Here is a 57671-nt window from a genome sequence, read left to right as displayed (position 1 = left end):
CTATGCCGCAGTGGCACCTTTCCTCATCCCCGCCGCTGCCAACCGTCCTGTCACCCGCAAGCGCTGGGTCAACGGAGTGGGCACCGCCGAACACCCCGGGCAGGTCTTCTTCCAGAAAAACCTGGAGGACTCCGCGCCCACATGGATTCCCCGTGCCGCCATCCAGCATTCGGACCACTCCAACGTATATCCCCTGGTCAACAACCTGGCCACACTCACCTGGATGGCGCAGATCGCGTCCTTGGAAATCCACGTTCCGCAGTGGCAGGTGGACGCCTCCGGGAAGCCGCTCAGGCCCGATCGCTTTGTGCTGGACCTCGATCCCGGCCCCGGTGCTGGCCTGCCTGAGTGTGTGGAAGTAGCCGAGCTGGCCCGGTCCATCCTTCAGGACATGGGCATGGAGCCGGTCCCTGTCACCAGCGGCAGCAAAGGTATTCACCTCTACACAGGCCTCGACGGGACACTGAAGTCCGAGCAAGTGTCCGCCTTCGCCCACGAGCTCGCCCGCGCCCTGGAATCCGACCACCCGGACTTGGTGGTCAGCGATATGAAGAAGTCCCTCCGCCACGGCAAAGTGCTGGTGGACTGGAGCCAGAACAGCGGCAACAAGACCACCATCGTCCCGTACTCACTCCGCGGAAAAGCTCAGCCCACCGTCGCAGCGCCGCGCACGTGGCGGGAGCTCGCCTCCGCGTCGTTGGAGCACCTGGACTTTCTTTCCGTGATGAAACGGGTCAAGACAGGCAAAGACCACTTCGCGCCGATTTCCGAACGGCACCTGCCGCCGCACGGGGAGGAAGAGAAGGACGACGGCGGTCCTGGCGCGGGCGGTACGGGCACCGGTAGTTCGGGCACCGGTAGCTCGGGCACCGGCAGTTCGGGCGCCGACCGTGAGCGGGTGGTGACAGTCGAGAACCGTCTCGCCAAGTACGTCGGGATGCGCGATCCGGACAAAACCCCGGAGCCGTTCCCGTCGTCGTCGGCCGTTTCCAGTGGCGCGCCGGGCCGCTCGTCCTCAGACCAGCCTCAGCCGGGCGAGCCGCCGCCACCCGGCGGCATTTTCGTCATTCAAGAGCACCACGCCCGCCGCTACCACCTCGACTTCCGCCTGGAGCATGAAGGCGTCCTGGTCTCCTGGGCGCTCCCCCGCGGCGTTCCCGAAACGACGGAGCGGAACAACCTGGCCGTTCACACCGAAGACCACCCCATGGACTACGCCACCTTTGCCGGCGTCATTCCCAAGGGCGAGTACGGTGCGGGGACGGTCAGCATCTGGGACCGCGGCGACTACACCTGCGAGAAATGGCGCGATGGCAAGGAAGTGATCGCGACCCTCACAGGCGAGCCGGGTGGCGGGCTTGGTGGCACCAAACGCTTCGCGCTCATCAACACGGGACAGAACTGGCTGATCCACCTGATGAAGGAGCAGGCGGGCGGGCGGAAGATCACCACGGCGACGTCCTCGCCCAAGCCTGCTGCCGCCGTCGGTCCGGTGCCCATGCCCAATTACACCCCCATGCTGGCCACCTCCGGCACCACAGCAGAACTCCGCGGCGACGATTGGCTGTATGAGCTGAAATGGGACGGGATCCGGGCGATCATCACCGGCACGGAGGGCAAGATCCGCCTGATGAGCCGCAACGGGAACGACCTCACGGCCACGTACCCGGAGTTGACCGACCGCGCGTCCTGGCCTGAGGGCGACTTTGTGGCGGATGGCGAAATCGTGGCGCTCGGTAAGGGGTCCAGGCCTGATTTCGGGCGGTTGCAGCTCCGGATGAACCTGGTCAAGACCGCTGACATCGAACGTGCCCGGGCATCGGTTCCGGTGCAGCTCATGGTCTTCGATCTTCTGTACGACGACGGCACGGACCTGAGTGGGCTGCCGTTCCGCGAACGCCGCGAGCGGCTTTCCGGGTTTGCAGGGCGGTTTGCGGCAGGCTCTCCGCTGCACCTGTCTTCAGTCCTTGACCATGACGTGGAGGACCTCATGACCAGCGCAGCCGAGCTTGGTCTGGAGGGTGTCATGGCCAAGAAGGCCGACAGTCGTTATGTGATCGGCCGCCGCAGCAGGTCCTGGATCAAGCTCAAGCTGGAGCAAAGCCAGGAGGTGGTGGTGGGCGGTTGGCGGCCCGGCGCTGGGGCGCGGAGCGGGACTTTCGGCGCGTTGCTGTTGGGCATCCCCGACGGCGACAAGCTGCACTACGTGGGCAGGGTTGGCACCGGTTTTAAGGACTGGCAACTGCGGGACATTATGGAGCGTCTTGAGCCGCGGGTGGTGAGCGGATCACCTTTCGTGGACATTCCCCGCGAGGATGCAGCGGGTGCCACGTGGGTGAGCCCGGACCTGGTGGCCGAGGTGACTTTCGGCGAATGGACGGGACCCGGCCGGCTGCGTCATCCCGTGTGGCGTGGCTGGCGTCCGGACAAGTCCCCCGACGACGTCAGCCAGCCCAACTAGGTAGCAGATCGAGTCGTTCTGAGCGCTGAGAACGACCTGAACTGCGACCCAGTTGGGCTGGCTACGCGGGTTGGTTCGGGTGGGTTGGTTCGGGTGACGCTAGGAGGAGTGCGGCATCTGCGGGCGGCTGGTCCTGTGGATCGCCGTCACAGCTGCTCCCTGGCCCATGCGGCCATGGGCTTGATCGCGTTCCTTCGGGTGGCGGCGCTTACCGTTCCCGTCCGGCCATTGCCTGCCCTGATCAGCGCCCAGGGCAACGGCGACAGTGGTTGGTTCGGGCATGGGCGCCATGTCCATGGACTCCACCAAGTGGCTTGCAACCTCAGGATTGATGCGGTCAGACTCGTGATTCGCAGTCATGATTTTCCCTTTCCAGTGTGCTGTATTTCAGTGTGCCTCTCCGCAGGTTTACCAGCGGACTTTCTTCTCGGTCTTGGCCTGCTTGCCGCTGGCGGAGGTGGGCTTGTGCCCCTTGCCGGTGCTTTGCCAGCCGGCCGGAGCGCCGCCCCCGGACTTGCTGGCCAGCATGGCCTTCTGGGCGTCGGTCAACTTGGACTTGATACCACCGGCGGCCGGGGTCTTTTTGTTTTCGGAAGGGTTGGCAGTCATATGTGGACTCCTCAAAGTGTGAGTCCTGAAGAGACACGTATCCTATGTCGTTGCGGTTCGGGAAAAAGGCGTCGAGAACGGGAACGGCATGGAGGCAGGGCCTCAACAGGCGTGGATTTTTGTCAGGTTAAACTCGGCTGTGCCGCTCAGGGCAAAGGCCGGTCTACTCAAAAATCAGTGTTCCCATGAGTCATACCCTAGCCAAGTCCCGGCGGATTTGTGAACCCCTCATCTGCAGCATCTTTGAACCACGATTCCCACCGCACCGGAAGTAGTCCTCGGCTAGCATGGCAAACGTGACCCGGAGCGTATCCATCGCCACCACCCTGCGCGCCGCCGGCTGTGTTTTCGCGGAGGACGAAGCCCGGCTCCTCATCGACGCCGCCCGGCATCCGGATGAGCTCCGCCGCATGGTGGACCAACGCCGCAACGGACTTCCCTTGGAGCATATTGTGGGCTGGGCGGATTTCTGCGGGAAACGCATGACCGTCAGCCAAGGAGTGTTCGTGCCCCGGCGTCGCACGGAGTTCCTGGTCCGCCAGGCGGCGATGATCGCCAAACCAGGAGCCGTCGTCGTGGACCTCTGCTGCGGTTCCGGTGCGATAGGTGCCGCGCTCAGCGATCTTCTGGAGAGCTGTGAACTGCACGCCTCCGACATCCACCCCGCCGCAGTTCAGTGCGCGCGACGCAACGTTGAGCCCCGGGGCGGGCGGGTCCACCAAGGTGACCTCTATGACGCGCTCCCCCGTGAACTCCGCGGAAGAGTGGACGTCCTGCTGGCAAACGCGCCGTACGTCCCTACGGAGTCCATTGGAATGATGCCGCCGGAGGCGCGCCTCCACGAGCCGAAGGTAGCGCTCGACGGCGGTGCTGACGGCTTGGCGGTCCAGCGTCGGGTAGCGCTGGGGGCGGCTCAATGGCTTGCGCCGGGTGGGTCTTTGCTGATGGAAACCTCCGTGCAGCAGGCGCCTGAGTCGGCCCGGATTCTGGACGGGGCCGGGTTGTCCTCGAAGGTGGCCTCGGACGAGTCGCTCGGGGGAACCGTGGTGCTCGGGTCACGAGCCAGGGAGTGAGGGCCAAAGGAGAAAGCGAAGGCCGACACCTTTTCAGGTGCCGGCCTTCACTGTTTCAGTTGACGTCCCACCCGGCCGTCTTCGATGCCTCCAACTCGGCAAATTTGGTGGTCAGTGATGCGCCAGCGGGCCTTCTCTGAACGCATTACCGAGCTGATGCGGAAGTACACCAACCAGCAGCTGACATAGGCGGAGATCATCGCGGCGTTGGTGGAGCTGGCACGCGAAGTCGCTGCCGAGGGCAACCGAGGCACTCATTTCACGCCCCCTCTGAATTCGGACGAGCTGGCTTTCTATGACGCTGTGGCCTCCAACGAATCTGCCGTGGAGATACAGGGCGAAGGCGTGCTCGCCGATATCGCCCGCGAGCTGCTGTCAGTGATGCGCCGGGACGTTCGGACCGATTGGACGGTGCGCGATGACGTCAGGGCAAAACTTCGTTCCTCGATCAAGAGGCTTCTGGTCCGTTTCGGGTACCCGCCGGACAAGCAGCCTGAAGCGATCAAACTGGTGATGGAGCAGATGGAGTCTATGGCCCCTCGGTTTGCGGAAGCACGGCTCTAGCTGGAAGCTACGCCGGCGTGGTCGTTGAGGCGCCTTCTGGCCGATACGCTGGAATCATCCGGCAAGAGCCTGCTGTGCCGTTAACGAACAAAAGACCCGAGTGCAATCGGGTCTTTTGTTCAGCGCGGTGCGCTCATTGGTGCGGTCAGAGGGTCACAGCCTCAAATCCGAACACTTTGAGTGTATGGCCCTACGCACGTAGGGCGCAACGTTGTTGTGCCCACAGACACGTGCAGGCCGTGCCCTGTTCCTCCGGGAGGAGGTGCCGGCATGGAATCCAAACGGAAACGTGAAGAACCATGGGGCGCCTGGAACCTGGTGGTCAACATCATCCGACTAGTCGTTGATGTGGTCCGCCTGTTCTGGCACAACATCCCCTTACCGGGAGCGGTGGCCATCGGCGCAATGCTGGTGGCCACCGTCAATGTGCCACCGGCTGGTCCTACTCGCGCAACTGCCCGGCCCGTATTTGTGGGCACGACGATCGGAGTGACGACTCCCAAACAGTCAGCTTTTAGGCCCGATTCGCCCCTGTTACATGGGCTCAGCTAAACAATTTGGTAACAACGTGCTCCGGAGGGCAAAAACGGGGTTGGATCCGCATGGTTGCAGGGCAAGAGCGGGTAATGAGATGCAACACAACTAGGCAATTTGCACCCTCTTTAGGCCCAAAAATACGATCTCAACTCGGGTTTTTGGTCCAAAACGCGTAAAATTGAAACCCTGCCCAGAGCGGGGCAGCAGAAGTCGCAAGCAAATGACCTCCCTAGGAGAAGCCCAAATGCCCACAGACCAAAGCAACACCGTCTCTCCGGATGGCGCAAGGAACGCCACCGGGACCCAGGTAATGGCAGGCCCCACCCCGGCCGCCACAAACGCAGTAAAGAACGCAACGAAGAAAACGAAGCTTCGCCCGAAGCGGCGGCTCAAAGAGTCCGACGTCAACGTGGTGAATAAGCCGATGCTGCGCAAAGCACTCGGCGGCACCATCGTCGGCAACACCATGGAATGGTACGACGTCGGCGTTTTCGGCTACCTCATCACCACCATGGGTCCTGTCTTCCTGCCCGAAGCAGACCCGTCGGTCCAAACACTCTTCCTTCTGGGCACGTTCGCCGCAACTTTCATCGCCCGCCCCCTCGGTGGCATCGTGTTCGGTTGGCTCGGTGACAAAGTCGGCCGCCAGAAGGTCCTCGCAGCAACACTGCTGCTGATGGCGGCAAGTACGTTCGCCGTCGGCCTCCTCCCCGGTTACGCGCAGATCGGCATCTGGGCCGCAGCGCTACTGGTCATCCTGAAGCTCGTCCAGGGCTTCTCCACCGGTGGCGAGTACGCCGGTGCCACAACCTTCGTCAGCGAGTACGCCCCGGACAAGCGCCGCGGCTACTTCGCCAGCTTCCTTGATATGGGCAGCTACATCGGCTTCGCCCTCGGCGCCGCCCTGGTTTCGGTCCTGCAGCTCACGCTCGGACAGGCAGCCATGGAGGAATGGGGTTGGAGGATTCCGTTCCTGATCGCTGGTCCGCTGGGCCTCATCGCGGTGTACTTCCGTAGCAAGATTGAGGAATCCCCCCAGTTCCAGGCAACCTTGGACGCACAGGAAGCCTCCGCCAAGGATGCAGCTTCACAGGATGCTGCAGTGGCAAAGGGCCCGGTGGGCATCATCAAGGCCTACTGGCGCCAGATCGTGCTGGCCATGATCCTGGCCGCAGCTGCCAACACTGTTGGCTACGCACTGACGTCCTACATGCCCACGTACCTCACGGATTCCAAGGGCTACGACCCCGTCCACGGCACCCTGCTGACCATCCCGGTCCTGGTGATCATGGCCGTGTGCATCCCGCTGACGGGCAAGTTGTCCGACCGCATCGGACGCCGTCCGGTGCTGTGGGTTGGCGCAGGCAGCACCATCGTCTTCTCCATCCCGGCGTTCATGCTGATCGGTATCGGCGAGATCTGGTCCACACTGGCAGGCCTTGCACTGATCGCTTTCCCGGTGACGTTCTACATCGCCAACCTTGCCTCGGCCCTGCCGGCCTTGTTCCCGACGTCCAGCCGTTACGGCGGAATGGGCATCGCTTACAACTTCTCGGTGGCGATCTTCGGCGGAACCACGCCGTTCATCGTCCAGGGCCTTATCGAAGGCACGGGCGATGACATGATGCCCGCGTACTACCTGATGGCAACGTCCATCGTGGGCGCAATCGCCATCTACTTCCTGCGTGAATCCGCCCAGCGTCCGCTGCCGGGCTCCATGCCCAGTGTTGACACCCAGGCTGAAGCACGCGAGCTCGTAGCAACGCAGGACACCAACCCGCTCATCAACCTGGACGAGATGCCGTTCGACGGCCAGCCCATTGATGACGCCGTGTTCGGCAAAGGCAACAAGGACCTGACTCCCGCTTAGGAACTCACTGCCTGCAACTTCTGCATAGCGATTCAGCTAGTTCGCGGCAGCTTGCCGCCCACCGTAGCCACCAACCCCAAGGCGCTCTCCTTGGTGCTGGTGGCTACGGCTGTTAAGAGGCGCACGCTGAAGGGCGTACGACGGCGGGTCCCCGGCTTAGGCGGCGGGTCCCGGTCTGCTTGGGCTGGCAAAGTGCAGCCAGGTCCGGAGCAGCCATTCCTCCAGCTGGAGCCGGTCCCAGCCGATGGCAGTCCTCATGAGGAGGTAGGCGTCGGCGGACGCCAGCAGCCCGGTGGTGTCGGCCACCCAAGCAACGTCCACGTCGGCACTAATCAGCCGGTCGCGGGCAAGGCCCTCCCACATGCGATGCGAGGCGGCGATGGTATCCCGCCGAGCGGCGTCGAAAGCGGCAGCGATCAGGGGCTCACTGGCCTCAGCTTCACGGGCGACGGCAAACAGGGGCCCGGTGCGGATCATGGTGTCAGCCACGCCTGCAGCGAATGCCCGGAGGCGGGATTCCAGTGACTCTCCAGCGGGCTGTTCGGCCGCAACTTCGCGCTGACCTGTTGATTCATGGTGCCCCGCATCTACCGGGCCCCGGAACGTCTGGTCGACGACGCGTTTGAGTAACTCTGCTTTGCTGCTGAATCGCAGGAAAAGGGTCCGCTCGGCGCAGTCGGCTTCCTGTGCGATCTGGCTCATGGTGGTGGCGGCGTAGCCCTGGCGTTCGAAGAGGACCCGGGCTGCCGCGACGACTGCCCGTTCGGTCCTCCGGATTCTCGGGTCAACGCTGGAACTCTTGTCATCAACGCTCATGAAGTGCAGTATAGGTGCATTAATTCAGTCTTGCTGCATAAGGAGTGATTGAGATGACAGCTGACATGGTTCCGCCGTCACTGGGACTTCGTGGGGTGAAGCTCCCCGTGGTGGATCTCGAAGCAACACGGAGCTGGTATTCCTTGATTTTCGGGTGGGAGACCATCATGGAATTCCCCGATTCCAGTGGCGTGATCCAAGGGGCCGCGGGCCGCGTGCCCGGCCCAAACCCGGTGGGCTTGTCCTTCCGGGCCAACCCTGGGGCGGTCCCCCAGGAAGGGCTGGAGCTGGCCTTCGACATCGAAACCCGTGCAGACCTCGAGGCCTGGTTGGATCACTTGGACCGCCACAACGTGCAGCACTCACCCATCATTGATGCGACGGTGGCGTGGCTGGTGGTCTTCAAGGATCCCGACGGCCACGAGATCCATCTCATGACCCGCGAGAAGCATGGGATCGATCAAACCGGGCGGCCGGGCTACGGTCGTACGGTGGCCGAAACACCTGCAGGCTCACCCGCGCAACCCCGTCGCTCCCCCGCGCCTGCGTTGCTGCCCCGCGACGGGATAGCGGGCTGGCAACGGGAAAGCATCAGGATCCCAGCAACCCCCGCACCGCCTCGCCAATGATCCGTGCGCCTTCCGGGAAACGGCCGGGGTTGGGGCCGGCGTAGTTGAGCCGGATATACGGCCCTTCCGGCTCCTCGGGGAACCATTCCGCACCCGCGGCGATGAGCACACCGGCCGCCTCGCAATCCTTGGTGAGCTGATCGACGTCGAACCCGTCCGGCATCCGCACCCACAAGTTCAAGCCACCCTTGGGCAGGTGGCTGAGGTGGGCCTCCGGAACGTGTTCGCGAAGGCTGGTGACCAGGAGATCCCGGCGGGACTGCAGCTGATGGCTGAGTCCACGGAGGTGAGTTTGCCACCCGGGCTGCGTGACGACGTCGAGCGCTGCCGCCTGAAGCACGCCGCTGACGTACATCGACTCGGCAGCTTGCGCACCCATAATGCGTTCACGCGCCGGGCCCCGGGCAATGATGGCTGCGATGCGGATGGACGGCGAAACGCTCTTGGTCAGGGAGCGGATGTAGACAACGTGGCCGGAATCGTCCTTGGCGGCCAGTGGCACGGAAGACGCGGTGATGCCGAAGTCGTGCGCCCAGTCGTCCTCCACAAGGAAAGCTCCGTGGCGTTGGACGATCCGCAGCACCTCCTCGCCGCGTTCCGCCGGCCATTGCGCTCCCGTGGGATTGGCGAAGTTGGGCTGGGCGTAGAACAACCGCGCACCCGATTCTTCGAAGGCCCTGTCCAGCTCTTCCGGGTCCGGCCCCTCCGGGCCGCTGGGGACAGGGATGACTTTCACACCCGCCTGACCCGCAGCCAGCAGCGCGCCCCAGTAACTGGGTGACTCCACCAGCAGCGGCCGGCCATGGCCTACCAACCCGCGAAAAATCGAGCTGAGTCCGCTTTGGCTTCCAGGAAGGACCACGACGTCGCTGGGCTGGGGAGGCGTGACGCCCACCGGCGTGGAGGTACTGAGTTCCTGCGCAAACCAGGCCTGGAGCTCAGGAAGTCCCTGCGCGGGAGGCCGGGACAAGGCAGCGCCCCCTCTGGCGGCCCGTGTGAGGGCGGCGCGGACGAGTCGTTCCGGGAGGAGTTCGCGGTCCGGATACCCGGAGTGGAACGCGATCACATCATTGGGCGCGCTCCTCATAGCCCCGGAGTTCAGCGGGCGGGCGGTTTGGGCTGCCCGCAACGCCGCTGTTTGCCAGCCGTAATCCGAGGGCCTGGCTGAGCGGTAGGCGCGCACAAAGGTCCCCACCCCCGGCCGGCTCTCGATGAGGCCCTGCGCCGTGAGCGTCCTCAAGGCTTTCTGCACTGTGACGGGGCTGGCTTGGTACTCCGCCACGAGTTGGCGGGTTGATGGCAGTTTGGCTCCGGGCGCAGCCCCCGCGATCCACTCTTTTAGTCGCGAGACAATTCGGGAACTGCTATCGTTGTTCATGAGTCACAATAGTAGCGCTACTACCCTTTCGCGGCCAGTGATATCCACCCGGACATCGACCGGTGTCTGGTGGGGCCTCCTTGGCGTCGTCGCTTTCTCCTTCACCGTTCCGCTCACGCGGGTGGCTGTGGAAGGCATGTCTCCCCTGTTTATTGGAGCGGGCCGGGCCGTGGTGGCCGCCGTTCTTGCGGCGCTGGCTCTGGCGTTTACGCGGCAGCGATTACCGCAGGGCGGTCAGTGGATTCGCCTTGCTGTGGTGGCAGGAGGGATCGTGGCCGGGTTCCCGCTGCTCACTACCTTTGCCCTGACCAGCACGTCAGCCAGCCATGGAGCCGTGGTGATCGCGCTCCTGCCCGCAGCCACGGCCACCGCGGCCGTGATCAGGGGACGCGAACGCCCCCGCCCGCTGTTCTGGGTTCTGACGTTCACCGGAGTGGTCGCGGCCTTGGTCTTTGCGCTGGTCCAGTCCGGAGGGTTCGGCTCGCTTCACTGGGCGGACCTGCTCCTGCTGGCTGCCGTGCTTGCCGCTGCCGTTGGCTACGCAGAAGGTGGCATGCTGGCCCGCGAACTCGGATCGTGGCAGACCATCTCCTGGGCGCTGGTGGTCGCCTCGCCAGTGATGATCATCCTGACTGCGGTTTCGCTCAGCTCCGGACTGCCCTCCGCATCCGGCACCCAGTGGCTGTCCTTCGCCTACTTGGGGGTGGTGAGTATGTTCCTCGGCTTCTTTGCCTGGTACCGCGGCCTGGCTATCGGGCCCATGGCGCAGGTCAGCCAGATCCAACTCGTCCAACCCGTGATGACCATTGCGTGGGCCGGGCTCCTGCTGGGCGAGTCCATCACCTGGACCACCGTGGTGGGTGGCCTCGCGGTGATCATCTGCGCCGGCGCCGCCGTCCGTGTCAGGCTCAGGAAGTAGGAAGGTCCGGCGGAACGACGGGCCGCCACATGGCAACGCGCGGCCAGCGCGTCAGGCCCAGCTCCGCCTCGTGCTCCATCAGGTGGGTCAAGCCGGGACCCCAGGATCCGGCGTCGAGCACGTCAAAACCCAGGCGCCGATAATACGGAGCATTCCATGGCACATCCCTGAAAGTGCTGAGGGTCTGCCGCTGCATTCCGTGGCCCCGCGCCCACACCCGTGCGGCATGCAACAGTTCCCGCCCCAGGCCCTGGTGAGCTTGATCCGGATGGACACTGACCTGCTCCACGTGGCCGTCGCCGTCAACGATGTCCGCCAACAAGTACGCCACAGGGTAGTCGAGCCCGTCCACGGACACCCATGCCCGCCCGGCTGCGGCGTAGGCGCTCAACTCGTCAACGGAGAGTGGTTCATCATCCGCGATGGAATCCATTCCCAAAGCCCTGAAAGCCTCGCCCGCGGCACGCTCGATCTCCTGCAGAACCAGGAGGTCGTCCGCATGCGCGAGCCTGATCATTGCCCGGAGTCCAAGCCTGGTTGGACTCCGGCGACAAGGAACTCGTTGCGCTTCTCAATAAGGTTCTGCAGGTACCGGGCCAGGATCAGCTTCTCCACCAGCCTGCCCAGCGGGCCGAACGGCGCGGCGAATTCGATGGTGTCCACCATGAGCGTTCCACTGCCTTCGGGCCGGAACTCGTGCGTGTGGCGGAGGTACTTGAAAGGGCCCTTCACCTGCTCATCAGAGAACGACGTCGGTGCCTCCATCCGCGTGATGCGGCTGGTCATGCGGAACCGGACTCCGAGGTGCCACGCCTGCCAGGTGACAGTCTCACCTTCGGAGATCAGTCCGGTGGTGACGCCGCCGATCGCTTTCTCGCGGCTCTGGGTCATGGACCCCACGTGGGCATCGATGTTGCGGGAAAGATCGAACAGATCCTGCGGCGGCATGGTGGAGCGGGTGCGGCAAACGAAGGCGACTGGCATACCTCGATCTTCCCATTCCTTCCCTGTTCCGCGCGCCAGAGTCCGCTACGGGTTGTGACCGGGCTTATGGCGGTCCGGGCGGGGATGCTGATAATTTTCAAAGACAACCCTGACTGATTGGTGGTGTTCGCCCGTGCCCGCATTGATGGTCCACGCCCGCGAACTCCACCGGCTGGGCCCGGCTAACAACGATCGCCTCTCGGCAGTGCGCGTGGCCCTGAGTGTTGCAGCCCCTGGGCTGTTCCTGATTCTCATCGGCCGCCCGGACCTCATGATGTACGCCGTGTTCGGTGCGCTGACCGGCATGTACGGACGGAACGAGACTCACCAAGCCAGGCTCAAACACCAGGCCCAGGCTGCCCTGTTCCTGGTGGGCGGTCTGACCATCGGGGTGTTCCTTTCCGTCAACCACATCCACTCATGGTGGTTGGTGCTGGTGGCTACGGCGTTTGCCGGCGTCGGATCCCTGTACGCGGATGCCGTCCGGCTCAAACCCATCGGCCCGTTCTTCGGCATTCTCGCCCTGGGCGCCTGCGCCTCCGTGCCCACCAATGTTCCGTTCACGACGGCGGTGCTCATCGGAGCCGCGTCCGCCGCCTTTTCCATGCTGGTGGGCTTTTCGGGCTGGCTGCGGCGGCGCACCTGGCTGGCCGGTGCGGCGCGCGAGGTTCCGGTGTTGCGCGGCCCACTCCGACAGTCGGCCCTGGTTCATGCGGCCCGCTACTCGCTCGCTGTCGGTGCCGCCGGGGTCATCGGCGTCCTGAGCGGCAGCGGCCACCCGCACTGGGCCATGGCCGCAGCGGCCGTGCCCCTCGCAGGAGCCGACCTCCCGAGCCGCGTCCACCGCGGTATCCACCGGATTGTAGGGACGTTCCTCGGTTTGGGGATAGTCGCCGTCGTGCTTTATCCCGGTCCGCTATCGCCGCTTCAGTACTTCCCGGGCCACACCGCGGTGGTACTCGCTGTGCTGGTGGTGCTGTGCCAGTTCCCCACAGAGCTGTTCATGGCACGGCACTACGGATGGGCCATGGTGTTCTTCACGCCGGTCATCCTGCTGATCGCGCAACTGGCCGCCCCCATGGATCCAGGGGTGCTGGTGATGGAGCGTGCCATTGAGACGTTGGTGGGAGCCGTGGTGGGCATCGCGGTGGCCGTGCTGGTGAGGTCCCCGCGGAGAATCAGTTAGTTACCACCAGAATGTTCGGGTGGATTTTCGTCAATCCGCTCGACTCCAGCTCCTTGGTGTCGTAGCCGTCCGAAACCAGCACCGCCGATTTCTGGTCTGGGCCACTAATCCTCAACAGCTCTCCCTGGAGGGACTCACTACAGCCACTATGCGAGAAATACGCGTCGGCGGATTCTACGATCAGGCACGTCGGCCGGTGTTGCCTGCCTTCTCCCAAGTAGTACTTTTTTCCGTTGGCCTCCGCCACCAGAAGGATCTTTTCCAGCTCAACCTCGCCCATGGTCAGCCCTTCCGGGGCCTTGTCCGCCGCCGTCGCCTCCCGTTGCAACGCCTCCAAGCCGGAATAACTGGTACCCGAGCAGCCGCTCAGGAGCAATCCCCCAGCAACCATAGCCACCGCGAATGTCAAGGATCCGTTCTTCATAGCACTGCCCCCTCAGGCTCGAATGAAGTGTCATGGTAACCCGGTCCGTGATGTGGCGCGTGGTCACGTTACAGCGCAAGTTACGGGCCAAGCCCTTGGCCCATGCCACAGGAACCCGACACTAAAAGGTGTTGGAGAAGGAAACCGTCCCCATCCCTGTGCCGCTGAATGAATAGTCCAGGGTGGCTGCTTCCGCTTCGTCCTGCTTGGACACTCCGAGCAGGAACGTCAGGTCATCAGGGTTCACAACGGTGCTGGTGCAGCGGAGTTGCGTGGTGGCTGCGTCTTCCTTTGAACAGGTCCAGCCCACCGGTTCAGTGAGCTTGCCCGGGATCATGTCCGTACCTGCGGAAATCGTGAAGACCACCTCGGCGGAGGCGGGCGGCGCCGTCTGCTCCTTGAGACGGAACGTGACAGTGACGTTGGTGTCCGACGCCGTTGTCCCCTCCTCGGCGGTAAACGTTGCCGTCACCGCCGGCGCCGGAGCCGGCGTTTCGCCCGGGTCCGGACTGGTAGAAGGACTCGGGGTAGCACTCACCGTCATGCTCGGAGTAGGCGTCGGAGACAGTGATGGGGTGGGCTGCGGCGCTGGCAGGGTGGGCGCTACAGAAGGTCCCGTAGGTGCAATGGTTGGCAACGGCTGGGAGGTCGGCGGCAGGGGTTTCCCCGGATATGGCAACGGGTTGGGCAAGAGATTCGGTTCAGGTTTCTTGCCCGGCGGGAAGGGGACGAATACCGGCTCCTCAGGGTTCACCTTGGATGGATCGCTGAGATCCGGAAACAGGGGATACTCCTGTGAAATATTCTCGGCGACCGGCGGGGTCGGCTGCGGCGTGGTGGGCTGACCCGCGGTGGGTGATGCGCCTGCAGCAGGCGGCCCCGAGGTGTTCGATCCCGCCACTCCCAGTGCCATGGCGGCACTCGCTGCGACCGCTGCCAACGCCATGACACCGGCGCCCACCTTCCAGGGGAGGGAGATTCCCTTGGGTGATGCCCCGTGGATGACCGCGCTGCCGGCGTCAGTGCCTGCACCTCCGCCCGCGAGCGCAGGGAAGGCTGAGCTGAACGCAACCCCTGCTACCAGCGGGAAGATCCAGGCCCGCATGGCTGTTTGGACGTCGTTGAGATCCAGGAGCAGGGCGGTGCATTTGGGGCAGCCTTCCAGGTGTTCCTGCACCCGGGCTTGCTTGCGCCGGCTCAGTCCTTCGCGGGAGTACGCACCCAAGTGCGTTGAGTATTCCTCGCATTCTTCCCCTGCCGACGTACTGATGTGGTTCTGGAGGTACGCCTGGCGCAGACCTTCCCGCGCCCGGATAGCGAGTGCGGACACCCCATTGGGCGTCAGGCCCAGGAGCGGTGAGGCTGCGGCAGGCTTCAGTCCTTCAATGTCCACATACCAAAGGACTTCCTGCCAACGTTCCGGAAGGGATCGGAATGCTTGAGCCACCGCCGTCGATTCAAACTTCGCTACCGCTGGATCGTCATGGGCGTCCACGGTGTCCAAGATGTAGGACTCGGAGGTGGGGCTGGTACGGGTGGCGTCCCGGTTCGTGCGGTGGGCCACGCGCCGGACAGCGGTCAGCAGGTAGGCACGGAAAAAAGAATCGGGCCCCTTCCCTGCGGCCAGGGCCTGATATACCGAGGTGAACGCGTCTGCCACCACATCGTCAACATCAGCAAAGTTGTCCAGTTGTGCGGCGGCCACGGCTCGGGCCATGGAATGATGCCGCGCAAAGAGTGTTTCGAAGGCAGCTTTGTTCCCCGAACGGACCAGCAGGACCAGCTGCGCGTCGCTGTCCTCGACGGCGACCGTACCGCCGTCGTGCTTTCCCTGCTGCCCTGTGCCCTCCGTCGGAGCTGTCTCGTCCATGCACTACTCGCTTTGGACACGGCTTTGGTTCGCGGGAAAACACGAGCCCTTAGCGGGGCCCTGCTTGCGGGACCACGCTGCTGCAGCCCCCGTGCAGCAGCCGTGCCCGGCGCCACACTCCAGCATCAGCCTAAGGCCCGCACACCCTCAAAGTGAACAGCCCGGAACAGATTTCATGGCTACGGTTCACGCGGCCTGCGCGGTGGGCCGGAGGTGAGTTTGGCTGGGAGGATGCGGGCGAAGAAGCTGACTACCTTGTACCGACGGGTCGGGATGGAGACTGCTTTGCCTTTGGCGTTGTCCTCCAGCCCTTCCCGCACTACGCGATCGGCGGTCAGCCACAGGAAGCGGGGCGCAACGGATTTGTCCATGCCCATGCGATCGTGGAATTCGGTGTGCGTGAATCCGGGGCACACCGCGGTCACCTGCACTCCGGATGCGGCGTAGGCTGTGTTGGCCCACCGGCTGAAGGTCACCTGCCACGCTTTGGCCGCCGAGTAGCTGCCCCTGTTGGCGAACGCTGCCACGCTGGCTACGTTGATGATCCGGCCTTTGCCGCGGGCCAGCATGACGTCAAGGGCCGCGTGGCACAGCTCCATGGGGGTTTGGACGTGGAGCCGCAAGTGCCGGCGTTCCTCGTCCAGGTCATTCTGTTCGAACGATTTCAACAGTCCGATTCCGGCATTGTTGACCAGGACATCCACGGGCCGTGCCGCATCCCGCAAGCGGTCCGCAACGGCGGCGACCCCGACGTCGGTGGTCAAGTCCGCGGAAAGGACCTCCGCCGAGATGCTGAAGTCGCGTTCAAGCTCCTCGGCGGTTTGTTTCAAGCGTTGTTCATCACGGGCTACCAGCACCAGGTGGTGTCCGGCTTCGGCAAGGTGGCGGGCGAATTCCGCACCGAGACCGGCGGTGGCCCCGGTGACCAAGGCTGTGAGTTCGTTGGCTCGTGTGGTCATGCGCCTAGACTAGTACCACACAAGAATTGAAACGATGCAAAGTCGCAAAGGATCCCCATGGTCACCCGAGCCCCATCCCTTCACGATCCAGTTGTGGTCAACAACAACGGAGCCTGGTGCTGGTTTCAAGACGAGCGCGCACTGATCGACCCCGCAACCAACACTCTGCTGGTGGGCTCAGTGGCCGCCCCCGAAGGTCCAGGTGGCGCGGAACGCGGCGGCAACATCGAGGTCACAGCAGTGAACCTTGCTACCGGCCAGAGCCAAATCCACGTGCTCCATGAACGGCTGGAGGCCGATGACCACAATGCCCCGGCACTCCTGATCCGGCCCGACGGACACTATGTTGCGATGTACGCCAAGCACAAGACGGACAACTACTCCCGCTGGCGCGTCTCCACCCGGCCGCATGACGCCTCCGGGTGGGAGCCCGAGCAGCACTTCGACTGGACGGAGCTCGCCGACGGCCGCGGGGCCACGTACTCCAACCTTCACGCACTGAGTGCCGAAGGCCGGGTCTACAATTTTGTCCGCGCCATCAACGACGACCCCACCCTGATGATCTCCGAGGACCACGGCAGCACGTGGAGCTACGGTGGCAAACTCTTCACCCGCCCCAAAATCGGCTACGTCAACGGTTACACCCGCTACGCCGGCAACGGCAGGGACCGGATCCACCTCATCACCACGGACCACCACCCACGCGACTACAACAACAGCATTTACCACGGCTACCTACAGGACGACGCCCTCCACGACGCAGAGGGCAACGTGGTCAGCAAGCCGGTCATCGGCTCCCCGGGCATCAACCAAACGGCCCTGACCACCATCTTCGAGGCAGGAACAACGCTCGACGGCGACGTCCTCACCCACGGTTGGACTACTGACCTCCGCCAACAGGGCAGCGGGCTGGCTGCGATCCTCAGCTGCCGGGCCAATGACGTGAACGGTCCGCTGCAGCGGGAGCAGAGGCTCGACGTCGATGATCACCGCCTGCTGTACGCGCGCTGTGACGGCACCCAATGGAAGCTGCACCCGCTCGCCGTCGCCGGCCCTGGCCTGCTGCCGCACGAGCAGGACTACACCGGCCTGGGAGCCGTGGACCCGAACAACCTGGATTGCGTCTACCTTTCCACACCGGTAGATCCGCGAACAGGGGCAACCACTCCGCATTACGAGATCTACAGGGGCGTCACTGCCGATTCCGGTGCCAGCTGGACGTGGGAAGCCATCACCGAGGGGTCGGCCGTGGACAACCTCCGGCCCATGGTGATTCCCGGCGACTCTTCCGTTCACGCAGTGTGCTGGTTCCGGGGATCAATGAGCGCGTCGCAGAGCTACTCCACAGAGATAGTGCTGCTCCTCTAACGCCCGGGGCTGGTGGTCGGCTTGGCCAGGGGCGGGTGAATGTGCCGGTCAGGGGCAGTGAACAGCGCCGCCGGGGCGCCACCGGTAGCCGCCCTCGATTTCCGGCCCGTGTCGGTCAGGTGGGGCATCATCTTCCGGGTGAAGTTTCCGGCAGGCAGGGTGGTGTCCCACACGGCGTCGTAGACGGCGCGAAGCTGCGTCAGCGTGAACTCGTTCGGCAGCAGGCGGGCGGCAACGGTGCTGTATTCCATCTTGCCGGCCAATCGCCCCAGGCCGTCCTGCAGGATCTGATGGTGGTCGAAGGCCAGATCGCTGCTGCGTAGAAGGTGGTGGACGGGGTGCCACGCGGCAGCTGCCGCATCCGATCCCGCGGCAATCCCAGGCAGGACCCTCCCGTCAGTTGCCAGCAAGGCCAGGTGGGCAACGGAGACCACCCGCATCCGGGGGTCCCTCTTCGGGCCGGTGTACGTGGCCAACTGCTCCACGTGCACCGGAAGGCTCCCCAGGTCCAGGCCCGTCTCTTCCGCGAGCTCCCGCACCGCCGCTTGTTCGGCGGACTCCTCAGGCCCCACGAAACCACCGGGCAGGGCCAGCGCATCCTTGAACGGATGCCCTCCCCGGCGCACCAACGCGACGTTCAACGCACCATTGGTGACCGCAAAGACCACCAGGTCCACCGTGAGTGCCACGGCAGGGTAATCCCCGGGGTCGTAGCTGTCGAGGAACTCCCTCGCGGACTGTGAATCCGCCGTCATGCCGATGCGCCTTCCAGAACGGATGGGGCCAGAACAGTCCGGCTTGCCCACGGCGGTGAAGTGAATCCGCTCCGTTGGGCAAGAATGAGATCAATCGTCTCGACGGCAGTCTTTACCCGCCGATCATGGTCACCAGTGACCAAAATCCAGGAATGCCCCTCCTCGGTCAGGGTTTCCTTGAACCACTCGGTCATTTCTGCCCGCCGGTGCTCGCCTTCACGCCACCCGTCGTCTTCAAAGGCCACGCCCTCATGATCGGTGATCAAGTACAGATCCCTGCGCGGCAGGACGTCAGCCGCATGGAAAGAGCCAAAGCTTCCTTCGCCGAGGTAGTACCGCTCCCACAGCGTGGTGGCCAGGGCATCGGTGTCTGCGATCACCAAGGGGCAGGAATCCGCTGCCGCGTTTTCCATCGCATTCTGCCGTGCGCCGATCACGCTGAAGTCTTCGGCGGTCCACACCATGTCCTCTATACCGGCGTCGGGCGTCTCCGAGCGGAGGCGGTGGAACTTCTCGTACGTGAACTGACGGCCATATTCGGGGACGTCGGCAATCCGGGGGAATCTCGGCCGGTAATGTTCGGCCAGCGCGTTGGTCAAGGTGGTGGTGCCTGTTGATTCGGCGCCGACCACAATGATCCGGGTTGCCAGGTCCTGGCGGGCGGGAGCGATGACCAACGGCCACGAGGCACCGAGGTCCTCACGGCACATGGTGCCGCTGATCGGGTATGCCCGCCGGGACGGGTCCACCAGCACGTGCTCTGCCCCGAAGGCCTCGGCGAGCCGGGCACCGTATTCTTCGGAGCTGAACACAGCATCGATGGACGTCACACCATGGCTTTTCAGTGCCAGGCGCATCAGCTCGTTCTGCGCCTTCCAGATGTCGTCCGAATGGTAATCCTCGGGGCAGTCGTTGCGCATTCCGATGATGTCCACTCCGTCGACGTCGTCGAATTCAGCGGCCAGCCACGTGACCCGCTCCTCCACAGTGATGGACTCAAATCGACTGCCGAGGACCAGGACGGCGACTCTCCCGGACTGCGCCGCGGCGGTGTTCACCAAGTGGGCGTGGCCTGCGTGCGGCGGGTAGAACTTGCCAATGACCATGGCTTGCTTGTACACGTCAGGCTCCTGTCGTGATGGTCTCGGGGACGGCCGGCGCTGCAGCGATTCGTGTGCGCTTCCAGTCGATGAGCCCGTAGATGCAGAGGGCCAGGAATCCGAGGTAAAGGATGGCGGTCAACGCCAGTCCGCGGCTGAAGTAGAGCGGGATGGAAACCACGTCGATGAAAATCCACACGTACCAGTGCTGGAAGATCTTCTTGGCCTGCCCGTAGGTGGCCACCAGGGATGCGGTCAGCACGAAGGCGTCCGGCCAAGGAACTTGGGAATCGGTTCCGTGGGTGAGGACCATCGCCACGGCTGCAGTGCCGGCTGCCGTGGCCCCGAGGCCGAGGATCAGCTCATTGCGGCTCGCATCGCGGATGGGGAGGTCGTTCCGGCTCTCCGTGCCGGCGGTACCGCGGATCCAGTTGTACCAACCATAGGCGGCGACGGCGGCGAAAATGACTTGCAGGACGGTTTCGCCATAAAGGCCGGCTCCCAGGAACAAGATCATGAACGCGATGTTGTTCAGGATTCCGATGGGCCAGTTCCACAGCTTCTGCTTCGCGACTCCGTAGACGCAGGCGGCGCCGGTGACGAAACCAATGATTTCGATCCAGCTCACCGGAGCGCCGAAGAGGTTGGGGATTGCCGCGGAGTTCATCCAGTCGAGCAGTGCCATCATCGTCATCCTTCAGTTCATTATTATCAACCTGACAATAAATACCCTAGCAGGGTTATCGTCACTTTGACAATAACTAAGAATGCAGCAGGGACCGCAGGAGGCTCTCGGCCTCCTGCGGCCCCTGAGGAGACGCTGCCTAGGCGAACCTGGCCAACGGGTTGGCCAGGCGGCCGGCCATTTGTAGCCCGCCGGAGGGATCCGAGATATCCAACATCTGCTGATTGTTCCGGAGCTGGAGGCGGTTGAGGCAGGACAACTCAAAGTCCGGCGCGAACAGATCGTGCATGGCGAACTGGTCCGCGAGCTCCGGATGGCGCTGCTGGTATTCGCGCAGTACGGAAGCAGCGGTTCCCCAGAACTCATCTTCGCGCAAGGTCCCATCCTCCACAAGGATGGCGCCGAGGAAGCGGAAGATGCAGTCGAACACGTCCGTGAAGATGGCCAGGACCATTTCCTCAGCGGGGATCTCGGCCTTGACCCGGGAGACTTCCTCCGGCAGTTCCAGCCGGTCCCCCATGACCACGATTTCCTCAGCGATGTCCTTTATGATCGCGCGGACAGGCACGCCGTCTTCGAGGATCAGGATCACGTTTTCGCCGTGCGGCATGAAAGCGAGCTCGTACTCGTAAAGGCAATGCACCAGCGGTACGAGGTACGCCTCGAAGTAGCGTCGCAGCCACTCGGTGGGTGCCAGGCCGGAGCGCGCAATCAGGGCGGAAACCACGGATTTCCCGGTGCCATCAACGTGCAGCAACGACGCCATGGTGGCCAACTGCTGCCCGTCCTTGAGCAACGGCAGTGGGCTTTCCCTCCACAGGGCCGAGAGCATCTTGCGGTAGGGGGAACCCTTGGCCGAAGCAGCCTCGTAATAGTGGTTGTGATAGCCGATGGCCGCGGTTTCACGGATCATGGCCAGGCCCCGGTTCTGGAGCTCCTGGTCATTGCCGATCAGTTCCTGCAACCAGTCGTTGATGGCAGGCGTGGCCTTCATGTACTGCGGAGACAAGCCACGCATGAATCCCATGTTCAGCACGGACATGGCCGTCTTCACGTACGCCTTCTCCGGGTGGTCCGTGTTGAAGAACGTCCGGATGGACTGCTGCGCCTGATAGGAATCTTCGCCCGTACCAAGGCTCACGATGTGGCGCTGGGCGATTTCTGCCGCAAACGTCACTGTTAGCTTGTTGTCCCACTGCCACGGGTGGACGGGCATGAGGAGATAGTCCTCGGGATCCAGCCCGGATGCGGACAGTTCCGCGTTGAACCACGCAAGAGTGGCCGGCCCCAGTTCAGCCTCGAAGTGCGTCCGGTAATCCAGCCCGGCACTCGATGTGAAGACAGCCTTGCTGCGGTGCACCGCGATCCACTGCAGCTTCACGGTGGCACCGGTCTCCGGAGCGAACGCGTGATAGTCAGCAATCCCGAATCCAAGCCGGCCATTGTTGGCCACGAAACAAGGGTGGCCCTCGGTCATGCTGTGCTCAATGGCCTGGAAGTCGGCGGCCCGGTCAGTCCCACCCGTGATGCCCGCTGCCAATTCAGCCGAGCTGAACGGCTTGCCCTGCTTGTACGCATGGCTCGCCAGCGTGCTGCTGATCTCCTCAAGGTATACCGGCAGCATTTCCATCCGGATGGCCAGTGCCTCGTGGAATTCGGCAATGAAATCCATGGCATCAAGCGGCAGTTCCCCGCCGTCGCGGAGGCGCACGATGGAATCCGCGGCAACGGACCAGTGATCGAGCTGCAGGACCCGGGCACGAAAACGGTACTCAGTAGCATCGTCATCGCTCACCACCTTGTAAAGCCCGACGCCAGCGCCCTCTTCCCGGACGAGCTCCGGGACCAGGATGCGCTCGTGAGAGAACTCGGCGATCGCCTTCCGGACCAGGTGGCGGTTGGCAGCGGCCCAGCGCTCCGGGGTCAGGTGCTGCACGGTATTCCCAGCGGTGGTGGTGGCGTGGTGGACAAGGGTGGTCACAGGGAATCTCCTCTGGTGGCCGCGGCAGGCGCGGCCAGAATCGGGGTCAGAGTGGCGAGGAAATCCTCGCGGGTGCAGAAACTCAGGAGAGCTTCCTTGTGGTCTTCGGCAGGATCGACGGCTGGAAGCGTCACCACTCCGTGCGGCCGGAAACCCACTTTCTGGTTCAGGACATGGATCTTGTGGTTACGGGCGTCAGGTTCCACCACCACCCGCCGGGTTGCGGGGTCGGCGAACAGCTCGGCCATCACGGACTGCATGACGGCGGTGGTGAACCCTGATTTCGGGTCACCGGAGGGTGGGGACACCAGAAGGTGCATCCCCACATCGCCGGACTGGACTTCGTAGACGTCCGCCAAGGGTGAGGATTCCGGCCGGTACCGCTCCATCAGGAAGGCGGGAACGCCGTCGTCGAGCCCCAACAACGCTTGGTGATGGCCCGATTCGGCGATCTTTGTGTACTCCTCCACAACGTCCTGCTCAGTGGCCGAGACCATTCCCCAGAACCGCGCATACTCCTGGCTGACCCAGCTGTGGAGGACAGGTGCGTCCGCCACGGGGTGGACGGGCCGGAACGTGAAGCTCATACGGTTGCTCCTGCGGGTTCCGGGACTGCAGCGGACTCTGTTGTCATTGCCGGAGCGGGTGCGCCGAACTGCTGGAACGCGATGCTGCGCTCGATCGGGTAGACCTCCCGGCCCGTTATTTCCCGCAGGATGCAGGAGTTGCGGTAGGCGGCCATGCCCAGGTCCGGGGTGACGAAACCGTGCGTGTGCAGCTCGGCGTTCTGGACGAAGATTTCGCCGGGTTCCACTCCGGTCCCATAGTTGCGCTCGACGTCGAAACGGCCCTTGGCGTCGCGGCGGATGCGATCGTGAATGCCTGCCAGGAAGGCGGGCTCCTTGTAGGTATAGCCGGTGGCGAGGACCACGGCTTCAGACTCCAGGGCGTAGTGGCGCCCATGTTCTTCGTGGTGAAGCTGGAGCGTGTGGGTACCCGAGGCGGCATCCCACTCTGCGGCGGTGAGCGAGGAGTGCGTGTGCAGTTGGGTGTCCACCATGCCGGAGAGGCTCTTGGTGTACAGGAGATCGTAGATGTCGTCGATCAGGTCCGAGTTGATGCCCTTGTACAGGTTCTTCTGGCTCTTGATCAACGAATCGCGCTGCTCCCCCGGGAGCGAATGGAAGTAGTCCACGTACTCCGGCGAAGTCATCTCGAGGGTGAGCTTGGTGTACTCGAGCGGGAAGAAACGGCCCGAGCGCGTGACCCAGTTGAGCTGGTAGCCGTACACATCGATTTCCTGAAGCAATTCGTAGTACAGCTCCGCCGCGCTCTGGCCGCTGCCCACGATGGTGATGCTGCGCTTGGACTGCAGCTCACTCTTTCTGGGCAGGTAATCGGCGTTGTGGAGGACAAGTCCTCCGGCGTTCACAATTCCTGCACAAGAGTCTGGAACATACGGCGAGGTGCCGGTGCCCAGGACCAGCTTGCGGGCGCGAAGCACCTCAGCCCCCTCCGGACCTTGCACCGAAAGCCGGTACACGCCGTCGTCATACGTCACATCAAGCACATCCGTGCTAAAAAGAACGGATTCAAGCTGGCCGGCCACCCACTGGCAGTACTGGTTGTACTCGGCGCGCAACGGGTAGAAGTTCTCGCGGATATAGAAACGGTAGAGGCGGCCCGTCTGCTTCAGGAAGTTCAGGAAAGAGAACGGCGACGTCGGATCGGCGAGCGTCACGAGGTCCGCCATGAACGGAACCTGCAGGTGCGCCGGCTCCAGCATCATGCCAGGATGCCAGTCGAAGGATTCGCGCCGATCCAGGAACACGCAGTCGAGGTTCTCCACGGGCTCGCTCAAGGCGGCCAGGCCCAGGTTGAAAGGCCCGACGCCGATGCCTGCGACGTCGTAGATCTTGCCGTTGTCCTGGGTGCTCATGCTGCAGCCTCCGTAGTGTTCGCCAGCAGCTCGCTGCCCGTCCGGCGGATAAGGTCGATGATTTCCTGGATGTCCCTCAAGCTCGCCTCGGCGTTGAGGAGGGTGAATTTGAGGTAGTGGCGGCCAGCCACCTTGGTGCCGGCAACCACGGCCTCGCCGGAAGCGAAGATCGCTGCGCGGATGGCGGGATTGAGGGCGTCGGCAGCGTCGTCGTCGAGGGCTGCACCGTCCACCATCGGGCGGTAGCGGAACACCAAAGTGCTCAACTGCGGTGCGGCGGCGAGCTCGAACTCGGCGTCCTCAGCCAGCAAGATCCCCACCCGGGCAGCGAGGTCGATCGCTTCGTCAAAGAGTGCACCGATTGCGTCGGCCCCCATGATCCGCAAGGTCAGCCATAATTTCAGGGCATCAAAGCGGCGGGTGGTCTGGATGCTCTTGTCCACCTGATTGGGAATCTCGGCCTTCGCGGCGCTTTCCGGATTCAGATAGTCCGCATAGTAGGTGACATGGCCCATCATGGAGCCGTTACGGACCAAGACTGCGCTGGAGCTGACCGGCTGAAAGAAGGTCTTGTGGAAGTCCAGGGTGACGGAATCCGCCAGATGGATGCCGTTCAGGAGATGGCGGTGGCGGCCGGACACAATGAGTCCCCCACCGTAGGCGCCGTCAACGTGGAGCCAGGAATCGTAGGCGCGAACCAACGCGGCCATTTCCGAGAGCGGGTCAACCGAACCGAAGTCCGTGGTCCCGGCGGTGGCCACAACCGCCATGGGCACCAGCCCGGCGTCGTGCGCCTCCGCCAAAGCAGCCGCGAGAGCGGTGGGGTCCATGCGGTGGTCTTCGGTGGTGGGCACTGCGATGACGGCGTCGAAGCCCAGGCCCAGCATGGATGCCGACTTCTGAATACTGAAGTGGCTGTCCACGGACGTGAAAATCCGGAGCCGGTCCAGCAGGTGCGGCAGGCGGGCGTCCCCATTCGTCGCCCGCAGCTTGGCCACCGCGTGATTGCGGGCAATCAGCAGCGCCTGGAAGTTGGACTGGCTGCCGCCGGAGGTGAACACGCCGTCAGCGTCCGCGTCAAAACCGATGCGCTCCGCCGTCCAATCGATGAGGCGGCGCTCGATCATGGTTGCACCCGCGCTCTGATCCCAGGTGTCCATGGACGAGTTCACGGCCGAAAGCACGGCTTCACCTACCAGCGCGGGGATGACCACCGGGCAGTTCAGGTGTGCGGCGTAGCGGGAATCGTGGAAGTAGATGGCGTCCTTGAGGTAGAGCTCGTCCAGCTCTTCCAGGGCAGCGGCCGTGTCCGGCAGCGGACGCTCAAGGTCCACGGCACCAACCTTGGCTTTCAGTTCAGCATGCCCGACGCCGGTAAACGGCTGCGAGGTCCGCTGGACCTTGGTGGAGACCGCATTGACCCCCTGAAGGACCTGAGCGACGTAACTGGGTGAATTTCGTGCGTTGAACAGCTGGTTTGTGGCAGCGAGGGCCAGTTCCACTTTGGAGCCAAAATCCTGCTCCTGAGCGATCCGCTCTTCGACACTAGGTGACGTCACGTCAGCTTCCTTCCATTGCGTTGGGGGCGCTTGTTAGCAAAGGCAAGCCTTACTTAGGTAAGCCTTTCCGTCAAACTTTTGTGACCTATTTCGCTTGGAACGCGGTTTCTCGTGGTTCTACCGCCAGATACTGCGTCATTGACTTCCCTTCCAGCTGTTTTGAGTGCAAAATATGGCACCCTTTTCGGCCAAGGAATTGTTCATAGAGGCCATGGGCGGCCACTGCGGCTCGTCGCGGGCAGAGAGTAGAGTGCAAGGACTACAAGGCAGCCAGCGGTTGGGGGACCCATGAAAGACCACGTGCACGAGCGCATCGGTTTCCGCGAAATCGACGAACACGGCAACGCAGTACCTGCGGTCAGCCCTCATGTGCCCCAGCAGCCGGACCCAACGCGCAGGCGTAGTGCGGTCAACCCGTTCATCGTCGTCCTGTGGGTGCTGGATGCGGCACTCACGATTTTCGGATTGTGGGCATTCAGCGAAGCGACGGCTGGGATGGCAGGACCGACTCAGATCAACACCTCGCCCCAGCTGAGCTTTATGTTGATGTCCTACACCCCGTACGTACTTCTGGGCAGCCTGCTGCTGACGGCTGCCCTGCTGTTCTGGCACGCAGTGCAGTGGCAAAAGAAGCGGCCCTCGCCAACAAGCGCGGCCTAACGGCACCCAACTGGGTCGCAGTTCAGGTCGTTCTGAGCGTTCAAAACGACCTGAACTGCGACCCAGTTGGGTTGGAAAAGCGCGCGGCTACCGGAGTTGGGGGCTTGGGTGCCGGGCACTTTGCGCCCTACGCCCCGGAACGCTTGCGACGCCCGCCAAGGAACAGGAACAGCCCCACTCCGGCAAGCAGAAGGCTGATGGGTAGCACCGTGAGGACTACCCCCGTGCTGGCCAGGAAGCCGGCAGACTGAGCAGGGACATCCGAAGCCCGCGGGGAATCGGCACTTCCCGAGGGTGAGGTTGACTGCTCCGAGCCCTCCCCCGCGCCGGACGTACCCGATCCGGGGCCTGTTCCCGCCGCCGGGGGCGCCGGGGGCGCAGCCCCGTCCGCGGGAACCTGAGGAAAGGTCACAACAACCCGTGCGGGTGCAGTGGTGACCGGAAGCCCCAGGGAAGGTGTGCCTGTTGCCGCTGCGGAATAGTTGACCTTTCCGGCATGGGCATCAGCCTGTGAGACCGCATAAATTGCCGTAGCGGTGGCAGTTTCACCGGGCAACAGGGTCCCCTCGGCGCCGGGCCATGAGTACTCCGGAACCGCCGGGCCCGGCATCTGATGGTCCACCCCCACAGCCGTCAGGGGCACACTCCCGGCGTTGTGCAGCGTGAACCGATAGACAATCACTTCACCCGCCTGCGTAGGGTCACCCAGTGCGGAAGCGTCCCCGGTAATCTCGAACTCCAAGGCCGGGTTCGCCTTTAGCGGAGTAACCGTTCTACTCGGAGGAGGTGTAACGGCCGGCCCCTTGGGAGGAGTACCCGTGGCCGTAGCGATGGTGGCCGCCTGGCCTGCCTCGATGTCCGCTTGGGTGATCGCGTACCTTGCGGTGGCCGTCACCGTTTGGCCCGGGGACACTACGCCTGGAGCCCCTGGCCACGTGTAAGCCAAGGAGGAAGGACCCACCAACGGAGCTTCCACCTCTACGTCCTTGAGCGTGACATTGCCGCTGTTGGTCGAGGTGAAGGTGAAGGTGATGATGTCGCCAATCTTCCACAACACCTCAGCGTCGGGCGCCGGCGCGGACCCGGAGAATTGCATGGCCGGCGCCATGACCAAGGGAGTATCCACCTCACCGGAGGGAGGGGTGACCGGCGCACCCGTGGGAGGGTTCCCGGTAATCGAGGCACTGTTGGCCACATGGCCGGCGTCGATATCCGCCTGGGTTACTTCGTACCATGCGGTCGCCACCAACGTTTGGCCGGGAAGAAGTTGGCCCGGAGTACCAGGCCAGGCGTAGGCCACCGCAGAAAGTCCAGCCTTCGGATCGTCAATGACGACGTCGGTCAACGGCACATTACCGGTGTTCTTCGACGTGAACGAATAGCTGATCCGGTCCCCCACTACCGACGGGGACCGGACTCCGGAGGCGTCGGCCGAGACAGCGAACTCCATGGTCGACGATGCGTTTGCCGTGTTGGTCACCACACAGGTGATATCGGCACCGGCAACGGGAACAATGCCCTGCGAACCGGTGAAGGCAGCGGCGTGGGGCAAATCCGGCTGAAGGCCTTGGGAATCGGTGCACGTGATAGTTGCGTCATAGCCGGACAGGTTGGTTCCCGATTGGGTGAGGTAGTACGTTGCGTCTGCTGCGGCAATGTACTCCCCTGTGGTGCCGGAACCTGCATCAACCGTGGCGCCGGAACCCGTAGTGGTGGAGTTAGCACTGCTACCCACCACAGGCCCATCAGCCGAACCCGCCCGGATTTCGGTGGTGAACTGATCCGAATCCACCAGCCGCGTCGCATTCAGGGCCGTGCGCAGTTGGAGGCGCGGGGCACGCACGGTCAGGGCGGCGTCCGCTGGCGGGGCCAGGTTGGTGGCCAGAGTGGCGGGACCGTTGGTGTAGGTACCGTCCACAGAAGCGGTGACGTCCACGGTGATGGTGCAGGACGTCATACCCGGCGCCAAGTCACCGCCGGTCACGGACATGGAGGTGCTTCCGGCCACCGCGGTCCTGACCAAAGGGTTTGTCCCCGGCGATTGCCCACACGTTCCACCAATGTTGGGTGTCCCTGCCACAACCATGCCGGCAGGGAGGGTGTCAGTGATGAACCAATCATTCTTCGCTGCCAACTCATTGGTGTTGGTGACCGTCAGCGTCATACGGGACGTTTGCCCGGGACTCACAAGGGAAGGACTAAAGGCTGTGTCCAGCTGCGGCGTAACGTCCACAATCTGCGGGAGGTCAAAAGCCACATCATTCCCGGCACCGGTGGTGGTCTCATTCCGCAGTTCCAGGCCGAGGGTGGGGTTGGAAGTGCCAGGCGGGACTTGATACGGAGCGGATTGCAGCTTGGTGACGTGAACGCTGGCCTGGTTGCTAGTGCCACAGGGATCGAGCCCGGCACTGAGGACTTGCCGCGTCCCATTGACGAGGAGGCTGAAGGTTTGGCTTGCGTGTGCTGCATGGCAATTCACTTGGGCGAAGTGCGCAGACACAGCGTAGTAATGGCCGGCTATGGCTGGAGTGGCATTCGATTCGGTCCGGAACTGGACTCCGGCCTCGATGCTTCCGGCGGCACTGTTGGTGTACTCGGACAACACCTGATTTCCGGCAGCTTGAGCCGGGGTCTGCCCCTGCGCCACGCCGAGCGCAACCGACATCTGCTGGACCTGATCCCAACCGCCGGGCTGGTTCCTCAAGCAACCGGAATCGGACGCAGGCAAGGGAGTGGAGGAGTTCAGGATCCACCCATCGCATTCTCCGCCAGCCGGAGTGTAGGGCGTATCAGCTGTATATGTTTCATTGGCTGCTGCGGGACCGCCCTGGTAGCTCAGGATGCTGATGGCCCCGGCAGAAGCGTCCTGATGTGAGAAGTCCTCCACATAGACAGTGGTGCCTGCCTGGGGTACTTCAGGTGTTCCCGGCGCCGTGGCCTGGGCAGCCTGCTCCTGGGCTCCAGCCAGTCCCAGCGACATCACCGCCGTAGCGATTATGGCCGCAAGAAGCTTGCGTGGACGTACGTCCTTCATGGGTCATCCTCAGTGCGCTCATCCAGATGTCTTGTCGTTGAACGTTCCATCAGTCCAACGAGGGCACCGAAAACACAGGGGACCCGAAGTCTATGTGTGGGCAACGGGCGAATCGTGACGCGAAAATCCTAAGAATTTTTTGTCGTCCATCATCTGCCTGCGCCCGCGAGACCCGCGGTGGGTACGAAATGCCTAGTGATACGCGTTGGCGAACGACGTGTTGGCAATTCCTTGGCCACCAAACTGGTAAGTGAACATCCCGCCGCTGGCGTTACGCGGCACAGCGACGCCAAGCCTGAAGGCAAGGTCACGGGCGGCCATGGAAGAAGTGACGCAACGGACCTGCCGGAGCCCGGCGTCAGCGCTGGCACAAGTCCAACCAGAAGGGGCAGCAGTTCTCTCCGCCACAAAAGTTGCCTGGTCCGGAAGGGTAAAGACCGCTTCGCCCGTTGAGGGTGACCCCTCGCCGTCCAACGAGAACTCCACAAGAAGCTCCCTTTCCCCCGCACCGGGACCGGCCGTTGAGGCGAACGTCGCATCAACGGCTTGAGGCACAGGTGGCGTTGAACTGGAGTCCGCGGGAGTCGTCGACGATACCTTGCCCGAACCCGTCACCACGGCACTGCGCTTTCCTTGCTCCGGCGGAATCCCGACGGCGGTGGGTTGCGGCGCACTGGTCACAGGAGCTTCCGTGGTGGGCGCCTGGGCAATAGTCGGTGCCTGGGTAGCCTCGAGACCAGGCGCTGTGGACGGCTGGGGCGCTGCAGCAGGGCCCGACGTTGAGTGGACTGGAGGAGTCGTCTCGCCGGCGTCTCCAGACGCAAGGGACTCGGTGGAGCCACTGGGCTGAAGCAACCATGCAAGGACTCCCACCAGCGCCAGCACTCCCACGACGATCGCCGCTGTCATCTTCCACACCTGGCCGGCACTTCGGGCCAGGACGGTACCTGTGTGGTGGGCAACGTCCGCCCCTCCCGCGGCCGGCACCACCGCTGCGGTTGTGGCTGATGATCCCAGCGCGGCCAACGCGGCCGGGGTGAAGGAAATACCCGTAACCAAGGGGAACAGGATGGCTCTCATGCCGCCTTGAACGTCATTGAGTTCCATCAGGAGGGCCGTGCACTTGGCACAGCCATCCAGGTGCGCCCTGACGCTGTCCGCGGAGGTGCGTTTCAAGGCGCTCCGGGCGTACTTCCCCAACTGGCTGGCGTACTCTTCGCAGCCGTCACCCACCGTCTGGCTGATGTGCTGCTGCAGGTAAGCCTGACGCAGTCCTTCCCTCGCCCTGAGGGCCAACGACGAGACACCATTGGGAGTGAGTCCCACGAGTGGAGCCGCCGCGGCCGGCTTCAGGCCTTCGATGTCCAAGTGCCAGAGGACAGCCTGCCAGCGTTCGGGCAAGGACTTGAACGCCTTGGCCATGATGCTCGCCTCGAGATCGTTGAGCACGGGATCGCTGTCCAGCACAGCGGAATCGAGGACTGCGTCGTCGGCAGCAGTCGGCATCCGGCGGGCCTTGCGGTTCCGGTCGTGAGCCGTACGGCGCACCACGGTCAGGAGATAGGAACGGAAGAACTCCTTGGGGCCCTTGCCTTCGGTCAGCAGCTGGAAGACGGTGGCGAATGCCTCAGCTACGACGTCGTCGGCGTCACTGGGGTTGTCCGTCTGGGCGCGAGCCACATATTGGGCGATCTTCAAGTGCCGCTCGTAGAGCACATCGAAGGCTTCCGTGACCCCCTGACGCACCATGGAAATGATGTGGGGATCGCTTTCAGCGGCCATTGCCAAGGTTGTGGAGTTCCCACCACCCTTTACCGAAAATACTTGATCCATAAACAGTAGTGTGACATCAGATGCCGCGTGACTTGAATCGCGGTCTTCATAGCTGTAGTGAACTCATCTTTTTTAGTTTTTCGCGTCACGATTCCTCGGTTGGCCGCACTAGTGAGGCATGACATTCCCCACCCCCGGGACGAGCCGAGGAAACCCCGGCGTCCGGCGCCCTCTCCTGAAGTTGAAGCGAGCACTCCGCACCAAGGGCACCCGCGAACAGAGCGTCGTGCTTCGGGGGTTGCCGCACTGCCGCTCAGCCCCACTGATCCGCAAGCGAAACGCGGGACATGTCGCCTTGGTTTACGGAGCGGACAGGCCCTGGGCCATTCCGGGCGATACCGTCGTTTTCACGGCGTGGATCACCAACGACTCGGGCAGTTACCTCCGGGACGTCGCCCTGATACCGCGCTCCTTCACCAACGAAGGTATGGAGGCCCTCCAGTACACAGCCCAACCGGCGCAGGGGGACCTCCACATCAGCCTCTTGGCACCTGGCCAATCAGTGATGCGGAGCTTCTCCTACCTGGTCACGGACTCCGATCATCTCCACGGGGGGAGCCTGGTCAGCGCCATGCGGGTCCGCGCCATGTGCCGGGGTCAGCTCATTGCCGATGAGCACGACGCCTTGGTCTCGCTCAGCGGAATGCTCGGGGACTGGCCGTTCGAGGCCGACCCCGGCCAGCGGGGAAACAGCTGACGCCCTACTCGTTGTTCGGTTGGCCCACCGGCTTTTCAACCGGCCAATCCACGTCCTGTTCGTAGCCCTCGTGCTTCTTCAAGTACGCGGCGATGTAAGGGCAATGAGGGATGATCCGTTTTCCGGACGCCACCACATCATCCAACGCAAAATGCGCCAGGACTTTTGCCAGGCCCTGGCCGTTGAACCCGGGCTTCGTTTCAGTGTGAATGAAATCAATATGACCGGGCCTGTCCATGAACTGCGAAATCACGGCCAACTCTCCGTCCACATGCAGTTCGTAGCGGTGAAATTTGTCATTGCGCACCGTGGTGACGCCAGGGCGGAACGACTCTGCCAGTGAATCCGTGTACTCGGTCATGCTTCGAGATTGGCACGTAAATCCGGCGCTGGCAACGCCCACCACCGCCCCGCGCGTACTTCCGCGCCGTACCCCGGCTGCGGCGGCAGCACCGGCGTCGGCACCCTGCCCAACAGAAGGACTGCGAGCGCGAAGCATGCCGCTCCCCCGCCCAACAGCGCCAGCGTCAAACCGTTGAAAGCAGCATCAGCCACCGGGACCAAAACCACGACGACGGCGGTCACCACAGCGGCACGCGAGGGACCCCGGGCGTGGCTGGCCGCCGTCGGACGGTTCTCCAAGCGCCCAAAAAGCCACACCACGGGGACCAGCAGGGCTACCACCGCGAAGAAGACGGGGATCCGCGCCCACCACCACTCCGCAGTCCCGGCCGGCGGCTGGGGGACATCGCTGAGCAACAGCAAACCGGACATGCCCACCAGAAGCGGAAGGTGCCACAAGTAGACGGTCATGGAACGCCGTCCCGCAACAGCAATGACTGCCTGGACCCAACGGAAACCAGCAATTCCCCGAATGCCGTTTCGCAGCAACTGGAGCGTCGCGGCCTGGGAGATGCCCAGAAGCAACAGGCAGAGATTGGGCGGGTTCAGGTTCACCACCATGTTCCCCGGGTACACGGCCACGCCGGTCACCAAGCCCAGGAGTAGGTTGCTGGACACGATGGCCCCCACCAGCCAGGTGCGGGTCCTGCGTTCGAAGAAGCCGTCAGCCATGAAAAATCCCAGTTGCTGGACGGCGCACCACACAAAAATCATGTTCGCGAACGCCAGGACGGGGAGGGCTCCGCGCAAGGAATCGACCGTCACCATCAGGGCCACCAGGGCGGCGAACGTTAGAAATGGCGCACGCTCGTGAAAACGGGCCATGAGGGGAATGCTGAGTTGGGCTGTGAGGTAGGCGGCCAGGAACCAGAGCGGCATCGCAGCTCCCGCGGTCATCATCTGGATGACCTGCGGGTGGACGCCCAGCAGAAGCGCAACCCACAGCCCTCCCCACATGACCGCCAGCAAAGCCATGGCCGGACGCACCAGGCGCAGGAGCCGCACCTGGGCGAAGTCGAATCCAGTACCGTCAAGCGCTTTGAGGCGACGCCATGACTGCAGACCTGTCACACCGCCCAGGACGAAGAACAACGGCACGATCATGAGGCCCCAGGCCACAGGGGTAAACCAACCCTGCTCCATCAGCACGTTCACTGTAGTGACCGTCCCGTCCTTATGCAGGACCGGGCTGACCATCATGCAGTGCGCCGCCACCACCAGGAGCAGGCAGGTGAAACGGACAAGGTCGATCACCGGGTCCCGTTGCACCGCCGTCGCCAGGCTGGCGGAAGGATTCGCGTCCATCTCCATGGCTCTCCAATGAAGTCAGCACGCACGTGCGTGCTGCCTTCATTGTCCGCCCGGGCGAGGGGCCGGGCCAGCAGGCGGGCCGTGCGGTTCTAGGTGCGTGGCCTTTGTAGCAAGCGTTCCCGCTGTGCCGGGTCCACAGCAGCAGCGCATGCCGCTGCTGCCAGTCCAAAGGATCCGTCCACCACTGCTTTGTCAGCTCCTGCCGATGCGCCGAAGGCCGCGAACTCCGCCGTGTGGTGTGCGGCGCCGCGGACGTCGTAACCCACCATCGGGTGGATGCTCGGCACCAGTTGCGACACGTTTCCCATGTCCGTCGAGGCCACAGGATCTGCGTTGAAGGCAACGTCCCTCCCCCTGGCTTTCATTGCTTCCTGGTAAGCCGTGGACAGATACCGATCCTGGCGTAGTTCGGCATAATCATTGCCTGAGGGCGTCACGTGGAGCGTGCAACCGCTCGCGTGGGCACCGGCCTCCAAGCAGCGCCGGACTTTGCCCTGGATGACGCGCAGTTGATCAATGCCCGGTGCCCGCATTTCCACACTTGCCCGGCTGCGCTCAGGAATCACGTTGACCGCACTGCCGCCTTCGGTGACGATCAGCGACACGACGGAGCCTGCCGGCAGTTGCTGCCGGGCCAGGGCAATCGCCAACTGCGCCACCACCAACGCATCCAGCGCGTTGACTCCCTCAGATGGCGCAGCCGCCGCGTGGGCCGGACGCCCTTCGAACAGCACATCCCACATGGACATGGCCAGGGACGATCCACCCACCACATCCGCTGCGCCGGCGTGGACCATCATGGCCAGCGAGACGTCGTCGAAGAAGCCCGCATCAATCAGGTCCACTTTGCCGCCGGTGGTCTCTTCCGCCGGCGTGCCGAGAACTTTGACGGTGATGTCCAGCTCATGGGCCACCGCCGCCAGTGCCAATGCTGCCCCCACCGCGCTTGCTGCGTTGACGTTGTGTCCACAGGCATGGCCGATTGCGGGCAGGGCGTCGTACTCCACGCACAGTGCCACCACGAGCTCGCCGGATCCGAAGCGTGCACTGAATGCCGTGGGCTCTTCAGGCTGCGCTTCGTCGAACGTGAAGCCCGCCTTTCGCAGCACACTCCGAACGCGTTTGACGGCCCTGAACTCCTGGCCACCGAGTTCCGGATCGGCATGGATTGCGTGGCTCAGATCGAGGATTTCGGGCGTCCAACGCTCCACGTGGCCCTCCAGCGCGGCATGAACTTCCTCTAGGGAGGGCAGTACGACGGCGGCGCCACGGCTCGCGCTGTTGAGTTCAGCCATCATGCCGTCACCTCGGCGGCCTGACGCTTCGGGTAACGCGCACTTGCAGCGGCGGCTATCAGCGCAGCGACGGCCAGCGCTCCCCAGATGGTGAACAATCCGGCTTCGCTGATGTGTCCGGAATCAACGGACGCGGAAGAGATCAGCTTCACCACAGCGGCGCCCACCGCGATGCCCACGGACAACGCCAGTTCGTTCAACCCGGCCGCTGTGGACGTTTCCTCCACAGGAACACCTTCCACGGACAGCGCTCGAGTGCCTGCTTGGTACATTCCCAAGCTGAGGTTGAACATCGCGAAGCCAACGCAATACCCGGCAAAGGAGCTGTGGCCCAGCAACATCACTACAAAGCCGCACGCCAACAGGACGCCCGCGAAGACCAGGGTGGCGCGTTCACCGAACTGGCGGAGCGCCCTCGCCGTCAGGAGTGAGGAAGCCAGCGACAGGACTGAAGCCGAGGCAAGGACCACAGCGATCATGAGCGGGCTGAGGCCGAAGCCGTAGCCGGTCTTGTCCGGGTTGGAGTGCAGGAAAATGCCGTTGGTTCCGAAGTAGCTGATGGAAGCAAAGCCGAAGAAGAACGTGGCCAGCGAAATAGCGCGGATCCGGGGATTGGCCAGCATTCGCAGATCCATGAACCGGCGGCCCTGGATGGCACTAAAGTCACGTTTGGCCCAATAAGCCAAAAGGGCTAAGCCCAGCACGCCGGCGGTGAGTGTGCGGGCATCCAGCCAGCCCCATTCCGGCGCCATGGAGAGCGCCACCACAAAACCAATCAATCCCAAAGAGCAAGCCAGCAACGGCGCAAGGGCCATGCCCTCACGGGTCGGGACCCCGGCGTCGGGCAGTAAGAAGGAACAAACAAAGGCGGCCACGGCGAAGGGAACCGCCACCCAGAAGCCGAGCGTCGGATCGGTGACCCCAACGATTCCGGCCAGCAGTCCGCCGGCACCCACCATGATCATGAGCATGCCGATCATGACGCTGACGCCAGTGCGTGTGTGTGCAGGGCTAGTGACGCGCAGGATTCCCATCATCAGCGGGATGAACCCCACCACGCAGGTCAGCATGACGACGCCCAGCGTCACCGTCCACAACGACGGCCACAGCGCCATTTGCAGCACGCCAACAGTCACCACGGCCGTGGACCAGCGCAACACCAGGCGGTAGCCGTAGCTGTCCCCAAGCCTGGAAATGATGGGCGTGAGAACGGCGAAACTGACGTTGGAGATGAGGAAAATGCCGTTGATGGTGGGATCGTCAATCTCGAAGACCGGTCCCAGCGCGGGCAGGATGGGACTCAGGTATCCCTGTGTCACTCCGCTGAGCGATTCGATGAGAGCCATTGCCAGGATCATTCCTGCAATGCTCCGGCGGGTCATGGCTGACGTGGTGGGAGGGGCTGCGGTGCTTGCCATGTGCTTCCTTGGGGGTCTTGAGCCTTGGTTGACGACATTCTCGTGATGCGAGTCACAACGCTACGACCGTCGTCTACACTGGCCGTGGAATTGTTCAAAACCCACTAAAAGCAGGAAAAATTGAACGAATCAGCCATAATCTCTGAGCTTGACCTCGAAATCGTCAACGCACTCCAGATCAACCCGCGGGCGGAATGGAGTCGGATTGCGGATGCTCTTGGACTCTCAGGGCCCACCGTGGCGCGACGATGGCAGGCTTTGGCCGAGGGGAAGCTGGCATGGATCACGCCATCTCCCGGTCAGCGGTACCTCAGCGCGGGTTGGTCTGCCTTCATCCAACTTTCCTCGCTCCCGGGCGAAAGTGAGGAGCTCATTCGCCGGCTTTGTGCGGAGCCTGCCTTCGGCACAGTGTCCTTGGTGACCGGCTCCCATGACGTCTTCATGGATTGCTTTGCCTCCAGCCATGAGGAACTCATGGACATCATCACTGATTCTTTTCCGAAGCTTCCCGGCGTCACGCACCGCGAGGTGGTTTTCGTTACCAAGCTGTACCGCCAGGCCTCGGAATGGCGCAGCGGCACACTGGAACCCGGACGTGCGCGGCAGGTCTCAACGCCATCAAAGGAAGCCCCCGCCGGCTATGCACCGGATCGATTGGATGCCTCGCTGCTGGAGGAGCTCGCCAAGGATGGCCGGGCCAGTTGGGCGGAACTCGGCGCCGCCTGCAACGTCTCACCCCAGACCGCCCGACGGCGGGTGGAGCGCTTCCTCGCTTCCGGCTACATCACGCTGAGGTGCGACGCCTCAACGGCAGCAAACAGGGGCCTGCGGGAGGTCACCCTCATGCTCAACATCCCGGCGCACTCCGTTGATGACATAGGCAGCTACTTTGCCGCGCAACCCAACTGTCGCCTCAGCGCCCAAGTACTGGGTACACAGAACCTGGTGGTCACATTGTGGGTACGGGATTACTTGGAAGCGCAAGCGTTTGAGCGGGAGCTGGCCGAGCGGGCACCCGGCAGTACGGTGATTTCACGGCAGGCAGTGGTGAGGACCTACAAGCGGCTGGGCCATCTCCTTGACGAGTCAGGACGCAGCGTGTCAGTAGTGCCCCTGCCGTTGTGGAGGGAAGGGTCTGGACGGCTCGTGGAAACACCGGCAGGATCAGATGCATGACTACGTCGATTTTCGTGAACCTGCCCGTCGCCGACCTCGAAGCATCCAAAGCCTTCTACACCGCCCTTGGCTACACCATCAACCCGAATTTCACCGATGAGACTGCCGCTTGCGTCGTCTTCAGCGACACCATCTACACGATGCTCCTGACCCACGACAAATTCAGTCAGTTCACCAAGCAGCCCATCGCTGACACCAAGAACTCGACGGCGGCAATTCTGGCCCTTTCTGCCGACAGCCGCGAAGACGTGGACGCGTTGGCCGCCAAGGCATTGGAAGCCGGCGGATCCGAAACCTACGAGGCCCAGGACATGGGATTCATGTACAGCCGCGCGTTCAGTGATCTGGATGGCCACCACTGGGAGGTCCTTTGGATGGATCCCGCTGCGGCACAGGATGGTCCGCCTGAGCACTAAGCCAACCTGTTCCGTCGCCGGCCCGCGATTCCGTTGCTGGCCAGCGACGGAACTGCGGGCCGGGGAAGGATTTACGGACACCCACGGAGTGTCAGACCAAGGTCAGTGCCAACACACCCAGAAGAACGGCGAGCAGCGGCGTGGTGCCTTGGAGCGTTGCGGCGCGGAGGTACTTTTTGCCGCTGGCTGCAAGCACCAGGGCGGCCAGGAGCATGGAGCCACAGCTGCTGAAGACGAGGGTCCACCCCACTTGGGTTGCTCCCATGGCTACCGCGATGATGCCGATCAAGGCGCCAATGGCCAGGAACAGGTTATAGAAACCCTGGTTGTAGGCGAGAGGCTTGGTGGTTTCCGCGTCCGCCTGCGAAGTGATGCTGAACGTTTTCCACGTCTTGGGCTTGGTCCAGGTAATGGACTCCATGGTGAAGATGTAGACGTGGAGCAGGGCGGCAATCGTCGCAAAAATCAGGGAGGCCAGGATCATGTTTTGATCCTAGCCTCCCTATGTTCTTGAGCTGCTCGTCAGGCGCTGAGCAACTCCAGCGTGGCGCCTGCGAAGCTCGCAGCCGAGCCGTTCCACTGGGCCAGCAAGCCTTGGAGGTTCTCGCCATCGGCGCGGTGCGCTGCGGTTTCGGCCTCCAGCGTGGAGAGGATGCCGGTGCGCAGCTCCGTGTTGAAGTTCACCTTGCCCACGTTCATGGATGGTGCTTTCGCGAGCTGGTCCGCGGGAATGCCCGATGCACCATGCAGCACCAACGGCACGCCGGTCTTCGCGGCAACATCCTGAAGCACGTCCCAGCGGATGTTTGGCTCGCCCTTGTACTTGCCGTGCACGTTGCCCACGGCCACGGCCAGCAGTTGCGCACCTGTTCGCTCCACGAAGTCGGCCACCTGCGCAGGGTCCGTGAGCCCCGCAACGGATGCGCCGGCGTCGTGCGCTGAATCATCGGTACCGAAGGCTTTGTCCTCATCGCCCGCAAGGCCGCCCAGTTCTGCCTCAATCACGACGCCGGAAGCACCGTGCGCGTTCAGCGCGGCACGGACTTCGCGGACCAAGGCGATGTTGTCCTCGTAGGGCAAGGACGAACCGTCGGCCAGGACGGCGTCCGCGCCAGCGGCCACGGAATCACGGATGACCTGCAAATCCGAGGCGTGGTCCAATTGGACCGAAACCGGGACGCTGGCGTCGTCAGCGAGGCCACGCAGGGCTGCAATGAGGCGCAGGCCGTTGGGTGTGGAGGCGGTCTTCGGAGCCACCAGCAGGATCACGCCGAGCCGGGCTTCTTCCGCCGCCGACACTACAGCCAGCGCGGTGGTGAAGTCGTAGCAGGTGAAGGCCGGAACGGCAGAGCCGGATGCCAGGGCTGAGGTGACCAGCTGATCGAGTGTGGTGCGCATCAGTGGGCCAGGCCTCCCACCAGGATCCAGGCGACGTATGTCAGGGCGAAGCCGGCCAGGCCCAGGATGGTGGTGAGAACGGTCCAGGTCTTGAGGCCGTCGGAAACCGTGAGGCCGTAGTAGCGGATCACGGTCCAGAACCCTGCGTCAGTGACGTGGGACAGGCCCAGCGAGCCGAAACCGATGGCGATGACGATCACGGCGATCTGGGCCGGCGAGTAGCCGCCTTCCATCACAGCGGACGTGAGCAGGCCGGTGGTGGTCACGATTGCCACCGTGGCCGAACCCTGCGCGGCGCGCAGTGCCAGGGAGATGACGAAGCCGAGCACAATCACCGGAAGGCCAAGGCTGTCCAGCGTGTGGGACAGTGCGGCGCCGATGCCCGAGGTGCGGAGGACTTCACCGAAGACGCCGCCTGCAGCAACCACCATGAGGATGGACGCGATGGGAGGCAGCGCGCCTTCGAAGATTTCGCCGGTTTCCTTGAGGGACCAGTTGCGGCGTACAGCCAGCAAGAAGAAGGAGAGGGCCACAGCGACCAGGAGTGCGAAGAACGGGTTGCCGATGAACGCGGCCACGCCGTACCAGTAGTTGTCCTTGGGGATAGTCAGTGTGCCGACGGTGCCGAGGAGAATCTGGGCGATCGGAGCGGCGATCAGGAACATGATCAGGCCGGGACGGGGAGGAGCGATTGCGCGGGCGCCGGGACCATCGTGGCCCACGTGGACCAGGGAATCGGAACCGAACTCTTCCACCTGCTGCTTCACACCGGGAAGGAGCTCGTACTCCTTGCGGTTCATGATGCTGGCAACCCAGTAGGACAGGAAGCCCAGAGGGATGCAGATGATCAGCGAGATCATGGTGATGAGTCCGATGTCCGCGCCAAAGACGCCGGCGCCGGCCACGATGCCCGGGTGCGGCGGGACCGCCACGTGGATGGACAGCATGATGCCGGCCATGGGAAGGCCGAACTTGATGGGGTGAACGTTCGCGATCTTGGCGAAGGCGTAGACGATGGGGACCAGCACGATCACGCCAACCTCGAAGAACACGGGGATGGCCACCAGGAAGCCCACGGCCGTCAAAGCGACAGCAACGCGCTTGGCTCCGAGCTTCTCCGTGAAGTGGGTTGCCAGCGACTGCACTCCACCGGATACCTCGATCATGCGGCCAAGGATGGCTCCGAGCGCGATCAGCAACGCCACCTTGCCCATGGTGCTGCCAACGCCCGTGGTCACCACGGTGAAGATGTCCTTGAGCGGGATCTGGGCTGCGACGCCCACCAGGATGCTGACGGCCAGCAGGGCAACGAAAGCCTGGATTTTGAAGCGGATGATCAGCACCAGCAACAGGGCGATACCGGCCGCAGCGATGGTCAGCAGAAGCGGTGTTCCCAGCTCTACTGCGGGCTTGATGGCGGGGGCGTCGGCCGCCTGAACCATCAACGAGTTAACGAGGGGATTCATTGGGGGTGTCTCCTTTGACATACCAGTCTAGGGAAGACCGGCGGAGGTGGCGACGACGGCGAAGGGGGGACCGCCGTCGTCGCGGGTTCTTTGTTGGGGGTGGTTAGGCGGTGCGCTTGGAGGGCGCAACAACCTTGATGACGGCGGAGTCGTCGGCGGCGGCGAGGCCCTGGGCCTGGCCGAGAAGGTAAAGCTGTTCAGCAGCGGCAGCAACGGGTGCGGCGAGGCCGGCGGCCCGGGTTGCCTTGCCCACGATGCCCATGTCCTTGACGAAGATGTCCAGGCGGCTGAGGACCTCGGCACCATCCTCGGTGTAGGCCTCGAGGATGCGCGGGCCGCGGTTGGACAGCATGAAGGAACCGGCGGCGCCTGCTTCCAGCGCGGCGAGGGTCTTGGCTTGGTCGAGGCCGAGGGCGTCTGCGAGGGCCATGGCTTCCGCGGCGGCGGCGATGTGGACGCCGCACAGGAGCTGGTTGACGGTCTTCAGCGCCTGGCCATCGCCGGGTTTGTCGCCCACGATGCTCAGGGTGGAGGCCAGCAGCTCAAGGGCGGGGCGCGCCCTCTCGAGTGCCTCGGGCTCGGCGCCCACAACGATCAGGAGGTCGCCTTCGCCGGCACGCTTGGGGCCGCCGGACAGCGGAGCGTCAACCAGGGCGACGCCGTATTCGGCCAGCTTGGCGACCGTGGCGGGGATGGCTTCGGTGCCCACGGTGCTGCCGAGGATTACGACGGCGCCCGGCTTCAGCACCGAGGCCACGCCGTTCTCGCCGAAGAGGACATCGTTGAGCTGCTCGCCATTGCGGACGGCCAACAGCAACGCGTCGGCGTCCTGGGACGCTTCGCGGGCTGAAGCGAAGGTTTTGATACCGGCCGCTGCTGCGAGTTCCAGGCGGGGTTCGGCAATGTCGAAGCCGTGGACGGTCAGCTCGGAGGCGAGCCGGGTTGCCATGGGCAGGCCCATGGCGCCGAGGCCCAGGACGGTGACGGTGTAGTTGCTGCTGGTCATGGTGTTCTCCATTGAATTTTGGCTGTCAGAAAGTGGCGCTGAGCTTGCGGGTGACGTGCGTCAAGGACTGGTCGTCGCCCACGTTGCCGGCGAAGACGATGTACGGGATGCCCTTTGCGGGGCCGTCCACCGGCTCCCACAGCGAGACGATGCCCGGGAGCATGGGTCCGCGGACAATCGCGTGGCGGATTTCCAGGCCGTGCGCGGCGACGTCCGAGGACGTGATGCCGCCCTTGGCGATGACGAACCGCGGCGGGAAGGTCTTCAGTGTCCGGTTCACCACGGCGACGACGGCGGCCGAGACGGTGCGGGCGATCTTCAGGCTCGCTGCGGCGTCGTCGGTTTTGATGAGCAGGCGGCTGGTGTGGACTATGACGTCGCCCTGGTGAAGGGCGTCCACGACGTCGGACACGACGGTTTCGATGTAGGCGTCAGCTTCTGCTTCGCCCTCGGTTTTGGTTCCGGCAATGAGCTTCTCGACGTCGATCTCGATGGTCCGGGCCGAGCTGTGCGCGGCTGTGAGGTCATTGAGTTGCCGGGTGGTGACGCCAACGTGGGAGCCCACCACAATCAAGCCGCCCGCTGTGGAGGGAGTGTTGCCCGCGAAGGCTTCCTCGGACGTCAGCGCCGTACGGATCTCCTGCCCGATGCGGCCCCTGACGAAGGGCGGACCAACACGGTAGAGGAGTTTCTTGCCGCGGCGTTCTGCTTCCTCCAAGCCCAGGGCGAGGGCACGGAAGTCGTTCTCGGTGACGATGTCGGCCACGATCGGCGTGGAATTGGTGGCGGATTCCAGGGCGTCGGCGATCGCTTTGGCGGAGATGGTGGGATCCTGCGCGGATGCTCCGGCGCGGATGATGTTCAGGTCCAGGACGATCACGTCGCTGGCCGGGAATCGGCCCTGCGACTTCTCCTCCACATACTTGGCCATCTCGGAGTTGGCGAAACCAAAGCTCGCGTCCTTGGCGAATTCCGTCTCCGCAACAGGGGTGAGGGAGCCGGCGTCGCCACGCATGTAGTGCACGCCGCCGATGGTGACGCGTCCGGCGTCGGGGAATGCGGGAACGATCACCACACCGTCGGTGGCTTCACCTGTCTCGGCGGCCACGGTGGCGGCGATGACGTCCGGTTCCAGCGGGTAGTGGCCGCGGAGGGTGGAGTCGCTGCGGCTGACGAAACCCAGCGCCAGACCCGCGGGCGCTGCTGCCGCCAATGCATTACGCACGATTTCCTCGTTGCGCGCGGCGGCTTCGGCCGGGTCGAGGCTGCGGGTGTTGGTGAGGACGTAGACAGCAGGCTTGGTCTGGTTCTCACGGATGTGGGTGAAAGCCCAGGTGAAGTCCGCGACGTCCCAACGGGTGAGCACGGCCAGATCCGCCACGGATTGCGTGCCGGTGGGGTCGTCGTCGAGGACTACCAGGACGCGGGGAGACGTTGCCGAGGACGCAGCTACGGCGTCGGCAACCAACTGAGCAGGAATCTGGACTTCCGCCGGGAAAGCGGCCAGAACGTCGGCTTCAAGGGTCACTGTGCACTCCATCGTGGGAAATCTCTGTAGCGGTTTGGTGAATGTAAGATGTCAGACATCTAACATTTGAATTAGTGTGACACACGGCTCTTGACCGCGCAAGGTGCTGCGCATCACTAGGCTGGGTGGATGGCTGACAGCGTTGTTCCGCTCCCGTTCGTGAACGTTCTCACGCCTGCCATTCCCGCAGGTCAGCCCGTTCCGGCAGTGCTGATCCACGGTTGGGCCTCCGGTTCCGTGTACTGGGAACCCCTCGCCAAAAAATTGCTCGACGCCGGCCGGGAGGTCTGGATTGTGGACCTCCCCGGCTACCACCCGGGCGAGGAATTGCCGCCGGACTTCGAATGGACCCTGGACTCGGCAGCGGCTTCGGTGGCAGCAGCCCTCGACGCCCGGAGTCCCGCGCCCGCAGGCCGGGACGCGGTGCCCGTCAGCCGGGATGCGGTGCATCTAGTGGGACATTCGATGGGCGGCAGTGTTTCGTTGACACTCGCGGCAGCCCGTCCCGACCTGGTGGCCTCACTGACCTTGGTGGGCATGGCGCCCGTGCCGCAGAACCAAGGGTTCAAGACGGTGCTCAGCTCGCAGCTGGACCAGGGATTCTTCGATTCCGGGACCATAGCCAAGCTCATGCACGCCTGGTACGGGGAGCTGCCCGCAGCAGACATGGTGCGGCTCAGCGCCGGATTCAGTACCCCCTTCCCGGTTCTGTCCGCCAGCGCTGTGGCGGCCATGTCCGGCGTCGAACCTTCAGTGCCGGGGCGCGTCCACGCGCCACTGATGGTGATCGCCGGGACGGAAGATCGGGTGCGCCCTATGGAACAGATGCGCGCATTTGTGGCCGAAAGCCCGGCTCGCCGGTTGAAAGCCATCCCGGGCGCCGGCCATAACGTCCACTGGGAACAGCCCGAACACTGCGCACAGGCACTTGCTGAGTTTTGGGAAACAAGCTGGCCACCGCCAGCGTAAGATGTCTGACATCCACCCGTCCCGAGGGAAATCCGAGGGGAGCCGGGCGGTCAGAAGTACAGGAAATGGGGATACATGGCACGTAAGTCGCTGGTAGGCGTCGTCGCTGATGAGCTGCTGGACCGCATCATCGCGGGCGAGTTTCCGCCCGGAACGGTTGTACCGGGCGAGCTGGAGCTCAGCGCCAAACACGAGGTGAGCCGCATGACCGTGCGCGAGGCCATGAAAACGCTCGAGGCGCAGCGGATTCTCAGCGTCGAACGCGGCCGCGGAACCTTCGTCAACCCCCTCAATCAGTGGGCATCCCTGGAAGCCGTGCTGCGTGCCGCCTCCGAAGGAACCAAGGACGCGGCCGCCGCGATCCAATTGATCGAGCTCCGCAGGATGCTCGAAACCGGCGCATGCGAACTGGCCGCCGAACGCATTACCGACGCTGAGCTCGCCGCACTCCGGGACCACGTGGAGAAGATGCAGGCCTCCCACGAAGTCAACGACCTCGCAGGGTTTGTCGAAGCCGACCTCGCCTTTCACGACGTCATCCTGCACGCTTCCGGCAACGTCTTTGTGGCCGTGCTTTTCGAACCCCTGCATAGGGTACTGGAGGCCCGGCGCGCTGAGACTTCAGCGTTCCCCGAGATCCAGGAACACGCGATAGGACATCACCGGAAGATCGCCGCGGCTTTGGAATCCCGCAATCCGCAGGAAGCGCGGCTCGCCATGGACGCCCACATGCAGCAGACGCTGGACGATCTGAAGACGTACGTGCTGGAGGCGTGACAGGCAGACAACACCTTAAGTGTTGGGCGCAGCTGATTTAAATCTTGCACTGGCGCGGGATCAGAGAATCCTTGATTTTTACGGCAGAATTGCCTCATGCTCTTAATTGTTGCTGTCGCCCTTCGAAAGTTCTGCGCGTGAGACCACTTGAGTTTCCCGAGTTTCCCTTTAGCTCTCCGTTGGCGAAAGCCATCATCCAACTTGAACGGGTTCGCGCAGCTTTAGGGGAAGGAACCACCCCTCCCGAGGTCTTCGCGCAGCTCCGCACTCTGTTTCAATTGCTGTCGAGCATCATGAGCGCACGTATCGAAGGCAACCGCACGTCAATTGTCGATGCTGTTGCCGGTGTTCAGCACGCGAACCGCACTGACGTCGCGACGGACGATGGGGTCCAAGAAATTGTCCAGCTTCAAGAAGCAACAGCCTTCGTCGACTCCGCCATTGACCGGGGGACGGCACTGACGCATGGGTTCGTCCGGGAGCTGCACCGCATATCCGTTACCGGCTTAGTACGCGAAGGGGACCGCACGCCTGGCGCTTACAGACTCGCCGATGTCATCATCAGTGGCTCGGCGCACCGACCCCCACCGCCGGGGAGCGTGCACGGTGACATGACGGCACTCCTGGACTTCATCAATGAAGATGTGGATCAGAACTATGAGTTGCTGAAGATCGCACTTGCCCACCATCGGTTCGTCTGGATTCATCCTTTCGGCAATGGGAACGGTCGAGTCGGGAGACTCCTGACGTACGCAGCCATGCGACAGCAAGGGTTCTCCGACGCCGCTGGATACGGAGCCCTCAACCCAACGGCCGTATTTGGGGAGAACCGCGACCTCTACTACGAACGGCTCGAAGACGCCGACTCCCTCGAACCCGAATCTTTGATTCGCTGGTCGAATTACGTCTTGGAAGGATTGTTGACGGACCTCAGCAGATTGGTGAAACTCGGCAACAAGGACTTCGTCACGGAAGGTCTCCTGATTCCCGCTATCGAAAGAGGCCTTGCGTCATCGCGCTTTACCGGAGAAGAAGCCCTCGCCTTGAAAATCATCGCGCGCAGAGTCGAAGTGAAGGCGGGAGACCTTAGTTCAGCGTTCACGGGCTCAGCCGCGACACGAAGCCAAGACATTCGAAAACTCTTGGACCGCGGAGTCATTGAACCGGTCGCGGAAGGCAAGAGATCCTACCGGCTTCGCCTCGCCCCGAGTGAGCTAACACCCCTCCTGGTTCGGGAGCTGGATCGGCTGGGATTCCTGCCCCGCATTCTGCGCGATTCACAATGATCTCCGCGGCTGCAGATGCCCTTGCCTAGCGGCGCAGGCTCTCGCTGGGCAGCTCGCCGAAGGCCTTCACGTAGAGAGCAGAGAAGCGCCCCTGGTGCGTGAAGCCGCATAGCTCAGCCACTGCCGTGACGCTCTGCTCGCGGGGGTTCGCTTCGAGAAGCATCTCCCGGGCACGGTCCAGCCGGATACTGCGCAACAGCTCCGACGGCGTCGCACCGGTTTCCGCCCGGAGGGCTGTTTGCAGCGTTCGGACTGAGACACCCAAGCACTCGGCGATGTCCGGCACGGTGAGTTCCTCGAAAGCATGCCGCTCCAACAGCTCGCGGCATTCCCGGACCAACCGGCTTTCAGACTCGGCATCCCGGATCTCACCACTGGGCAGCTCCATCGCCATCAGCAAGCGTGACACCATGCTGTCCGCCAGCAAACCCTGCACAAACGCGGGAGCCGCGGCCCGTGGCTGGCTGATCATGTCGTCATGAAGCTCGACGACGGACCTCAAGAATGCGCGGCCGGCGGCACCTGAAAGGTCCATGCCGTAGCCCAGATCCACGGCGCTGTTTCCGTACAACTGCCCGGCCACCCGCTCCAGTGCGGAGCGCCTCACGTAGACAATCAGGTGCGGACTGCCGCCGTCCCAGCTCATGGAAAATGGGCGGTCGATAGGCGGAACCGTGGCCATGCGGGGACTGGATTCCACCGTGCTGGAGCCCACTTGCATGGAAGCGTGTCCGGCCAACGGGATCTGGACCAGATGGAAATCCTGCAAGCCCTCGGGTTCAATCCGAACGTCGGCCCCGTAATCCAGGAATTCGATCCCAACGTCGCCACGGTGCAAGGAACGCAGCTTCATGTCCATCAAGGATGTGCGCGTCCGCGGGGCGAGCTCATGGCTGCAAAACAGCTCCGCAATCTTGGCATGCGCCTCGTCCACATTGGTTGTGGCCATAGTTGGCTGCCCGCGCAAAACATCACGGGCAAGAATCCTGACCATCCGCCACCTACTTCACGGGTCATTGCGTCACACGGTTTTGGAGCTTTTCGTCTTTCGGATGATCCCCGCGCCAAGTGGATATTCCGGAGTGCAACGTCTGTCTAGAGTCGCTTTTAAGACAAGTATGACGCAGCTCACAAACCATACCAACAGCCGAAGCGAGGTGAGGACCAGTGAAGAACATCAAGGTGGTACATGACCGCAGGGACGAATGGGACAGGAGCCACTTCGAACTCTGGGCGGCGGAGCTTCAGGCCAGGGAAATCCACCTCACTTCCGCGGCATGGGTTGGTTGGCACGAGGAAGAGGAAGACCCTGCGTCATTCGGATAATTGCCGCGCCAAGTGGATATTCCCTCCGGCAGTGGCTGCCTAGAGTCGCTTACAGGATCAAATATGACGCACGTCATATTTACGTAACATCGTCATCGCGGGAAAGGGTTCGGCACATGTCAGCACTCCAGGGCAGGACAGCAATTGTTACCGGCGGAGCCACCAAGGTTGGCCAGGGCGTGGTCACCGCATTGCGGGACGCAGGAGCCACGGTGGTGGTGGCGGATATAGACCCCGACGGCGCCTCACTCACCGCCGGGCTGGGCGCAGGAATCACCTACTCCCATACGGACATCACTGATGATGACGCCGTGAACCTGCTGGTCAGCGGCACGGCTGCACAGCACGGAAGCGTGGACATCCTGGTGAACCTCGCCTGCACTTACAAGGACGACGGCGCAGCCTCCGGGCGAGCCGACTGGCTCGAAGCACTCAACGTCAACCTGGTCAGCGCCGTGGTGGCGAGCAACGCGGCCCGCCCCTACCTCAAGGCGTCCGGCCACGGCGCCATCATCAACTTCACCTCCATTTCCAGCTCAGTAGCCCAGACCGGCCGCTGGCTCTACCCCGCCAGCAAAGCAGCCCTGGTCCAAGTCACCCGGAGCATGGCCGTGGACTTCGCAGCGGACGGCATCCGGGTAAATTCCGTGAGCCCCGGCTGGGTGTGGAGCAACATCATGGACTCGCTCAGCAACGGGAACCTCGAGAAGACAGACTCCGTGGCCGCCCCGTTCCATGCACTCAAGCGCGTGGGCCGACCGCACGAGGTGGGTGACGTCGTCGCGTTCCTCGCCGGTGACCAAGCCAGCTTCGTAACCGGCGCGGACTGGGCTGTGGACGGCGGATATTCCGCCCTGGGCCCGGAACGCGCTGAAGAAACCATTCCCCTGCTTGCCTCCAACTGACCACCGCAACCAGACCAGACCAAGAGAAAAGGGAAACATCATGACGCAACGCCACATCACCATCGTCGGCGCCGGCCAGTCCGGACTGCAGCTCGGCATCGGACTGCTCGATGCCGGCTACCAAGTGACCACGATCTCCAACCGCACACCCGAAGAGATTGCCGGGGGCAAAGTAGCCTCCAGCCAGTGCATCTTCCACAACGCCCTGGAGCACGAGCGGGACCTCGGGCTGGATTTCTGGCCGGACGCGCCAACCGTGGACGGGATCTCCTTCACCATCCCGCACCCCGAACTGCCGGGCGAGAAAGCCATCAGCTGGGCTTCCCGCTTGGACAACCACGCCAAGTCCATCGATCAGCGGGTCAAGTTCCCCAAGTTCATGGAGGAGTTCACCGCACGGGGCGGCGAGCTGGTGTTTGAAGATGCCGGCGTAGCTGAGCTGGAAAAATACACGCAGAACTCGGATCTGGTGATTGTGGCGGCCGGCAAGGGTGAGATCGCCCAACTGTTCACCCGCGACGCCGAACGCAGCACCTACGACGCACCGCAGCGCGCACTGGCCCTGACCTACGTGAAGGGCCTGAAGCCGCGGGAAGAGTACTCCGCGGTCTCGTTCAACCTCATTCCCGGCGTTGGCGAATACTTCGTCTTCCCGGCACTGACCACGTCCGGCCCTTGCGAAATCATGGTCTTCGAAGGAGTCCCGGGCGGGCCCATGGATACGTGGAAGGGCCTGTCCCCCGAGGAACACCTGGAGAATTCCAAAAACATCCTCAACACCTTCCTGCCGTGGGAAGCCGAGCGTGCCACGGATGTGGAACTGACCGATCCCAGCGGCGTGCTTCAGGGACGTTTCGCACCTACCGTCCGCCACCCGATTGCCACGCTGCCCAGCGGCAGGCAGGTACTGGGCCTGGCCGACGTCGTGGTGTTGAACGATCCCATCACCGGGCAGGGTTCCAACAACGCCAGCAAGTGCGCGGCGTCGTATCTGGCCAGCATCATCGCCCACGGCGGACAGACCTTCGATGCACCGTTCATGCAGGCCACGTTCGAGCGCTATTGGGATTACGCGCAGCACGTTGCACACTGGACAAATGCCCTCCTGGCTCCACCGCCGCCCCACGTCCTTGAGCTTCTGGGTGCTGCGAACACTGAGCCGGACATCGCGCACCGCTTCGCCAACGGCTTCAACCACCCGCCGGAGTTCCAGAACTGGTTCATGTACCCGGACAAAGCTGCTGATTACCTGGCCGGCCTCACCGCCGCCAAGGTTTCTTAGCACAGCCCTGCTAAGAAGGACTCCGTTATGCGCAAGATAGCAATTATTGGTGCCGGCGAATCCGGCGCCCAACTGGCCCTCGGCCTCCAACGGGACGGCTTCGCGGTGACACTCCTGTCCGATCGTTCGGCAGCCCAGATCCGCACCGGCAAAGTCATGTCCAGCCAGTGCATGTTCCCCACAGCCCTGGACGCCGAAGCCCAGATGGGGACGGCGCTCACCGGCTTCTACGAGTCCGGATCCGTCCCGGGCATCACCTCCATCCGGCTGCGAGTAGATGCTGATGAACCCATCGAGTGGGAAGCTCCCCTGGACGGTCCCGCCCGGTCCATTGACCAGCGCATCAAGAGTGCCCTCTGGATCGAGACGTTTGTTGCAGCCGGTGGTGACTTCCGCATTGAGAAGGTCACCCCGCGCATGCTCGAAGAACTCGCCCATGACTACGAACTGGTCATTGTCAGCACCGGCAAGGGCGAGATCGGCCAGATCTTCCCGCGGGACAAGGCGAAGTCACCGTTCGACCGTCCGCAGCGAGTACTGGCTCTCAACTACGTCACGCCCGACGGCGGTGCTGCCGCCGGATCGTCCGCCGCCGGTACCGGCGGCGGGGGCGACGCCATCCGCATGTCCATGGTCCCCGGCGTCGGGGAGTTCTTCACGTTCCCGGGCCTGACGGTCTCCGGCCCCTGCCGCATGATGGTGTTCGAAGGCGTGGTGGGCGGCCCCATGGACCGGTGGACCGACGTCGGGACCCCGGAGGAACAGCTCGAACGTTCGCTGGGAATCCTCCGCGAGCACTTCCCGCACGAGGCAGAGAACTTTTCCGGCGCGGAGCTGACGGATGATGGCGCCACGCTCCTGGGTCGCATCACCCCAACAGTGAGGTCTGCCGTGGGGGAGCTCGGCAACGGGAAGTTGGTGTTCGGGCTCGGCGACGCCGTGGTCCTCAACGATCCCCTCACCGGGCAGGGCTCCAACAACGCCACCCTGGCAGCGAAGTACTACCTTGACGCGATTGTTCGCCGCGGCCGGCAGCCCTTTGACCGTTCATGGATGGAGCGCACGTTCGACGAGTTCTGGCGCGGCTGGGGGCAATGGGCGGTTGAGTGGACCAACGATCTCCTCAAGCCCCGAAGGGACCACCAAAAGACGCTGCTGAGCGAAGCGGCCGACCATCCGGCACTGGCAGCAAGCATTGTGAGCGGCTTTGATGACCCCCGGACGTCGTACCCTTGGTGGTTTGACTCCGCTGCTGCCGCGGACTTCATGCAGGCCCGGAAAGAAGAGGACACCTCGGTCTTCGATGTCCGCGATTTCCGGAGTGCCTTGGGCCAGTACGCCACCGGCGTCACCGTGGTCACCACCGTGGCGGCGGACGGCCGAAAAGTGGGCCTGACCGCCAATTCGTTCACCTCGGTGTCCATGGAGCCTCCGCTGGTGCTCTGGTGCCCCAGCAAACGGGCACCGAGCCTGGGTGACTTCGAGGACGCAACACACTTTGCCATCAACATCCTGGCCAGTGACCAGCACGTCCTGTCCCGCCAGTTCGCAACACCGGCCACGGACAAGTTCGCCGGCGCGGAAACCACCGAAGGAATCGCCGGGGTCCCGTTGCTGAACGGCGCCGTGGCAACGTTCCAGTGCCGCACGGTTTCGCGACATGACGCCGGGGATCACGTCATCTACGTGGGTGAAGTGGAAAGCTACAAGCACGACGGCGGCGCTCCCCTGGTGTTTCACGCGGGCAAGTACCACGCCACCGCCAGCCATCCGGATTTCTAAACGGCTCCTCTTGTGAAAGGTGCGGACATGGACGATTCAGGTGACATGGATGGCTCGGTGGATGTGGCCATCATCGGTTCCGGCATCAATTCTTTGGTGGCGGCGGCAGAGTTGGCCTTGGCCGGGAAGCGCGTGTGCATCATTGAGCGCTCGGACCGGCTGGGAGGTTTCATTCATTCTGCCGAGCGAACCCTTCCGGGCTTCATCCACGACTCCTTCTCCTCATGGCATCCACTGTTTGTGTCCGGTGGTGCCTACGGGGCGCTGGGCCAGGAGCTGCATACCAGGGGTTTGGAGTATTGCAATACCTCCGGCCCGGTGACGGCCAGTGTTGCCGCGGATCCGGTGAGCGCGGCCCACCGCGTGGTCATCGCCGAGCGGGACCCGGCCCAAACGGCTGCCGCTTTCAAGGAGCCGCGCGATGAAGCCGCGTATCTGGCCATGTTGGACGATTTGGGCCGCAATGCAGGAACCGTGTTCGGGGCTTTCGGTGCCGATCTTCGCTCCTTTGGGGAGGTGGCCAGGATTGCGTTTGGCGCCGTACGCCGCGGGCGCTTCCAAGGGACGGAAGCCTTCGTCCGGGATTCCGTGATGAGCGGCCGGAATTACGTCCGCAGCCGCTTTGATGGTTGGGAAGCGGACCAGCTGTGGTCACCGTGGCTCCTGCACGCAGGACTCGGCCCGGACCAGGCCACCGGCGGGGTGATGCTCCCGGTGATGGCCATGAGCATGCACAGTTTCGGGCTCCCCATTGTGAAAGGCGGGGCTTCCAGGTTCGTGGAGGCTTTTGAGTCCTTGCTGCGCGACAACGGGGCACGGATCATGCTGGGCGCGGAGGCCGAGGAAATCCTGGTGGGCTCCGAGAGTTCAGCGAAGGGCGGCTCCGTCACCGGCGTCCGCACTTCGCAGGGTGTGGTTTCCGCCGGAACCGTGCTCGCGAACGTTTCGCCCCAGGCCCTCTATACCCGGCTTCTTCGCCAGCCACCGGCCGGCACTGCCGAGGCCGCCGAACGCTACCAAAACGGCCGCGGGGCCATGCAGATACACCTCGCCTTGGACAAGCCGGTTGAATGGCTCGATCCCAGGCTCAACAACGTCCCGCTGGTTCACATCAGCAATGGCTCGGACAGCACCGGGATTGCCTGCGCCCAAGCCGAAGCCGGACTGTTGCCCAACGAACCCACGGTGGTGGTGGGCCAACAGTGCGTGCTGGATCCATCACGGGCTCCGGAAGGAAAGGCCACCCTGTGGTTGCAATTGCAGGAAGTGCCGTTCGCCCCCGTAGGCGACGCCGCGGGCGAGCTGTCCGTCAGCAACGGCTGGACTGACGAGTTGAAGCGCGGATATCTGGAGCGGGTCCTTGCCCGGTTGGAGCACTTCGCCCCGGGAACCAAGGCAACGGTTCTTGCTTCAGACATCCTTGCCCCCACGGACCTGATGTCCGCGAACCCCAACGCCGTCAACGGCGACCCCTACGGCGGATCGGCCGAGCTCTTCCAAAACCTGCTCTGGCGGCCTTTCCCCGGGGCGGCAGGCCACCAAACCGGCGTCGAAGGCCTCTGGCACATCGGCGCATCCACCCACCCCGGCCCCGGACTTTCCGGCGGTTCCGGCCACTTGGTGGCCCAAAAACTGACCGCACCGCCCTCACCACTTTCCCGTCTTCAAGCAGCACTTAAACCAAGCAAGCGATAGGAGAACAATGTCTGTTCTGGCCGGGCTCACTGCAGCCCTTTCGAGTGGTTCAGTGGAAATCATCGATCTCACCACACCCCTCAGCTCCGAGACCCCCATCCTGAACCTGCCCCAGCCGTTCGCGAACACCGTGGGCTTGTCCGTATCACCGGTAAGTAATTTCGACGACGCCGGTCCCGCCTGGGCGTGGAACGACGTCACCGTGGGCGAACACGCCGGGACGCACCTGGATGCTCCGGTTCACTGGATCACGGGCAAGGACGGCAAGTCCGTGGACCAGATTGAACCGCACCGGCTGGTGGGCCCCATTGTGGTGATCGACAAGACCACCGAGGTTTCCGCGGATCCGGATTTCCTGCTGGAACCGGAGCATTTTGAGCAGTGGCAGTCTGAGCATGGGTTGTTCCCGGAGAACTGCTGGGTGATCTTCCGGACCGGTTGGGCGGCCCGGGGCGCTGACGCTGCGGCTTTCGTCAACGCGGACGACGCCGGACCCCACACTCCCGGGGTCTCTGCGGCGGGTGCCAAGTGGCTCGCCGGAAACGCTTCGATCTCCGGTTTTGGTGTGGAGACCGTGGGCATCGACGCCGGGCAGGCCGGCGGACTGGATCCGATGTTCCCCGTTCATTCATTCCTCCTCGGTGCGGACAAGTACGGCGTGACCTCACTGCGGAACGTGGACCGGCTCCCCATCACGGGCGCCACGTTGGTGGTGGCACCGTTGCCGATCGTCGGCGGAACAGGCAGCCCCAGCCGCGTGTATGCACTGGTGGAACAAGATGTGGTCGAAAAAGATGCGGCGGAGACGGCATGAGCGAGCACATACGGGTTTCCACGCTGGTGGGCAGGACGCTGGCGAAGCTCGGCGTCGGGCACGTGTTCGGGGTGGTGGGCAGCGGAAACTTCGATGTCACCGGCACCCTCATGGCCGAGGGTGTGCCGTTCACAGCAGTCCGGCACGAGGGCGGTGCTGCCACCATGGCGGACGCGTACTCCCGGATGTCCGGGAAGGTGGGAGTGGTCACCACCCATCAGGGGTGCGGACTCAGTAACGCCATCACCGGAATCGGGGAAGCAGCGAAAAGCCGCACCCCCATGATCGTGCTGACCGCCGACACCCAGGCTGCAGCGATCAGGTCCAACTTCAAGATCGACCAAGACAGCCTGGCCCGCAGCGTGGGCGCTGTCGCCGAGCGGATCCACTCCCCCGCCACAGCCGTGGCAGACACCGTCAGGGCTTACCGAACAGCGGTCAACGAGCGCCGCACGGTGGTGCTGAGCCTGCCGCTGGACATCCAAAGTGGCGCGGCGGCCGACGAGGCGGGTGCCGTCGTCGTGCCTGAACCGTTGAAGATCCGCCCTGACGATGCCGCCGTTGAGCAGCTGGTGGCGCTGATTTCCGCCGCTGAACGGCCCGTCTTCGTCGCCGGACGCGGAGGACGCGGTGCCCGGGACGAAATCCTGGAGCTGGCACGTCATGCCGGCGCACTGGTGGCCACCTCGGCAGTGGCGAGCGGGCTGTTCAACGGCGACTCCCATAATCTGGGTATCTCCGGCGGCTTCTCATCCCCTGTCACGGCGGAACTCATCAGCGGAGCGGACCTGATCGTGGGGTGGGGTTGCGCCCTGAACATGTGGACCATGCGGCACGGACGACTCATCTCCGCCGGCACCACAGTGGTGCAGATCGACGTCGAAGATGCCGCGCTCGGCGCCAACCGGCCCATCACCCTGGGCGTGCTGGGCGATTCGGCGCTGACGGCTGCCGATGCCCTGACGGCGCTGCGGTCTGCGCAGCCCGAACCCGCCGAGAAGTACCGCACCGAAACCAATGCCCTGGCCATCAAACAGAGCTCACGATGGCGGGACGTGCAGACCGAAGACCTGTCCACGGCAACCTCCATCGATCCACGCGTCCTCACCCGCGAACTGGATTCGCTGCTGCCTTCCGAGAGGATCGTGGCCGTCGATTCGGGAAACTTCATGGGCTACCCCAGCCAGTATTTGGCCGTGCCTGACGAGTTCGGTTTCTGCTTCACCCAGGCATTCCAAGCGATCGGGCTTGGCCTGAACACCGCGATCGGTGCTGCCGTGGCGCAACCTCGGCGCCTGCCCGTCCTAGGGGCAGGTGATGGCGGGTTCCTCATGGGAATCAGCGAACTGGAGACCGCCGTCCGCCTGAAATTGCCGCTGGTATGCATCGTCTACAACGACGCAGCCTACGGAGCAGAGGTGCACCACTTCGCCTCCGAACACTCAGAAGCCGAGCTCGCCAGCGTGGTCTTCCCGGAGACGGACATCGCCGCGATCGCCCGCGGATTCGGCGCTGAAGGAGTGACCGTCCGGTCCGTGGGCGACCTCGATGCTGTGCGCCCATGGATCGCGGCCTACGAAGCCGGAACGCAGGACCGTCCCCTGGTGATCGACGCGAAAATAGCCTCCGACGGCGGCTCGTGGTGGCTCGCCGAAGCATTCCAAGGCCACTAAGACGGGAACACCGTCCTACCCGGGTGGGGCGGTGCTCCCGCGCACTACCAGTTCCGTTGCCACCTCAAGTGCCGCTGAAGTAGCGAGTCCCTGCTGTTCGATCTGCTCCGTGAGCATGCCCACGGCCATGGACGCCAACTGCGCGAGAGGCTGCCGGACCGTGGTGAGCGGCGGTGACGTGAGAGCTGCCTGGGCGATGTCGTCGAATCCCACGATGCTGAGGTCGGCGGGGATTTTCAGGGACCGCTGCCCGGCGGCGTTCATCACGCCGAGGGCCTGCAGGTCGCTGCCCGTGAAAATCGCTGTTGGCCGCTCCGGCAGGTCCAGGAGCTCCCCGCCCAGGCGAAGCCCGGACTCGATACTGAAATCGCCGTCCCGCACGAACTCGGGGAGCACCGGCAGCCCGGCTTCGTGAAGGGCAGCCGCGTAGGCGGCGTAACGGGCGCGTCCATGACCCGGGCTGTGGACGCGGCCGGTAATGATGCCAATGCGCTCATGCCCCAGTTCCAGGAGATGGGACACCGCACGCAGTGCTCCCGAGAACGACGCCGGGCTGACGCTGGGTATCTGCAGGCCCTGGGAGCCTTCGGGGTCGATGGCGACGGCGGGAATGTTCATCGTCCGCGCCTGCTCCACCAACGGTGAGCCCTGCCGCGGAGCCAACAGCATCACGCCGTCGAGGCGGTTGCCGGAGGGCTCCCGCAGTTTCTGCCAGTTCTCCGCGGTGGCGTTCACGGCTCGGGTGTAGGCCACGGTGTAGCCAAGGCGTGTGGCCGCAGCTTCCACGCCTTCCATGGTTTCCAGGACCCACGGAGAATCAAAGTTGTTCACTACCAGTTGAAGCAGCCCAGGTTCGCTGGGCGAGTTCCGCTTGGTGTAGTCGAGCTCCTCCAAGGCCTGCTGGACGCGGGCGCGGGTTGACTCCGAAACATGCGAGCGCCCGTTCAGCACCTTGGAAACAGTGGGCACGGAAACGCCCGCGGCTGCGGCCACATCTGCGATCTTGGGGCGCGGAGTGGTCAACGGGGCGGTCCTTGAACTCATGGGGATACGGGAGCGGCAATGCGCTGGGTGGTTGCCCGGCGGACCGGCGCAGTATCCACCCGCACGGGTCCCACCCTAACACTGCCGTGTTCACGCGAGCCCAGGGGTGACGCAGTGAAGATCCCCAGCTCAGCACCGATCCACCGCCCCTCAACAACGTCGAAATCCCAGATGGGAATCTGCCATGGATCCGTGGGTCCAACCCGCCAGGCAAACGTGGCCCTTGGGGTCTCATCCGTGCGGATCTGGAGCTCAATGCTGGGGCCGGGAAGTGCCACAGCGCGTCCCATCTGCTGCTCGTGCGGACCTTCGCTCCCGGTGCCGCTACCCAGGACGTAGCCGTCTTCGGTGCGCACCATGCCCAGCCAGGCGTACCGCTGGCCCAAAACCACGACGCCGGCCCGGGTACCCACAGGCACATCGTCCAGTTCCAGGGTGGTGGTGAAGGTGGACGGCTCGCCGGGGAGGATTTGGGCCAGGACGTTGGGAAGTTCCCGGAGGTTGATGGGATCGTTGGCCTGCGGACGCAGAATCAGGTGCCCTCCTCCACAGGTGGAAAGCCATTCGTCCCGGGGGTTGGCCTGCCAATGCCACTGCGGACGCAGGCCGGGGGACGTGAAGGTGTCGCTGGACGGCGGGGCAACGTCCTCAGGTGAAGTACCCACCGGGTAGGGGTGGCTTAACACCGGGGTTCCCGGTCCGCCGTCGTCCGCTGTTTTGCCCATCCACGGCCAGCCGTCTTCGCCCCAACCCATCGGCTGGAGATGAACAACCCGGCCGTACGCCCCCCGGTCCTGGAAGTGCAGGAACCA

The 57671-nt window shown here is 63.6% G+C and carries 52 protein-coding genes and 1 pseudogene (2 of these 53 cut by a window edge); 23 read left to right on the top strand and 30 right to left on the bottom strand.

The annotated features are described in order from the left end of the window. Positions 1–2461, top strand: the 3' portion of a protein-coding gene (locus AR689_RS13940; RefSeq protein WP_062071083.1) for an ATP-dependent DNA ligase. The gene continues 116 nt to the left of window position 1, outside the view; 2461 of the gene's 2577 nt are visible here — the last part of the coding sequence; its start codon lies beyond the left edge, outside the window; the stop codon is at positions 2459–2461. Between the two features lie 99 nt (positions 2462–2560). On the opposite strand, the gene AR689_RS13935 is transcribed toward AR689_RS13940, so the two are convergent. Together AR689_RS13935 and AR689_RS13930 are read right to left on the bottom strand one after the other, a co-directional pair. Beyond that, positions 2561–2821, bottom strand: a complete 261-nt coding sequence (locus AR689_RS13935; protein ID WP_062071082.1) for a hypothetical protein — start codon at positions 2819–2821, stop codon at positions 2561–2563. Positions 2822–2869: 48 nt separating this feature from the next. Then, positions 2870–3070, bottom strand: a complete 201-nt coding sequence (locus tag AR689_RS13930; protein WP_062071080.1) for a hypothetical protein — start codon at positions 3068–3070, stop codon at positions 2870–2872. Between the two features lie 287 nt (positions 3071–3357). Between AR689_RS13930 and AR689_RS13925 the strand changes: the two genes are divergently transcribed. The 4 genes and pseudogenes from AR689_RS13925 (at position 3358) to AR689_RS13910 (ending at position 7114) form a co-directional block, all read left to right on the top strand. Continuing rightward, positions 3358–4143, top strand: a complete 786-nt coding sequence (locus AR689_RS13925) for a putative protein N(5)-glutamine methyltransferase (RefSeq protein ID WP_062071078.1) — start codon at positions 3358–3360, stop codon at positions 4141–4143. Positions 4144–4254: 111 nt separating this feature from the next. Continuing rightward, positions 4255–4707 (top strand): annotated as a pseudogene (locus tag AR689_RS13920) (type I restriction enzyme endonuclease domain-containing protein); the annotation flags it as partial. Positions 4708–4977: 270 nt separating this feature from the next. Then, the gene (locus AR689_RS13915) at positions 4978–5259 is read left to right on the top strand and encodes a hypothetical protein (RefSeq protein ID WP_062071074.1); all 282 of its coding nucleotides are present in this window, start codon (positions 4978–4980) and stop codon (positions 5257–5259) included. 229 nt (positions 5260–5488) lie between these two features. After that, complete coding sequence (locus tag AR689_RS13910) at positions 5489–7114, top strand: MFS transporter (protein WP_062071073.1); 1626 nt, start codon at positions 5489–5491, stop codon at positions 7112–7114. A gap of 156 nt (positions 7115–7270) precedes the next feature. Here AR689_RS13910 and AR689_RS13905 read toward each other — a convergent pair whose 3' ends face one another. After that, positions 7271–7930, bottom strand: coding sequence for a TetR/AcrR family transcriptional regulator (locus AR689_RS13905; RefSeq protein WP_062071071.1), 660 nt, complete (start codon positions 7928–7930; stop codon positions 7271–7273). A 53-nt stretch (positions 7931–7983) separates the two neighbouring features. Here AR689_RS13905 and AR689_RS13900 point away from each other — a divergent pair, with 53 nt between their 5' ends. Continuing rightward, complete coding sequence (locus AR689_RS13900) at positions 7984–8559, top strand: VOC family protein (protein WP_062071069.1); 576 nt, start codon at positions 7984–7986, stop codon at positions 8557–8559. On the opposite strand, the gene AR689_RS13895 is transcribed toward AR689_RS13900, so the two are convergent. After that, positions 8522–9937, bottom strand: a complete 1416-nt coding sequence (locus AR689_RS13895; protein WP_062071067.1) for an aminotransferase-like domain-containing protein — start codon at positions 9935–9937, stop codon at positions 8522–8524. The two genes, AR689_RS13900 and AR689_RS13895, sit on opposite strands and share 38 nt — an antisense overlap. On the opposite strand from AR689_RS13895, the gene AR689_RS13890 reads away from it, so the two are divergent. Beyond that, positions 9936–10856 (top strand): DMT family transporter, encoded by a 921-nt coding sequence (locus tag AR689_RS13890; RefSeq protein WP_062071065.1) that lies wholly within the window; start codon positions 9936–9938, stop codon positions 10854–10856. The two genes, AR689_RS13895 and AR689_RS13890, sit on opposite strands and share 2 nt — an antisense overlap. Here the strand turns inward: AR689_RS13890 and AR689_RS13885 are convergent. Continuing rightward, positions 10846–11373, bottom strand: a complete 528-nt coding sequence (locus AR689_RS13885; RefSeq protein ID WP_062071063.1) for a GNAT family N-acetyltransferase — start codon at positions 11371–11373, stop codon at positions 10846–10848. The genes AR689_RS13890 and AR689_RS13885 overlap by 11 nt on opposite strands. Continuing rightward, positions 11370–11840, bottom strand: coding sequence for an SRPBCC family protein (locus AR689_RS13880; RefSeq protein WP_062071061.1), 471 nt, complete (start codon positions 11838–11840; stop codon positions 11370–11372). Before AR689_RS13880 ends, AR689_RS13885 begins: the two co-directional genes overlap by 4 nt. A 145-nt stretch (positions 11841–11985) precedes the next feature. Here AR689_RS13880 and AR689_RS13875 point away from each other — a divergent pair, with 145 nt between their 5' ends. After that, on the top strand, positions 11986–13026 hold the full coding sequence (locus tag AR689_RS13875; protein WP_502686027.1) for an FUSC family protein: 1041 nt from the start codon (positions 11986–11988) through the stop codon (positions 13024–13026). Here the strand turns inward: AR689_RS13875 and AR689_RS13870 are convergent. From AR689_RS13870 to AR689_RS13860, 3 genes are all read right to left on the bottom strand, one after another. Continuing rightward, positions 13019–13450 (bottom strand): hypothetical protein, encoded by a 432-nt coding sequence (locus AR689_RS13870; RefSeq protein ID WP_062071057.1) that lies wholly within the window; start codon positions 13448–13450, stop codon positions 13019–13021. The genes AR689_RS13875 and AR689_RS13870 overlap by 8 nt on opposite strands. Positions 13451–13571: 121 nt before the next feature. Continuing rightward, positions 13572–15320, bottom strand: coding sequence for a sigma-70 family RNA polymerase sigma factor (locus AR689_RS13865; protein ID WP_082697972.1), 1749 nt, complete (start codon positions 15318–15320; stop codon positions 13572–13574). Positions 15321–15499: 179 nt separating this feature from the next. Beyond that, positions 15500–16279: an SDR family NAD(P)-dependent oxidoreductase gene (locus AR689_RS13860; protein ID WP_062071055.1), complete on the bottom strand. Its 780-nt coding sequence runs from the start codon at positions 16277–16279 to the stop codon at positions 15500–15502. Positions 16280–16336: 57 nt separating this feature from the next. Here AR689_RS13860 and AR689_RS13855 point away from each other — a divergent pair, with 57 nt between their 5' ends. After that, positions 16337–17647, top strand: a complete 1311-nt coding sequence (locus AR689_RS13855) for a BNR-4 repeat-containing protein (protein ID WP_062071053.1) — start codon at positions 16337–16339, stop codon at positions 17645–17647. Here AR689_RS13855 and AR689_RS13850 read toward each other — a convergent pair. The 7 genes from AR689_RS13850 to AR689_RS13820 all read right to left on the bottom strand — a co-directional run bounded on the left by AR689_RS13850 (position 17644) and on the right by AR689_RS13820 (position 25666). Continuing rightward, entirely contained in the window at positions 17644–18402 is a 759-nt protein-coding gene (locus AR689_RS13850; RefSeq protein WP_062071051.1) for an NUDIX hydrolase, read from the bottom strand. The two genes, AR689_RS13855 and AR689_RS13850, sit on opposite strands and share 4 nt — an antisense overlap. Further along, positions 18399–19523, bottom strand: a complete 1125-nt coding sequence (locus AR689_RS13845; RefSeq protein WP_062071049.1) for an AAA family ATPase — start codon at positions 19521–19523, stop codon at positions 18399–18401. The genes AR689_RS13850 and AR689_RS13845 overlap by 4 nt, the downstream gene beginning before the upstream one ends. A 1-nt stretch (position 19524) precedes the next feature. Then, positions 19525–20190 carry a nicotinamide riboside transporter PnuC gene (gene pnuC, locus AR689_RS13840; protein WP_062073793.1) on the bottom strand — a complete coding sequence of 222 codons (666 nt, stop codon included), beginning with the start codon at positions 20188–20190 and terminating at the stop codon, positions 19525–19527. Between the two features lie 136 nt (positions 20191–20326). Next, the gene (locus tag AR689_RS13835; RefSeq protein WP_062071047.1) at positions 20327–22168 is read right to left on the bottom strand and encodes an IucA/IucC family protein; all 1842 of its coding nucleotides are present in this window, start codon (positions 22166–22168) and stop codon (positions 20327–20329) included. Next, a complete protein-coding gene (locus AR689_RS13830; protein WP_062071046.1) occupies positions 22165–22755 on the bottom strand; it encodes a GNAT family N-acetyltransferase in 591 nt (196 codons plus the stop codon). Before AR689_RS13830 ends, AR689_RS13835 begins: the two co-directional genes overlap by 4 nt. Continuing rightward, the gene (locus AR689_RS13825; protein WP_062071044.1) at positions 22752–24107 is read right to left on the bottom strand and encodes a lysine N(6)-hydroxylase/L-ornithine N(5)-oxygenase family protein; all 1356 of its coding nucleotides are present in this window, start codon (positions 24105–24107) and stop codon (positions 22752–22754) included. Before AR689_RS13825 ends, AR689_RS13830 begins: the two co-directional genes overlap by 4 nt. Then, positions 24104–25666: a pyridoxal phosphate-dependent decarboxylase family protein gene (locus AR689_RS13820; RefSeq protein ID WP_062071042.1), complete on the bottom strand. Its 1563-nt coding sequence runs from the start codon at positions 25664–25666 to the stop codon at positions 24104–24106. Before AR689_RS13820 ends, AR689_RS13825 begins: the two co-directional genes overlap by 4 nt. 288 nt (positions 25667–25954) lie before the next feature. Here AR689_RS13820 and AR689_RS13815 point away from each other — a divergent pair, with 288 nt between their 5' ends. Then, positions 25955–26326 (top strand): hypothetical protein, encoded by a 372-nt coding sequence (locus AR689_RS13815; protein WP_062071040.1) that lies wholly within the window; start codon positions 25955–25957, stop codon positions 26324–26326. 127 nt (positions 26327–26453) lie between these two features. Here the strand turns inward: AR689_RS13815 and AR689_RS13810 are convergent, their stop codons facing one another. Then, positions 26454–29360: a CLIPPER-2 domain-containing protein gene (locus AR689_RS13810; protein ID WP_062071038.1), complete on the bottom strand. Its 2907-nt coding sequence runs from the start codon at positions 29358–29360 to the stop codon at positions 26454–26456. Between the two features lie 192 nt (positions 29361–29552). Continuing rightward, entirely contained in the window at positions 29553–31142 is a 1590-nt protein-coding gene (locus AR689_RS13805) for a sigma-70 family RNA polymerase sigma factor (RefSeq protein WP_231745648.1), read from the bottom strand. A 169-nt stretch (positions 31143–31311) separates the two neighbouring features. Here AR689_RS13805 and AR689_RS13800 point away from each other — a divergent pair, with 169 nt between their 5' ends. Beyond that, complete coding sequence (locus AR689_RS13800; protein ID WP_082697970.1) at positions 31312–31890, top strand: hypothetical protein; 579 nt, start codon at positions 31312–31314, stop codon at positions 31888–31890. 4 nt (positions 31891–31894) lie between these two features. Here AR689_RS13800 and AR689_RS13795 read toward each other — a convergent pair whose 3' ends face one another. The 4 genes from AR689_RS13795 to AR689_RS13780 form a co-directional block, all read right to left on the bottom strand. Next, the gene (locus AR689_RS13795) at positions 31895–32251 is read right to left on the bottom strand and encodes a GNAT family N-acetyltransferase (protein WP_062071032.1); all 357 of its coding nucleotides are present in this window, start codon (positions 32249–32251) and stop codon (positions 31895–31897) included. Further along, the gene (locus AR689_RS13790; RefSeq protein ID WP_062071030.1) at positions 32248–33603 is read right to left on the bottom strand and encodes an acyltransferase family protein; all 1356 of its coding nucleotides are present in this window, start codon (positions 33601–33603) and stop codon (positions 32248–32250) included. Before AR689_RS13790 ends, AR689_RS13795 begins: the two co-directional genes overlap by 4 nt. Before the next feature lie 89 nt (positions 33604–33692). Further along, positions 33693–34901 (bottom strand): M20 family metallopeptidase, encoded by a 1209-nt coding sequence (locus AR689_RS13785; RefSeq protein WP_197412882.1) that lies wholly within the window; start codon positions 34899–34901, stop codon positions 33693–33695. Next, positions 34898–36316 (bottom strand): MFS transporter, encoded by a 1419-nt coding sequence (locus tag AR689_RS13780; protein WP_062071022.1) that lies wholly within the window; start codon positions 36314–36316, stop codon positions 34898–34900. Before AR689_RS13780 ends, AR689_RS13785 begins: the two co-directional genes overlap by 4 nt. A 120-nt stretch (positions 36317–36436) precedes the next feature. On the opposite strand from AR689_RS13780, the gene AR689_RS13775 reads away from it, so the two are divergent. After that, a complete protein-coding gene (locus AR689_RS13775; protein WP_062071020.1) occupies positions 36437–37492 on the top strand; it encodes an Lrp/AsnC family transcriptional regulator in 1056 nt (351 codons plus the stop codon). Next, entirely contained in the window at positions 37489–37908 is a 420-nt protein-coding gene (locus tag AR689_RS13770; RefSeq protein WP_062071018.1) for a VOC family protein, read from the top strand. The genes AR689_RS13775 and AR689_RS13770 overlap by 4 nt, the downstream gene beginning before the upstream one ends. 91 nt (positions 37909–37999) lie before the next feature. Here the strand turns inward: AR689_RS13770 and AR689_RS13765 are convergent, their stop codons facing one another. The 5 genes from AR689_RS13765 to AR689_RS13745 all read right to left on the bottom strand — a co-directional run bounded on the left by AR689_RS13765 (position 38000) and on the right by AR689_RS13745 (position 43306). Then, positions 38000–38392: a DUF1304 domain-containing protein gene (locus AR689_RS13765; protein ID WP_062071016.1), complete on the bottom strand. Its 393-nt coding sequence runs from the start codon at positions 38390–38392 to the stop codon at positions 38000–38002. Positions 38393–38430: 38 nt separating this feature from the next. Continuing rightward, a complete protein-coding gene (locus AR689_RS13760) occupies positions 38431–39306 on the bottom strand; it encodes a class II fructose-bisphosphate aldolase (protein WP_062071014.1) in 876 nt (291 codons plus the stop codon). Next, complete coding sequence (locus tag AR689_RS13755) at positions 39306–40772, bottom strand: GntP family transporter (protein ID WP_062071012.1); 1467 nt, start codon at positions 40770–40772, stop codon at positions 39306–39308. The genes AR689_RS13760 and AR689_RS13755 overlap by 1 nt, the downstream gene beginning before the upstream one ends. Before the next feature lie 103 nt (positions 40773–40875). Continuing rightward, a complete protein-coding gene (locus AR689_RS13750) occupies positions 40876–41778 on the bottom strand; it encodes an NAD(P)-dependent oxidoreductase (protein WP_062071010.1) in 903 nt (300 codons plus the stop codon). 25 nt (positions 41779–41803) lie between these two features. Continuing rightward, on the bottom strand, positions 41804–43306 hold the full coding sequence (locus AR689_RS13745) for a four-carbon acid sugar kinase family protein (RefSeq protein WP_062071009.1): 1503 nt from the start codon (positions 43304–43306) through the stop codon (positions 41804–41806). Between the two features lie 129 nt (positions 43307–43435). Between AR689_RS13745 and AR689_RS13740 the strand changes: the two genes are divergently transcribed. From AR689_RS13740 to AR689_RS13730, 3 genes are all read left to right on the top strand, one after another. Then, the gene (locus AR689_RS13740; protein WP_062071007.1) at positions 43436–44275 is read left to right on the top strand and encodes an alpha/beta fold hydrolase; all 840 of its coding nucleotides are present in this window, start codon (positions 43436–43438) and stop codon (positions 44273–44275) included. A gap of 75 nt (positions 44276–44350) precedes the next feature. Next, complete coding sequence (locus AR689_RS13735) at positions 44351–45052, top strand: FadR/GntR family transcriptional regulator (protein ID WP_062071005.1); 702 nt, start codon at positions 44351–44353, stop codon at positions 45050–45052. Positions 45053–45189: 137 nt separating this feature from the next. Continuing rightward, the gene (locus tag AR689_RS13730; RefSeq protein WP_156424603.1) at positions 45190–46338 is read left to right on the top strand and encodes a Fic family protein; all 1149 of its coding nucleotides are present in this window, start codon (positions 45190–45192) and stop codon (positions 46336–46338) included. 25 nt (positions 46339–46363) lie between these two features. Here AR689_RS13730 and AR689_RS13725 read toward each other — a convergent pair whose 3' ends face one another. Further along, positions 46364–47287: an AraC family transcriptional regulator gene (locus AR689_RS13725; protein WP_231745520.1), complete on the bottom strand. Its 924-nt coding sequence runs from the start codon at positions 47285–47287 to the stop codon at positions 46364–46366. A 218-nt stretch (positions 47288–47505) separates the two neighbouring features. Between AR689_RS13725 and AR689_RS23345 the strand changes: the two genes are divergently transcribed. The 7 genes from AR689_RS23345 to AR689_RS13695 all read left to right on the top strand — a co-directional run bounded on the left by AR689_RS23345 (position 47506) and on the right by AR689_RS13695 (position 55815). Then, positions 47506–47664 (top strand): hypothetical protein, encoded by a 159-nt coding sequence (locus tag AR689_RS23345; protein WP_197412881.1) that lies wholly within the window; start codon positions 47506–47508, stop codon positions 47662–47664. A gap of 116 nt (positions 47665–47780) precedes the next feature. After that, positions 47781–48569: an SDR family oxidoreductase gene (locus AR689_RS13720; RefSeq protein ID WP_062070999.1), complete on the top strand. Its 789-nt coding sequence runs from the start codon at positions 47781–47783 to the stop codon at positions 48567–48569. Between the two features lie 40 nt (positions 48570–48609). Then, positions 48610–49851, top strand: a complete 1242-nt coding sequence (locus tag AR689_RS13715) for a styrene monooxygenase/indole monooxygenase family protein (protein WP_062070997.1) — start codon at positions 48610–48612, stop codon at positions 49849–49851. Positions 49852–49878: 27 nt separating this feature from the next. After that, on the top strand, positions 49879–51633 hold the full coding sequence (locus AR689_RS13710; protein ID WP_062070995.1) for a flavin reductase: 1755 nt from the start codon (positions 49879–49881) through the stop codon (positions 51631–51633). A gap of 27 nt (positions 51634–51660) precedes the next feature. Further along, positions 51661–53328: a phytoene desaturase family protein gene (locus AR689_RS13705; RefSeq protein ID WP_231745519.1), complete on the top strand. Its 1668-nt coding sequence runs from the start codon at positions 51661–51663 to the stop codon at positions 53326–53328. Between the two features lie 7 nt (positions 53329–53335). Continuing rightward, positions 53336–54142, top strand: coding sequence for a cyclase family protein (locus AR689_RS13700; protein WP_062070994.1), 807 nt, complete (start codon positions 53336–53338; stop codon positions 54140–54142). After that, positions 54139–55815 carry a thiamine pyrophosphate-binding protein gene (locus tag AR689_RS13695; protein ID WP_062070993.1) on the top strand — a complete coding sequence of 559 codons (1677 nt, stop codon included), beginning with the start codon at positions 54139–54141 and terminating at the stop codon, positions 55813–55815. Before AR689_RS13700 ends, AR689_RS13695 begins: the two co-directional genes overlap by 4 nt. A 15-nt stretch (positions 55816–55830) precedes the next feature. On the opposite strand, the gene AR689_RS13690 is transcribed toward AR689_RS13695, so the two are convergent. Then, on the bottom strand, positions 55831–56838 hold the full coding sequence (locus tag AR689_RS13690) for a LacI family DNA-binding transcriptional regulator (RefSeq protein WP_231745518.1): 1008 nt from the start codon (positions 56836–56838) through the stop codon (positions 55831–55833). 17 nt (positions 56839–56855) lie between these two features. Next, positions 56856–57671, bottom strand: the 3' portion of a protein-coding gene (locus tag AR689_RS13685; protein ID WP_231745517.1) for a glycoside hydrolase family 43 protein. 774 nt of this gene lie beyond the right edge of the window; only the last 816 of its 1590 coding nucleotides appear in the window; the start codon falls outside the window, past its right edge; it ends in the stop codon at positions 56856–56858.

Origin of the sequence: Arthrobacter sp. EpRS71 (assembly GCF_001512285.1) — a bacterium.
Lineage (GTDB): Bacteria > Actinomycetota > Actinomycetes > Actinomycetales > Micrococcaceae > Arthrobacter.
This window is presented reverse-complemented; position numbering and strand designations above follow the sequence as displayed.

Coding starts and splice junctions, on each gene's coding strand:
- AR689_RS13935 (WP_062071082.1), bottom strand. CDS start 2,821: ATGACTGCGAATCACGAGTCTGACCGCATCAATCCTGAGGTTGCAAGC.
- AR689_RS13930 (WP_062071080.1), bottom strand. CDS start 3,070: ATGACTGCCAACCCTTCCGAAAACAAAAAGACCCCGGCCGCCGGTGGT.
- AR689_RS13925 (WP_062071078.1), top strand. CDS start 3,358: ATGGCAAACGTGACCCGGAGCGTATCCATCGCCACCACCCTGCGCGCC.
- AR689_RS13915 (WP_062071074.1), top strand. CDS start 4,978: ATGGAATCCAAACGGAAACGTGAAGAACCATGGGGCGCCTGGAACCTG.
- AR689_RS13910 (WP_062071073.1), top strand. CDS start 5,489: ATGCCCACAGACCAAAGCAACACCGTCTCTCCGGATGGCGCAAGGAAC.
- AR689_RS13905 (WP_062071071.1), bottom strand. CDS start 7,930: ATGAGCGTTGATGACAAGAGTTCCAGCGTTGACCCGAGAATCCGGAGG.
- AR689_RS13900 (WP_062071069.1), top strand. CDS start 7,984: ATGACAGCTGACATGGTTCCGCCGTCACTGGGACTTCGTGGGGTGAAG.
- AR689_RS13890 (WP_062071065.1), top strand. CDS start 9,936: ATGAGTCACAATAGTAGCGCTACTACCCTTTCGCGGCCAGTGATATCC.
- AR689_RS13895 (WP_062071067.1), bottom strand. CDS start 9,937: ATGAACAACGATAGCAGTTCCCGAATTGTCTCGCGACTAAAAGAGTGG.
- AR689_RS13885 (WP_062071063.1), bottom strand. CDS start 11,373: ATGATCAGGCTCGCGCATGCGGACGACCTCCTGGTTCTGCAGGAGATC.
- AR689_RS13880 (WP_062071061.1), bottom strand. CDS start 11,840: ATGCCAGTCGCCTTCGTTTGCCGCACCCGCTCCACCATGCCGCCGCAG.
- AR689_RS13875 (WP_502686027.1), top strand. CDS start 11,986: ATGGTCCACGCCCGCGAACTCCACCGGCTGGGCCCGGCTAACAACGAT.
- AR689_RS13870 (WP_062071057.1), bottom strand. CDS start 13,450: ATGAAGAACGGATCCTTGACATTCGCGGTGGCTATGGTTGCTGGGGGA.
- AR689_RS13865 (WP_082697972.1), bottom strand. CDS start 15,320: ATGGACGAGACAGCTCCGACGGAGGGCACAGGGCAGCAGGGAAAGCAC.
- AR689_RS13860 (WP_062071055.1), bottom strand. CDS start 16,279: ATGACCACACGAGCCAACGAACTCACAGCCTTGGTCACCGGGGCCACC.
- AR689_RS13855 (WP_062071053.1), top strand. CDS start 16,337: ATGGTCACCCGAGCCCCATCCCTTCACGATCCAGTTGTGGTCAACAAC.
- AR689_RS13850 (WP_062071051.1), bottom strand. CDS start 18,402: ATGACGGCGGATTCACAGTCCGCGAGGGAGTTCCTCGACAGCTACGAC.
- pnuC (WP_062073793.1), bottom strand. CDS start 20,190: ATGATGGCACTGCTCGACTGGATGAACTCCGCGGCAATCCCCAACCTC.
- AR689_RS13830 (WP_062071046.1), bottom strand. CDS start 22,755: ATGAGCTTCACGTTCCGGCCCGTCCACCCCGTGGCGGACGCACCTGTC.
- AR689_RS13825 (WP_062071044.1), bottom strand. CDS start 24,107: ATGAGCACCCAGGACAACGGCAAGATCTACGACGTCGCAGGCATCGGC.
- AR689_RS13815 (WP_062071040.1), top strand. CDS start 25,955: ATGAAAGACCACGTGCACGAGCGCATCGGTTTCCGCGAAATCGACGAA.
- AR689_RS13810 (WP_062071038.1), bottom strand. CDS start 29,360: ATGAAGGACGTACGTCCACGCAAGCTTCTTGCGGCCATAATCGCTACG.
- AR689_RS13805 (WP_231745648.1), bottom strand. CDS start 31,142: ATGGCCGCTGAAAGCGATCCCCACATCATTTCCATGGTGCGTCAGGGG.
- AR689_RS13800 (WP_082697970.1), top strand. CDS start 31,312: ATGACATTCCCCACCCCCGGGACGAGCCGAGGAAACCCCGGCGTCCGG.
- AR689_RS13795 (WP_062071032.1), bottom strand. CDS start 32,251: ATGACCGAGTACACGGATTCACTGGCAGAGTCGTTCCGCCCTGGCGTC.
- AR689_RS13790 (WP_062071030.1), bottom strand. CDS start 33,603: ATGGAGATGGACGCGAATCCTTCCGCCAGCCTGGCGACGGCGGTGCAA.
- AR689_RS13785 (WP_197412882.1), bottom strand. CDS start 34,901: ATGATGGCTGAACTCAACAGCGCGAGCCGTGGCGCCGCCGTCGTACTG.
- AR689_RS13780 (WP_062071022.1), bottom strand. CDS start 36,316: ATGGCAAGCACCGCAGCCCCTCCCACCACGTCAGCCATGACCCGCCGG.
- AR689_RS13770 (WP_062071018.1), top strand. CDS start 37,489: ATGACTACGTCGATTTTCGTGAACCTGCCCGTCGCCGACCTCGAAGCA.
- AR689_RS13765 (WP_062071016.1), bottom strand. CDS start 38,392: ATGATCCTGGCCTCCCTGATTTTTGCGACGATTGCCGCCCTGCTCCAC.
- AR689_RS13760 (WP_062071014.1), bottom strand. CDS start 39,306: ATGCGCACCACACTCGATCAGCTGGTCACCTCAGCCCTGGCATCCGGC.
- AR689_RS13755 (WP_062071012.1), bottom strand. CDS start 40,772: ATGAATCCCCTCGTTAACTCGTTGATGGTTCAGGCGGCCGACGCCCCC.
- AR689_RS13750 (WP_062071010.1), bottom strand. CDS start 41,778: ATGACCAGCAGCAACTACACCGTCACCGTCCTGGGCCTCGGCGCCATG.
- AR689_RS13740 (WP_062071007.1), top strand. CDS start 43,436: ATGGCTGACAGCGTTGTTCCGCTCCCGTTCGTGAACGTTCTCACGCCT.
- AR689_RS13735 (WP_062071005.1), top strand. CDS start 44,351: ATGGCACGTAAGTCGCTGGTAGGCGTCGTCGCTGATGAGCTGCTGGAC.
- AR689_RS13725 (WP_231745520.1), bottom strand. CDS start 47,287: ATGGCCACAACCAATGTGGACGAGGCGCATGCCAAGATTGCGGAGCTG.
- AR689_RS13720 (WP_062070999.1), top strand. CDS start 47,781: ATGTCAGCACTCCAGGGCAGGACAGCAATTGTTACCGGCGGAGCCACC.
- AR689_RS13715 (WP_062070997.1), top strand. CDS start 48,610: ATGACGCAACGCCACATCACCATCGTCGGCGCCGGCCAGTCCGGACTG.
- AR689_RS13710 (WP_062070995.1), top strand. CDS start 49,879: ATGCGCAAGATAGCAATTATTGGTGCCGGCGAATCCGGCGCCCAACTG.
- AR689_RS13705 (WP_231745519.1), top strand. CDS start 51,661: ATGGACGATTCAGGTGACATGGATGGCTCGGTGGATGTGGCCATCATC.
- AR689_RS13700 (WP_062070994.1), top strand. CDS start 53,336: ATGTCTGTTCTGGCCGGGCTCACTGCAGCCCTTTCGAGTGGTTCAGTG.
- AR689_RS13695 (WP_062070993.1), top strand. CDS start 54,139: ATGAGCGAGCACATACGGGTTTCCACGCTGGTGGGCAGGACGCTGGCG.